The organism is Bacillus sp. EB106-04-04-XG123, from assembly GCF_058791855.1.
Map to the genome: position 1 here is coordinate 56,389 of NZ_JBYTDZ010000006.1, position 57,671 is coordinate 114,059.

Here is a 57,671-nt window from a genome sequence, read left to right on the forward strand (position 1 = left end):
TTGTTTTTTAGTAATTCATCTTCTTCGTTTTGTTTCGTTTGAGCGGCTTCTTGATTGTTAGAAGCTTTATCTTTCTCAGATGAGGTTGAGTCATCTTTTGGAAGGCTTTCTTCACCCTCATTTTGCTTTGTTTTCTCTTCTTGCTGAGTTATACTGGTGACATCGATGTCAATTGATCCTTCTAAATTTGGATCGATCTCAACATCTTCTTTAAATTTTACCGTCACTTCATTTTGTTTTGAAACGGTATACTCGCCAACAGGTATGTCACCTACAGTAATGGGTTCCTTCTGCTCCTTCTCTACCTGGATGGCTGAAGGAAGAGTGAGAACATACGGATATTGTTTTTTTAGATCAATTCCTTTTATTGACCAATGCACAGTGGCCTTTCTTACTTGCTGATCTTCCATGCTTGATAACTTATTGCCTTCGCTATCAGCAAACTCAATATCCCCATAAATATTTTCTTGAATTTCTTTTGCTTGTGCCCCTGCTAAAGGCAAGACTCCTAATATACTAGACTGTATGACTAGCACTGTAATGAGTGCCAGTGACAATATTCTTTTCAATACATCCACCCTTTTCTAAAATTAATTTTCAGCAATGATAAAAAAATCAGTTGTATACTGTCCGATCAATCACTCCGCTTCTGATCAAATATTTTCTAAAAAATTGCACCTTACGACCCTATGAATAAAATGAGTTGATCAATCATGATAGTGGATTCAATAACTGGATTGGGGTCCATAGAAATGGGGAATAGTGAGAGGGATCATGAAAGAATAAATATGAATTTTTCTATTGATACTTGAATGAACAATAAACGATGTGTACATGCATATATAAGCATGTATTCACATATAGTTCGTTCATATGAAACAAGCATGTATCATATTGTATGTATGGTTAGACAGTTCAGCATCATATAGACCGCATTCCTTTCTACTCCCTTTCATATGGTAATCAAAAATCTGCTGCATTTTATTCTTTCATTTACCGTTTCAACAGCAAAAAAATAAACAAAATATCTAAAATGATCCATTTTTATAGGATTCATGGCATAATTATCACCTTTTAAAAGAAAAATATGGAGAATTAACGAATAATATTTGTTTTCGTCTAATTTTTTTCTCTTTTATCATGAAAAGTGAAGACAAAACGATTTAGCCTAAACATTAAAATCATTTTATGCCTATTTAGAAAATCAAATGTTCTTTAAGTGAACTTCATAATATAGAGGCAAGCCAAGGGAAGGAGTTAGTTGTTTAATGGAGCTCATTGATAATAAATCAAAGAGATGGATAAAAATTTTAAAACTGCTTGTATCAAAAGATAAGTGGTGGAGCCTTCAAGAGATATCGAATGAACAAATCGGTTCGGTTCGTGCCATTCAAAGCGATTTAGAACAAATGAAGTCGTTCCAAACAGAAAACGGAGAGCCGTTAATCCACATAAAGCCAAGACAAGGCATATCCATTTGTTATACACAGACGATACGAGTCGACTACTATATCAAAGAAATTCTAAAAGATACGATTGAAATTCGATTGATTGATGGCGTTTTCTTTGAACAAAACAGATCTTTCTATGAATGGATGGACATACTGAATATCAGTAGATCCACATTGTATAACACCATTCATAAAATCAATTCGCTTCTTATCTCGTATGACATTGAGTTACGACCAGATAGTATGCAGTTCCATGGAAATGAGAAGGAGATTCGTCAATTTTTTGTGGAATTTTTGTTTGAAGTCTATGGAAGCAGGCTTTGGCCATTCGATGATATTCAAAAGCAAGATGCAGTTGATTTTTTACAAAAGCTATTTCAGGTGCTCGAAGTCAATCTACCTGATGTGGCGATAGATAAATTTTGCCTATGGCTCGCCGTTTCCATACACCGAGTGAGGAAAAATTTTTCAATACGACGCGATTATAGGTACTCAATGGATAAGGAAAAACAAACATCTACAGCTAAAGGTATCTATAATCAAATCAAAAACTTGGAAGAACACGTTTGCCAAATGACAAAGGACACTTTTGGTGTTACGTTGGATCGTCACGAATTTGTCTTTTTACTATTGATTGAACCAGCTATTGGCCATTATAAATCAATTGAAACTGTCGAAGAAAAATTGACGTTCTTTCAATCGCATACACCACACCTCTTCGAAGCCATTCATTCCTTTATCAATCAACTGGAGTTGATATTTCATCAAGAGGTGGCTAATCGCAAGGCGATGACACTGATTCTTCTCCAATATTATGTGTATTCTAGGGAAATTACCGTAAGAGATGGATTCCTTTTCAAAAAGAAATCGAGGTATTTATCAGAGGTAAAAAAACAGCTTCCTTACTTCTATTCGAGGATTACTCATATCATCCAAGAGTTAAAAACAGACGATATACTTGCTTCTTTTGTGAAAAATGAACGAGAATTGATTCGTATCATTACTTCTAACTGGAGGGGTCTTGTTCATTTGGAAATGGATCGGAGAAACGTGTTGAACATTTTTGTCATTTCAACATTAGGTTATAATCATAGTTTGTTTATTGCGGATTTAATTAAATTAAGATTGCCTCCTCTCATTCATATTTTCACAAGTCCAGAAAATACATTAAATGAACAGACAATGGATCGACTTGGGATTGATATGATTGTGACCGATACTGAACTTCCTAATCAATTAGGACGGTCTACGCTGCTGATCAGCTCTTTTCCAACAAAGAAAGAAGTGGACAACTTGCACTCAAGATTGGTTGATATGACAAACTAAGATTCACCAAAAAAAGCTGCTGAGGAGCTCTCTCAAGCAGCTTTTTGCTTCTGTATTAATGAAGCGCTATTTGTTCATTCATCAAATCAATAGCATAAAGCGATTGCTCATATTCATCTAATAGAAGGTAGACTTTGAGCGGTGCAGCAGTTTGATCTGTCTGCTGCGTGAATAGGACACAAGTGAATTTTTCGATTCCTTCTGGCAGCTTGCTTTTCAGAAAAGGATGAAGAATAGGAGAGATTCGAAGGGTATCAACATCTTGCAACCAAAGCTCATCTTGTAACGCAGGATAATGGTCAACCAAAAACTGACGAAACACTTCCAATGTACTCAAGTTAGATATCCTCACTTTCTTCTATTTATAGCTTTAAGCTTACCTAAAACAAACATGTTCAACTCACCCTATGATCTCAGTCCGCCTATTTTCGCATACTACTAGAGACACAATGTCATTTTTTCTTCTAAAAGATTTGTAGATCAACTTTACTGTCATGAGTTTTCCATATGTATGACGTTTACTGTATGAAATACGAATTCCCACCGATGGACCTATGATCATATTCTTATCTGTTTCTTTCGTGATGAAACGACAACTTCCTTCTACAAAATTCCATTTTTATTCTAAAAAGAGGAAAATAGGACAAAAAAGAACAGCTACTCACTGTTCTTTTAGAAGTTATGAAAGGTCTGTCAAAGAGAATACTTCGCCGCTCACTGCATCAACGCCATCATGACAGTCAAGCTTGCCGCATAAAACATATTGTTTTTGCACATCGTCATAGACGTAGATGGGTGTAAGTTCGAGGCGTTCTCTCAATGTTTCAAAGGCTTCTTTCTGAGAAATGGTGATTTCACTAGCTGTTTGAGATGGATTGAGTATCCCGCATACTTGAAACATCTCTTTTTTATCTATGTAATTAATGGCTTCAAAAGTGCTGGGATCAATGAAGACCTTGATCTTATCCATAAATCCACAGCCTTCTTGCTCATTCGTTTTTAATATCGCTTCGATATAGCCATGATCACGGTGGAGTGTTTTAAGCACCCACTTCCCTGTATCCTTTGAATATTTTTGCGCCAAAAAGGTGCGAACCGCTTTGATACACTCCGCTTGCTCTTCTTTTGAGATCGGGAATGTATCTGGTGAAGGCTCCAGTGAGAAGGCTTGTTCAGCAGTAATGTCCTCGTTTATATTGATTTCCTTTTTTTCAAAGATTTTGGTTAAAGGTTCATTCCACTCCATGACCTGATTCATGTGTATACAATGTGTTTCTTCACGTCCAATTTCAAATGGTATCGTTCCTGTTCCATCGTTCTTGACATAAATTTCTTCTAACGCAAATATAGGGCGGATTCGATTCTGCTCGAAGGAGGGCCAATCAAACCGCTGCACTTGCTGCTGAGCTAAACCCTCGATCCTATCAATGGAAAGCACATATTCTTCAGCTCTTAGTCGTTTTTTTGCCATAAATGGCCCTCGATGTATAAAGTGAATGAGCTGCCCATGTTCATTCCATTTCACCTCGATTCTGCCTGAAGGCGTCACTTTCACACCATCTATTGCTTCTTCGAAAAAAAGTTCCCCTTTCTCCTTTTGTTGCAAGTGAAAATGCTCACCATCAATCAACCCTGTTTCTTGTTCAATCCATTGAATGGCATGAGCTGGATAAGGCCTCTTAAATGTGACACCATTCTTCGCGAAGGTTTTATCCATGACAAAAATAACCGTTTCAACCTGCCCTGTATTCAAATTCACGTCAATCACAGCAGTGCCGTCCGGGTTTAGATCATCGTCCTCTGGTTCAGCTTCATGGGTGGGAAACCATTCCATATTCAATGTATACACCGTTTCATTGAACATATTGACGTAACGATGAAAATTGTGCCTTTTTAGATAGTAAAGATCTAAGCCAAATTTCGCCTTTGTCTGATCGATCAGTTGTTGTATGTTTGCATTCATTTGTTTCACCTCAAAATTCAGTTTAATGGAAGAAGAAAGATGACGATAAAGCCGAATATGACGATCACTGATAATAATCCTAATGCCATTGCCAGCATATTTGATTCCTTTGTAAAGCCTTTTAATCCGTGCGCTTCAGTCGACCGATCGATTTTTCTAAAGCGAAAGAGCATGCTTATATTGATAATGGCTAGAGCCATAACAAATAAGAAAATGAGAAACTTAAGTTCTATTTCAAAGAATGAATCTGGTATTGTTTGTAAACTAAATGATTGGAAGAACATAAGCCCGCTCAATATCAATTTCCAAATGTTCTCCACTCTTTGTTCTTTCTCCCACTCTTTTCCCAATTTTTCTTTTTCATAAATGGCTACCTGCTCAAAAATGGGAATGAAAGACTTTGTTGATCCTTTTTTGATCAAGCCGTAAATGCCTTGAAGGAGCATGAAGATTCCTAAACAAAGAAAGAAATATGTAAATTGAATCTCAACTTTTTGAATCAAAACAAAAAAAATCAAGATCATCACGCCGAATAGTAAATTAGAGATAACTACTTGTTTTGTCCTCATCTTTTTCAGTGCAGCTTGATCCATGTAATACTCCTCTCCGTTTTAAATGTTTCTTTTGAACGCTCTATCTTTATTACGATTTTACCGAAAAAATGTTTCAATATTTTCCCTTTCCATTGCAGAAATGGAAAGGGAAAGACGCCCATCATTCAATGGACGTCTCATTCTTCGTAATGAAATCATCACATCATTTCTTGAGCAGCTGTTCTGTCTTTTATTTGCTCAGCTGCCAAACGTTTAAAATCCTCAACAGACATTTGCTTTGAAGTCTTTTCTCCGTGCTGTCTAATATTTAGTGTGTTGTCTTGCATTTCTGTATCGCCAATGACAGCGATATAAGGGATTTTTTGCATTTGTGCTTCTCTCATTTTATAGCCAAGTTTTTCATCACGCTCATCGATTATTGCTCTTATTCCGATACTTCTTAATTGCTGCTGCACCTTTAAGCAGTGATCAAGGTGAACAGTTGAGACTGGGATGATTTGTACTTGTACTGGTGCTAGCCATAATGGAAAGACACCCGCAAAATGCTCAATGAGAATGCCAAGGAAACGATCTAGAGAACCAAAAATGGCGCTGTGAATCACAACTGGCCGTACCTTTTCATTATTTTCGTTGATATATGTTAAATCAAATTTCTCAGGCATTTGAAAATCCAGCTGAATTGTGGCGCACTGATGGCTCCGCTGCAGGGCATCTTTAATATGAAAATCGATCTTCGGGCCATAAAATGCCCCATCTCCTTCATTTAGCTGATAGTCGACCTTTAGACGATCAAGCACATTTTTTAGTGCTGTTTCGGATATTTCCCAAATGGCATCATCCCCTAAGGCTTTTTCTGGACGAGTGGATAGCTCGACGGAATACTCAAACCCAAATGTCCGATACACATGATCAACTAATTGGAAAATCCGTTTGATTTCAGCTTCGATTTGATCTTCTCTTAAAAAAATGTGAGCATCATCTTGGCAAAATGTCCTGACCCTGAACAATCCATTTAACGCTCCGCTAAATTCATGACGATGCACCTGGCCAAACTCAGCCATTCTGATCGGGAGGTCTCTGTATGAATATAAGCTGTTTTTGAACATGAGCATATGCCCTGGACAGTTCATCGGTTTTAAAGCAAAGCTTGTATGGTCTACTTCTGAGAAATACATATTTTCATGATAATGATCCCAGTGCCCTGACTTTTCCCAAAGCTCTTGGTTCATCATAAACGGTGTACTCACTTCTTCGTATTGCGCTTTTCCTCGCACTTCTCTTGAAAAGGCCATTAATTCATTTCTGACAATCTGACCTTTTGGTAAATAAAACGGCATGCCTGGTGCTTCTTCTGAAAACATAAAGAGGGATAACTGCTTCCCTAATTTCCGGTGATCACGTTTATTTGCTTCTTCCATGAAATGAAGATAATCAGCTAGATGATTTGGATGCTGAAACGCTACACCATACACTCGCTGCAAGACATCCTGATTGCTATCTCCCCGCCAATAAGCCCCTGCAACACGTGTTAGTTTAAATGACTTTAAGTACCCTGTAGAAGGTACATGCGGCCCGCGGCATAAATCTACAAATTCTCCTTGCTGATAAACTGTGATGGCTTCTTGAGAGGGTAACCCTTTTAAAATATCCAGCTTATATGGATCATGTGCAAACAGCGCTTCTGCTTCTTTGTAAGAGACCTCTTTTCTTTGGATGGGATGATTCTCATTTATGATGTTTTTCATCTCTTTTTCAATTTCTTCCAAATCCTCTACGCTTAATGTTTGATCGAGCTTCATATCATAGTAAAATCCATTTTCAATGACAGGTCCGATCCCCAGTGTGACATTGTCATATAACCTTTTCACAGCCTGGGCTAATACGTGTGCTGATGTATGGCGCAGCACTTCAACCCCTTCTTTTGAATCAAGTGTGACAATAGACAGCCCAGCATCGCTGTTTAGCTTTTCACTTAAATCAACCATTTGATCATTGACCTTTCCCGCCACTGCTTTTTTTCTTAAGCTCGGACTAATATGGGAGGCAACATCTGCAACAGTCGTACCTGCGGGAAACTCCTTTATCTTTCCATCTGGAAATTGAATCTTCACCATGTTTTCTCTCATAACTGACACACCTTTCCTATTTTTTGAAATAAAAAAAACACACCCATCCCTCATAGAGGGACGAATGTGTAATCCGTGGTTCCACCCAAATTCCCATAACGCGTATTCGCTTTATGGCTCTGGTGCCGTAACGCGGCATTGACGGTATTGGATACTGCAATTTTCCCCAATACAGCTCAAAGGTGGTAAGACAGCTTTTCTGCGTTAGGAAGATTTCAGCGTGACTTCCCTCTCTGGTAACCGATAAAAGCTGCTCATGTCCTTTTCAAAGCAATGATCCTATATGAGTGTACAAAAAAACACACCCATCCCTCATAGAGGGACGAATGTGTGATCCGTGGTTCCACCCAAATTCCCATAATGCGTATTCGCTTTATGGCTCTGGTGCCGTAACGTGGCGTAGACGATATTGGATACTGTAATTTCCCCAATACAGCTCAAAGGTGGTAAGACAACTTTTCTGTGTTAGGAAGATTTCAGCGTGACTTCCCTCTCTGATAACCAGTAAAAATGGCTCATGTCCTTTTCTTCGCTTTTAATTTCTCCATATCTTACATGATGATGATGGATGATGTAAAGGATTATTTTGTGAAGAGCTTTTGAAATTCATTCTTTAAATGTAATATTGTGTGTATTCACTTGGGCTATATTCAATTTGAAACGCAGGTGATAAGGCCCGTTTCACTTCTTCAGTGATTCTCTCTCCTTCTTGATTGAATTTCTTTTCCATGTCTACACCATTTGGCTGCAAATCATCGGTTTCTTCGTCAAACCAGCGGCCATACTGTATATTCCAATTCCATAACTTTGAGAAAAGGGTATCACTCATTGGTACATCATCTCTTTCTAAATGACATTGACAATGCCCGCAATGAAAAGGTTCACCACCGTAATCTCCTTCAATTTTCACAAAAGGATGATCCTTAAACTCTCGACAGCACACCCATTTTTTGAAGTTCTGACCGAACTCTGTCAGTTTAATCGAGTAATAACGCATGGAAGTTCGTTTTCCTTTCATGTCAAACATCCCTTGATCAATTAATGTCTTCAATCGATATTCAATAAAATCATCACCGATATACTGATCTAAATGACCAATGACTTCTCCTATTAAGCGTGGAGTGACGATATACTCCTCTTCTGGCGCGGACTGATGAAGCCGCTTAGCCATTTTCACTAAATAAGCATCAAATTCATCTTCTGGTACGCTGATCATTTGTCCTTTTTGCCATATCCGAAGCGTATCATTTTCTTTAGCAAATGAAAGCCATTCGTTTTGTAATCTTTCTCTCTCTTCTTTTGTCACTATGTGACTATGCTCTTTACTCTCATACAAAATTTTAAATTTTTCAGATGTGATTTCTCCGGAATCTCGAAGGATCATTCTTCTTGTATTCGTATTGAACAGCTGATCAAATGCTGTCGTTGTATTGATTACTGACAATTCAACCCTTTTTTCTTTTAATAAATAGACGGCATATCTCAAGCCAATTTGCTCATGTGCATTACTGCCTGTCCAGATGAGTATACGACTGCCAGCTTTTATTTCTTTTATTTGCTGAAGCATTCTATGCTGATCGTTGACCATGTCATCAAAATAGCCAAATTCATTTGACATCACGTTACGCAGCCACTCTATACGGTTCGCTTGTCCTTCATGTTCGTGTAAATGTAGAAGTGGCCCAATTGAATAAATATCATCAAAAGAGATGACATCATCTATTTGATCTTGCTTCATTTCACGTATTGCTTGTTTTAAACTACCGGCAGCTGCCGCCCCAAATATGATATGTATCATCATCCGTCTCCCTTTATCTTACAGTTTATTTCATCTTCACCTATTCATGGTTCTTGCGTCAATTCTATTGAGTCAATTTCATTCAAAAGTATGACGAGGAGATGATTAGATCTTTACAGAAGTAATCATGGCAGAACAGTGGTAGCTAGACTTTTACGAAAAACGAAAAGCCCCACGAAATGGGGCTATTTGCGTACAACTCTCTGAGACTTTCTTTCCAATTGATTTATTGATAGAAATCTCCTCATAAAAGGAATGTAGATCATGCTCTAATTCACAAATCCCCCTTCACAATCGTTCTCTTAGCTTTTTTAACAATCCTGCTTGTCGCTTTTGTCTCAGAATCCTTTGACCACTGTTCGCACATGTTTCGTACCCAATCAGACTGTGTTTTGCTAGCGTCATTCAGCCAGTTTCCTACAGAATCTTGAACATATGTTGATGGATCAGATTTGAGGTGATTTAGAATTGGCAGTGCCCTCTCTGGTTCCTGCTTTAATAACTCAATATGCTTTGTCCATACACCTCTTGGACGGATCGATTCTACAGAGAATCGACGAATATGTTCATCCTCGCTTTTTGCCCATTCTGTTAAATATTCTATACTTTGATCGAGCTGCTGACTTAGACTTTCTCTCACTGACATCCAAGCAATTTCGCGTACACCAAAATGATGATCAGCTGCAAATGGCTGAATGTACGCTAGTTTCTCTTCCAAAGAGGATGAATGCTGCTTGTTCATATAAGCAGCCCAACAGCGGATGCTATCAGATATGTGACGGCTGCATGCCTGTATGACTTCCACTCTTTTTTCCTCATTTTCTTCCTGCAGTACTTCATCTAACAAATGACCGATAAGACGAATCGCTTTCATGCCTGACCCCGCTTTTTGTTTGGCGATTTCTGCTGAAAGATCGATTAAATGTTTGTCTAAACCAATAAACGGCAAAACATGCTGTAATAGAGTCACGTGATTGACAGCCAACCATTCAGTTAAATTGACACTCTCTAACTCTCCCTGATTCAAAAGAATCAAGACGTCATGAGGAATGTCACTCCCCTTTCGAGCGCCTTTACGATTGATGATCTTCTCACTTATTGGCATTATGTATTCTCTCCTGTCTACCAGTACATTTTTGTCATTATTTTTTGGAGTCATTTGTTATTAACGCTTAAAGACCTTTGGATATTCACTCCCATTGTAGCAAATAAACTTCCTCAACTGGTTCATTTTTCAAATCAAAAAGGAACTACCGAAATAAGTAGTTCCCTCAATACTAGTGAATCTATGTTACCTTCCTTGCTCCATCACCTTCAAACTCTTCTGCTGAGAGATTCGGTCAAATGCCACCATCAAGATGGTCATGAGCAAAGCGAGAAGAACCGTTCCAGCGCTGATCCAGCTGAGGTTCAATATAGATGTCCTGCTTAGTACAAGTCCTCCTAAACCCGAGCCTAAAGCAAATCCGAATTGAATAAATGATGTATTGACACTTAATGCGATATCAGGAGATTTAGGTACAAGTGTGACAAGATATAGCTGCTGAGCTGGCGATGTGCTCCATGTTGCAATCATCCATATCATGATCACCGCCACCATGACCACGAGGTTCCCTGTCACAAATGCTAGCAGCATAAGCATGATGATTTGTAGAATAATTCCGGAGAAAATCGTGAATGTTGGGCCTTTTTTATCTGCTGCTACCCCTCCAAGACTGGAGCCCAAAAAGCTGCATATTCCCGCTAGTAATAAAATGCCACTGATTTCTGTAATGCTAAGGTTTGCTGATTCTTGCAGGAAGGGCGTTAAATAGGTAAATAAAGTGGAATATCCCCCAACATAGAATAGCGTCACTGCCACTGCCAGCAAAATTCTCTTATCTTTTAAAATTGATAACTGCATACCTAGCGTCACCGGTTCTTGTTCTTTCATAGAAGGGATGCGCCTATATACAACAATCAGCGGAATGAGCGTGATCAATCCAATGGCTGCAAATAATGCTTTCCATCCAATCATGCTGCTTAGAAATGTCCCGATTGGCACACCTAAAACCAAGGAACTGCTTAATCCCATTAAAATGATGCCAATGGCTGTTCCTCTTTTTTCTCGCTCGACAAGACGAGTAGCCACAGCCATTGCCACCACAATGGCCGTCCCTCCACTAATTCCTTGTAAAATCCTTGTCATCAGCACCATTTCAAACGAATGGCTGACACTTGTGAGGATATTACTTAAAGTAAAAATGATCAGCATCCATGATAATATTTTTCTGCGGTCGATATTGATGGTTAGTGCAATGACAATCGGTGCGCCGATTGCTGCGGAGAGCGCTAAGGATGTGACCAATAAACCAGCAGCTGATGTCGTGACCTGTAAATCATCTGCGACCATTTGAATAATCCCTGTAATGATATATTCGATTGTTCCGATTAAGAAGGCTGCTAAAGCAAGTAAATAAACAACGGCTTTATTTTTCATCGTGACGTTTCTCCTTTGGGCAATGTTTACACTTCATTTTTTATAGGAATTTGTATTTCAATGAGTCTTCCTTCTTCATTTTCAGACAATGGGTAATAAATCTCTCTGCCAGGCTGATCTTCTTTCACGCGGTATCCGTTATTTTCGATCCATGTCGCCAGGTCAACACAAGCAGATTGTGCAAATGGAGAATCTGAATGAAATAGGAGCGTCGCCATGGTTTCTTCAGCTGGTAACGTGCGCATCGTAATTCCCTGAGGCAGAGAGCCCCTTAACGCTTTAGCGGAATACCCAACCTGAAATTCGAACTCACTTTCTTTAGCAAGTGATTCCCTCCACAGCACGATTTGTGGCTCAGAGTTCAATTCTTGCGGATGTTTTTGTAACAAATGATGAAACGTTTCAAAGAATGATGGGATTTCGTCAACAGTTCCGTTGACTTGAAAAGACATGATGTGTTTGCTTTCAACCGATTTGATGATGACCTCCTGCTCTTTTTCAACACACCCCTCTCGTTTGATGAGGTGCATCCGCTCCTTAATACGCGCTAATTTCTGCTGTTCTCTCTCGATCAATTGCTGAATCTCACTCTCTTTCAAGAGAAACATGCCCTGAATCTGCTCAACAGAAATATCTTCACGAAGAAGCTGACTCATTTGCTTTAACGTAAAGCCTAATTCCTTGTACAGAAAAATTCGATTAACCTCAAGCAGCTGCTCAGCTGAGTAATACCGGTATCCAGAATCTTGATCGATCTGTTTAGGTTTTAATAAATCGATTTGGTCATAATACCTTAAGGTTTTGACAGGGACTTTACTTAACATAGAAAAATCGCCAATCTTGAACAACCTGCATCTCCTCCGTTTTGTTGATCTGATCAAAGTATAAACCTTTCAGTAAAGGGGAAAGTCAACAGAAGATTTTCATTTGCATAATCATTTGATGAAGTTGAATAAATTTTTCAAAAGCGCAAAAAGCCTAGATTTCTCTAAAATCTAGGCTTTGCCCATTATCCTAAAATTTTTTCTAACAATCCCATCTGCTCAACAATCTTCATATCATTCATAAATCGTTCCAAACTTACTTTATTCTCTTTTTGTAAGTCTGTTGAATAACCTAAGCATATATTAAAAATACGATCTAACCTTTCTCCGTCTCCACTATAAAAATAATTCGTCACTACTCCATTATTTTCACTTGCAAGAACCACAACTGTAGCCATCTCTAATACATATTCTATATCTTCTTTAGAAATCGTTCGATCTTTTTTCTTAGCACTCATGAATTCATGACTATGAATAGAACGAATCCTACCTTCAAGTAAATTGAGTATAGACTTCTTATAAATGACATACACACTGTGAATATGACTTTTATCAGGACAATAGGGATCTTGTAAAATGAATTTTATACGCTCATCTTCTTTTTCAATTTTTATTGCATCAAGATCATATAATAAAATTTGATCAATTTCTTCTATTTTCATAGGAGGAAAAGTATCGGCTGCATCTGTTTTATTTTTCATATGATCACTCCAATAATTGAAATAAACCGCTCTTAGTCCAAACAATCTAATCTTTCAAGACACTTCAACATGTTTGCACTTTTAAAGAAATTGAATATGGCTCCCTCACTAAATCGCTCAGCTCTCAAAGCCTCCATGATGAGAGCAAGTACACACTGCGCATTTAAATTTGAGATGTCCACATGCTCCATATCGTTCGTTCCCCAATCAATTCCATTTTCTGAGAGGATTTCACTATAGCGGGTAAGTTCCATTTCTTGATGCTGTTCTGCAAAGGTATAGACATCATCAAGAAAGCGTTGGACCGTTTCGGAATAATTCACAAAGGGCATCTGGATTGGGCGTTCAGTTGTTCCATCATTTTCCTGATCGATCACCCATTCTCCGATATGGTCCTCCTGAAGCTTCGGTATGTATTTTGTTAGAATCTCGAATTGTTTCATGGTTATCCTCCTCTATTTTTTTAGAATGCTTTCAAGCCCGACAATAATAAAAGGAAACATTTTCAGGCCATGTATCGTGCATACAGGAGTGACTTTAGTTCATTATTAATCTGGAGCCTTCAAATAGCTCGAAGACTCCATTTCCAATTAAATTGCTTTAGCTAAAATAATAAATCGGTGTTGTTTTGCGTCAAAATAACCCTTTTGTTCAATGGTTTTATGAATGGTGTATAATTCATCCTTGAAATTACTTATTTCAAAACCTGGCACTTGCCAAGGAATTGCTTTTAGATAATACACCAATGCTCCGATATCATAAAATCTTAGAATGGGGAACTCTTCAGCACTTTTCAACACCTCAAAATGATTCTCCTGTATCTCTTTTAAAGCTAGCTTTAAGTTCCAATCAATAAATTCTTCATTTATTGGTACCCTTAGATTCTCATTAATCTCTATGCAATCGAGTCCACCGACTTGTTGAGTTAGAAAAATACCTTCTTTCGAGATAATTCTTCTCACCTCTTGAGATGAAAATGACTCATGTTGATTGATGATAAGATTAAATTTTCCAGTCTCAAACGGCAAATTTTCATCATTAGAAATTTGAACTACCTTCACTCCTAAAGGGGTTAATCGTTCTTTTGCGACAGGTACATTAGGTAAGTAACCTTCTGTAGCATAAACTGATGTTGGAAAAGGTCTTAATTTTGATAAAAACTCTCCACCACCAGTTCCCATGTCCAGCATTGATTTTGCACTTTGAACAAGAGAAGTAGCTATACTACCATATGACCATGAAAGCAACTCACTTTTCATTCTTCCAGTTTCAGATATGAATGAGAAATCCCACCCAACAAAAGGTTCATCTGCTTGTTTTATAAATGAAGAAAACTGTTTGTCATTCATCATAATCCCTCCAATTATCATTTTGCAGTTTTAATGATTAAATAATTGGTGGGCCTCTTACGAATATATAAAGTTGTTATATTTCATGTTCTTTTAGTCTCATATTCAATAACTCCCTGTAAGAATCTTGATTTTTGACATTCATTTCAAAATTCATTCAACTGATATTTGAGTAAGATATGATTTTGTTTGAGAATCGAGAGCTCATGATGGATGTCTCATTATAGAGGTCTAAGTACAATGATAGAAGAGAATACGAAAAAAGAGCTTAAGAAAAAATAGATTGTTAGTTAAAGTAAAACCCCTCCTGTTGGAAGGGTTTTTTCATTTAGTTACTGCCTTTTCTATTGCTGTTTTCGGTCCACCAATTTCGTCTGCTGTGGGTCCATATATAGTTGGAATCGTTTGAATGCATTTTGGTCTATCATAGCTGTCATTCCCTTTTTATTTAAGAGATAAAGACACTACACACTCCACATGCGCGGTATGCGGGAACATATCAACTGGCTGCATGTATTCGATTTTGTAGTCTTTTGACATGTATTCAAGGTCTTTTGCTAGTGTGGATGGGTTGCAAGAGACGTAGACAAAGCGTTTTGGTTTGACTTGTTTGACGGTGTCTAAGAAGGTGCGCTCGCAGCCTGTTCTTGGCGGGTCGACGACGATGACGTCAGGACGGAAGCCTTCTTTGACCCATTTTGGCAGCCAATGTTCAGCTGTTCCTGTCACATAGGTCGCGTTTTTCATGCCGTGTTTTTTGGCATTTTTCTTAGCATCATCAATTGATTCTTTGATGACATCCATTCCTCTTACTTCTTTTGCGCCATCTGAGAGCCACATCCCAATGGTTCCAACGCCGCAATACGCATCGACGACCTTTTCTTTGCCAGTCAGTTTGGCCGCTTTTTTCGCTTCATCGTAAAGCTTTAGCGTCTGCTTTGGATTCAATTGGAAGAAAGCACGTGCACTTAGTTCAAAAGAGACGTCTCCTAAAAATTCTTGGATGACCATATTGCCAGCTAGGTGAGATGTTTTATGGCCGAAGATGACTGATGTTTTTTCGCCATTGATATTATGCATAATGGACGTCACTTCAGGCAGACGTTTTTGGATGGCTTCGGCAATTTCTTTTTTCTTTGGAAATTCAGGTTTTGATGTGACAAGAACGACCTGTACTTCCCCTGTTTCAAAGCCGACACGCACGACAATCGAACGTACGTCGCCTTTTCTTGTTCGTTCATTGTAGACCGATACGCCGAATTTCTCTAAAATTTTGCGGACAACGCCCGTTGTTTTGTTTGTTTTTGGATGCTGGACGATACATTCCTTGATCGGTACAAGCTTATGAGAATTCAGTCCGTAAAGTCCTGCAATGATGTCTCCGCTGTGAGAACGTCCTACTTGGAACTGACTTTTGTTTCGGTAATGCCATGGGTCTTCCATACCGATTGTTGGCCTAATATCAAGCTTTTCAACCGATAGCTTTGTATGACGCTCCATTGATTGAATGACAATATCACGCTTTTCATTTAGCTGCTGCTCATACGCCAAATGCTGAAGCTGACAGCCGCCGCACTCTTCGTATACTGGGCATGGCGGTTTGACTCGATGCTCGGAGCGCTTTCGCACTTTCCTTACTGTGCCTTCGGCATATTTTGCTTGGACATTCGTTGCTTCAACCACCACTTCCTCACCTGGAAGCGCGCCTGGGACAAAGACCACTTGCTTTTTAAAATAACCGACGCCTTCACCATTAATGCCAAGGCGTTTAATGGTAAGCGGGAACTGCTGTCCCTTTTGCAAAAGGGCACCTTGCTGTTTTTCTTTCACTTTATTCTCTCCGTTCTATTTAAACCATTGATAGGTTGTCTTCATTTTATTCCATCTCCTTAGTATATCACGTCTTGGACAAAGAGAGAAAATGCCTTTCATTTATTTATCTGTCTCAATGCTTCTCCATAAATATAGAGAAGCGTAGCTTAAATATGGGGTCCATTCCTTGCTTAGCACTACCATCTCTTCTTTTGTCGGCTTTTCAGGCAGATCGAAGTGCCGTTTGATTGCATTTTGAATGCCGATATCTGCCATTGGAAAAAGATTTGGTCTTCCAAGCCCATTCATGAGCACATTTTGAACCGTCCAAGGTCCAATCCCTCTAATCGGAAGCAATCGCTCTTCTACCTCCAGATCAGATAAATCGTGTAATTCCTCTAAACAAAGAGAGCCGCTCACAATTCGTTTCGATACATCGATAACATATTCTGCTTTTCGCTGACTAAATTGCAGCTTTCTCAAATCCTCTGTTTCAAGAGAGGCAATGGTTTCTGGTAAAGGATCAAACCATACACCTTCTATTTGCTCACCGTACGTATGGACAAATCGTTTCGTGAGCTCGTAAGCAAACGAAAGATTCAGCTGCTGATGAATGATGCATTTCATGAAACAATGATATAAATGAAAATCCAGCATGAGTGGCGTTCCGATATGCTCCTCAAAAATGGGCGCTAGATTGGTTTGAGAAAAATGGTCTTGAATCATGTGTAATTGATGCTCCATGCCAAATATCCGTTTCACCTCAGAAAGAAGGGGTTCCTCTGGGCCGTTTGATCGCACCCGGAACATAGGCGCATCTTTTGTTCCAGTAGCTTGAACGATGACCACGTACGGTTTTTGCTCTAATCTGATCGGCACTTTGATTTCTCTTTGACTCAAATCGACTGCTTTTAATGGATCACTTGATAAGCGTCTAAGCACTTGATCGAAATGATACGGCGGCTCTACCACCAGCTGTTTTTCCCACATACATGTCCTCTTCCTTTCTGCCAATATACGCAGATGTGATTGTTTCATTTTGCATGAATGATTCTCTAGATTGAATACTTTTAAACATAAAGAGTACAAGATTTTATCAGTTATATCTTCCTTATTTGTGGTCATTCTCCTTTTGGATAGACGAAAGTTTTTAGTCGAATTCAGCTAACATTCGACAGCAATCTTCAACATTTTAGGATCATTTTCCTTAAATTAGAAATAGAACCTCTGGGTGATATCTTCCTCCCTGAATATATTTGTATAATTATGACATATCAAGGAGGTGAACAAAGGAATTAGCGGATTAGGCAATCATTTGTTTTATCTTGCAGGAACATATTTACCTCATTGATAACCGGCTTCACCTAGTTTCACATTTTACAAAAAAGAAGACCCAAAATTAAAAAACAAAGGAGATCCGACCAATGAAAAAAACCATTCTTTCTGTTGCACTTGCCACTGCTGTTTCTTCGACACTGCCATTATTCGCTGACGCTGCTGAGCCAAAAACATCAGCACCTGTTTCTACTACACTTCAGCAAACTGTCTTAAACAAAGCTGCTGCTGAAGGTAAAGCTGGCACTACGGCTAGCCCTAATGTTAACGTAAACTTTGATGTTCTTGGGATTGCCAATGCCATTGTAAACGCAGTAAACGCAAATGCAAACCGTTCTGGATTCGTGAAAAGCGTCATGGAAAGCACATTCTACGCTGCTGGCGGCAGATATAATGTCATGGTCTTTAACCTAAGCCAGAACTACGAAGACCGTTTTAACGGCGTCAAAACTTTCGCTACTGCTAATCTTGGTAATGTTGTTTACGGAATTTGGGTATTCGAAAGCGGTACATTTAAAAACAACGGCGATGGCGGCTGGGATAACTGGGCGTTTAGAGGCTGGTTTGACCGTCAAGATAAATTCGTTACGTTCCATCGTCCTTAATTCTCGGTTTTATCCATCAATCATACACGCACATTTAACCGATCTCTTTCTGAGATCGGCTTTTTTATGTAGAAAACGTATAAGTTCACCGGCGCTGCTTCATGATATAATGCAAGTCTGGAGGGGTGCACATGCTGAGAAAACTTGCAGTGACAAAAAACGGCGACTTGATTGAACATGCAACAATGCAGCAGCTTTCAAGCCCCGAAATCGCCTGGTATTGGATTGATTTTCATGCACCAACGGAAAAGGAAGCAGCGCTTTTGAAGGAATATTTTCAGTTCCATCCGCTTGCGATTGAGGATTGCTTCCATTATTTGCAGCGGCCGAAGCTTGATTTTTATGAGGGGTATTTATTTTTCGTGCTGCATGCCCTTAATCAAAAAACGCTGCGTTCTGAGGAAGTTGATCTGTTTGTTGGTGAAAACTATATCGTGACCTTTCATTTAAAGGAAGCGCCATACATTGATCGTGTCATTCGAAAGCTCAAAGGGTCTGATAAAGAAAGAAACAGCGGACCTGAGCATATTGCCTACATGCTGATTGATCAGCTTGTTGATGATTATTTCCCTATTATTTATCAAATAGAGGACAGGCTGAATGAAATTGAGGATGAAGAAGGTCATAAAACGTATGGCACGTTGATGAACGAAGTATTCGGAATCCGATCCGATTTGCTCAAACTGCGAAGAACGATTATCCCGATGAGGGACCTTTTATATCGTATTGTGAACACAAATACGATGAAAAGCGATACAAACCGCCAAGCGTATTTTAATGATATTTACGATCATCTTTTGAAGCTCACAGAGATCGTTGAGTCGAACCGGGACATGACAGCGGATTTACGAGACAGCTATCAGACGCTGAATTCCAACCGGATGAATGCGATTATGATGACATTGACCATTGTGTCGACCATTTTTATTCCACTGACCTTTATTGTTGGGGTGTACGGAATGAACTTTGACAACATGCCTGAATTACATTGGAAATACGGCTATTTTGGCGTGCTGATTTTCATGGGTCTGCTCGTTTCGGGTATGCTTTTATGGTTTAAACATAAAGGATGGTTTAGGATTTTTAAATAGTGTTTTGAGAGAAGTGCTTGGGAGGAAAATAATATGGAAAACTGGATTCCACTGAAAGACAAAGAACTAAAGTTCGCATGGAAGACATTTGCTCGAGAGTTTAAATTTAAACCAAGCATCTCTCGCTTTCCCGCTTTTCAAGCACCCTCTCCTTACATCACATATGATATCTCTGCGTATTTTGAGGACTCTTCTCTTCTACATGCAGATGAAGATCTTGAAAAAAAGGCACTGCTCTCTTTTCAGGAGAATATCACTGGAACAGACGAATATATGCTGGCACTTGATTGGCAGCACGAATGCTACTGGATCACACCATACGGCTCATTTGAAAAAGATGAATTCGGAGAATGGACAGTACCTGTGCTTCCGAACGGAGATTATTATTTCTTTTTATCAAAAGAGATGCATTGGGGCTTGCTAGGACATCCTTGGGAGCAAAGCATCACGATTTTCGGTGAGGGCTTGATTGACTCTTTCTCGCGTCATCATCCGATTTTGTTTCAACGTAAAATAAGGGAAGGATAAAGAAAAAGCTCGCAGGTGTTCTGCAAGCTTTTTTTCTATAGCTGAGGCAGATGCCATACTTTTTCAAGCATGAGATCGTCTAGGCTTTTAAAGGAATATCCTTGTTTTTTCAGAGCGGTGATGGCATCATCCAGCGCTTCTGCATTGTCTCTTGAGACGGTATGAAGTAAGTAAATGGCACCTGGGTGCGCCTGCTTCATCATTTGATCATAAGCATACTGTTTTCCTTTTTGATGATGGATATGCCAGTCTACAAACGCCACTGACCAGAAAACAGTTTGGTAGCCTAGCTGTTTCGTTTCTTTTAGTACCCTTTCGCTGAACACACCGCGCGGCGGACGGAGATAGAGGTTATCTTGTTTTCCTGTGATTTTGTACACAGCTTCATTGACACGGTCCAGTTCTTCTTTGATTTCTTTCGTACTTTTTGTTGTTAAATCTGGATGATGATAGGAATGGTTGCCAATGATATGACCTTCTTCTGCCATACGTTTGACAAGCCCAGGCTGGTCCTTTACAAAATGACCTGTCACAAAAAAGGTGCCTGGTACTTGATGTTTTTTCAGCACGGCTAAGATCTTGGGTGTGTACCCATTTTCATAGCCGTTGTCAAAGGTGAAATAAATCTCTTTCTTTTTCGTGTTGCCTAAATAGAAGGCATCATACTTTTTTAAGAGTGCCGTCAATTCTTTGCCCGCATCCGGCGGCCTGTGCTCTTTGCTTTTCGCAAATCCCCAGTGGATGGGCTTATTAGACACGGCTCCTGCTTCTGAAAGAGGCATGGAAACAAAAAGCGCACATAAACAGATCAGCATGAATTTTTTCATTTACGTCACTTCCCGGTTTTTCTTCTATTGTGCAGAATAAGACCGAGACTCATACACCGATTCACCTGCCAATTTAAAGAAAAAAAGCCCGCACCGCGCGAGCTATTCTTCCTTCCAATCATTTTTAAACCGTTCATATTTCGCTTCCAGGTCGTCAATCATCTGGATCAGTCTGTCTATATCCTCAACGTCTGTTGATTCGGGATCTAATGAATCAATCACATTCATAAACATATCTAATCGGTTCTTTAAATAATCAACCTGCTGCTCTTTGCTGTCTGCTGCCTTGCCCATCGATACACTCCCTTTAGCGTTTGTTTATAGCTTATCTTTTTTTCCCTTGTAAATCAATTGTGTCCCTCTTGCGTATAACCGTGATGAGGCTTAAAATTAACTGTTGGCGGGTCTACGTTTGCCCGAATGAAAAGGAGATAGATACCATGAACCAAAAAACAGCACTTCGTCCGATCACACCTGCATACGACCCTTGGGAAGCCTATCTCGATGTGCAGGATTACGGAGAAATGAAGCTGACAAATATTGAATTTACGACAACAACGCTCTGTAACATGAGATGTGAGCATTGTGCGGTCGGCTATACCTTACAGCCTAAAGACCCGAATGCGCTGCCGATCGATTTGTTACTCCGACGTTTAGATGAAGTTCCGCTCCTGCGCTCACTCAGTATTACAGGCGGAGAGCCTATGCTTTCTCTTAAATCTGTACGGGAATATGTCGTCCCTTTATTAAAGTATGCCCATGAACGCGGCGTGCGTACACAAATCAATTCAAATTTAACCCTTGATTTGGCGCGCTATGAAGAAATTATTCCATACTTAGACGTCCTTCACATTTCACATAACTGGGGCACTGTTGAAGAGTTTGCAACAGTCGGTTTTGCTATGATGGATCGTAAACCAACCTTTGAGCAGCGCGAGAAATTATTTAACCGCATGATTGAAAATAGTCAGGCACTTGTCAAAGCGGGCGTAACTGTATCCGCTGAAACTATGCTGAATAAGCGCACGCTTCCATATATTGAGCACATCCACCGGCAGATCGTCGAGGAGATGAAATGCCAGCGCCACGAAGTTCACCCGATGTACCCAAGTGATTTCGCCAGCGCCCTTGAATCATTGACGCTTCCGCAAATGCGGGATGCGATTCATCAGCTGCTTGATATTCGTGATCAAAACACATGGATGCTGTTTGGCACCCTGCCATTTTATTCATGCAGCACAGACGAAGAAGACCAGCGCCTCCTCAATCGATTGCGCCAGGAGAAAAATGTCACAGTACGAAATGACCCTGACGGCCGTTCGCGGTTGAATGTGAATATTTTTGATGGGAATATTATTGTGACAGACTTTGGCGATACACCGCCGCTTGGAAACATTGCAACTGATACATTGCAATCAGCCTATACACGCTGGATGGACACAAAATTAGCAAAAGAGCTGAATTGTCATTGCCCAAGCGTGCAGTGCCTCGGTCCGAATGTGCTAGTGAAAAACAGCTATTATCAAGATGTTGATTTTACTTCTCGAACAGCCAGGGGGTAACCGATAGATGGACGATACATTTCTGACAGTGGTCAAAAATAAATACATTGAAATTCTCCTTGTTGGGCTCGTTCTTTGGCTTGCTGTCTTTATGATCAACAAAGCCCTTCAAATTTTCTTTAAACGAACTGAGTTTATAGAGGATAAAAAGAAGAAAACGATTGAGAGCTTGGTCAAATCGGTCACGAAATACACCGCTTCGATTTGCTTTGTGCTCTATGTCATTTCTCTTTTCTTTCATGACTTCGGGAAAATTCTTGCGGGTGCTGGTGTCGCTGGGATCGTCATCGGTTTTGGCGCCCAGACGCTCATTCGTGATATTTTAGCAGGCATTTTTCTCATCTATGAACGCCAGATTCATAAAGGGGATTATGTGACGGTGAATAACCTCTTTAATGGAACCATTGAAGAGATTGGTCTCCGCTCTCTGCAAATTAGAGAATGGAGCGGCAAGCTGTTAACCATTTCTAACGGGGATATCAGGCAAATCCAAAACTATAACATGCAATATATGCGGATTACGGAATCTGTGTTAATTAGCGCGAATCAAAACCCAGATATCGCCTTCCAAGCACTTGAATCAGCATGTGACAATTTAAATCAAATGCATCATGATTTACTAAAAAAAGATGAATTCCAAAACGCCATTGAACCCTTTCAAGTTCATGGAATTATGGGCTTGAATAAGCTGAATCGCGGAATTGAAATCACAGTTAAGGGAATGGTCGAAGACGAAAAATACTTTGAAGCCGCTCTCGCTGTGCGAAAAGAAATGATCAAGCAACTTCATCAGCATGATGTCAAATTGCTTGAGGATCTCGCTTATCCCCAGCCTGCAAAATAACCTCATTCTATATGGGGTTATTTTTTTATTTGTATTTTGTTAACCAGTTAATTATAATGTTATTTAGTTAACCAGTTAATAATAGAGAGGATGTATGGAATGACAAAAACAGAAGCAATTTCTTTCATCAAGGAGATGTATCAAGAGGTATTAACCAAGTTCGATGTAAAAAAGGTGGAGACATACTTTTCACCTGACTATCAGCAAGTGACCGATGGGAAGGTTTCCACGCTTGATGAATTTAAAAAGCATCTATCCACATTAAAAGAAATGACAACACAGCTTGCGATCCCCGCCTTTCATGATGTGTTATTTGATGAAGAAACGCAGCAAGCTTGTTTTCGTTACACGGTACATGTTGACCTTGCAAGCGGAGACGGGGGTTTAATAGATGTCACAGCTCTTTTCACCTTATCAGATGGCAGGATCATTCGGTGCGACGAGCTGACTCGGGCTCACGAAAAACATGAAATGCTTGAACAGCTTGGGCACATCAGCTAACAATTCTCTTCATTTCAGCCCTCTTACTTCTATCCTCTTGACTGATTCATGTATAATAGATAGCAGAATGATTTCATGCAGCATGGGGACCCTCATACTGTGTATTTTCTAAGTGAAAGAGAGTGAATAAGATGGGTCGTAAGTGGAACAACATTAAAGAAAAGAAAGCATCAAAGGATGCCAGTACAAGTCGTATTTACGCAAAATTCGGGCGTGAAATCTATGTGGCAGCCAAACAAGGTGAGCCAAACCCAGAATCAAACCAAGCACTTCGTTTTGTCCTAGAACGTGCAAAAACATATAGTGTCCCAAAACATATTGTGGACCGTGCCATTGAAAAAGCCAAAGGCGGTGCGGAAGAGAACTTCGATGAGCTGCGCTACGAAGGATTTGGTCCAAACGGATCAATGGTCATCGTTGATGCCCTCACCAATAACGTGAACCGTACAGCTTCAGATGTTCGAGCAGCATTTGGGAAAAACGGCGGAAACATGGGCGTAAGCGGCTCTGTTGCTTACATGTTTGACGAAACAGCTGTCATCGGTGTCGAAGGGAAAAGCGAAGAAGAAACACTTGAGCTTTTAATGGAAGCAGATGTTGATGTACGTGACATCATGGAAGAAGATGAAACGGTGATTGTGTACGCTGAACCAGATCAATTCCATCAAGTACAAGAAGCATTCAAACAAGCCGGTGTTGAAGAATTCACTGTCGCTGAAATCACAATGCTCCCGCAAAACGAGGTGACATTAGATGATGAATCTAAGGCACAATTTGAAAAGCTGATCGATGTTTTAGAAGAGCTTGAAGACGTGCAGCAGGTTTATCATAATGTGGATTTAGGGGAATAAAAAACTTAAGCCATAGTAGTCGTTGAGTTCATTCAACTTCTACTATGGCTTTTTTATTTTCTTAATAAAATGTAATATATGTATAAGATGTTAACATTTACAATTTCCAAGGAGATGAGTTTCATTTTTAAAACATGGTGGTTTTCTTATTATGGATTTATGATCATCCCTTATCCCGATATTGACTAAAGTTATCTTCTTTCTTTTTATCATTTGGTATTTATATAACGCCTTTGACTTTTACAAAAATGAACTAAAGAGAAAAAAAGAGAACACATATTAGCAAAAAACAGTCATCTCCTCTGTTGATAAGAGGAGATGACTGTTTTAATTCATCCCTTGAAACCCAAACGTCAGGTGATCCTGAACAGGAATCCAAGCGCCGATTCCTTGTGAGGTCACGTTTTTCACGACGAGTTTGCGTTTATTTCCTTTTAGCACAAGGTACACTTCTCCGTAAGTAACCTTACCTTTTTCGTTAATCGCTGGTGCATAGGCATGAAGCGATGCTGCTTTTTTTGGAGAGACATGGTAAGACTGATCTCGTTTTGTTCCTGCACCAATTACGGTGTCAAACGCGAGGGGCAGCTTTGTTTTTTGAATGGCTTTTTGCATCATCAATGTTTTCACATCTTCTGGGTTTGGTACTTTTGCTGTGAGTCCGCCGCTTACTTTCACTTGCTGCTTTTGAACGTATTTTCCAATGGCTGTTTTATTGCCGCCTCTGTTATCGATATGGTTCGTATTCACCTTTTTGTATTCCCAATTGGCGACGGTTTCGTTTGAATCGTAGCTCAGTGCCCATCTCCCAAGGAAAATGGTCGCGCGGTATCCAACTGCTAATGGCGTCCCTGAAATGCTGGATTCATTCAGCATTTTAATCAAATGAGTATTTTCAATCGGGACACTTGTTGTTTTGAACAATTCAGCCGTCAGCTCGCTCGGCTGGAGCAGCGGCTGATCCTGTGACGCGTTCGGATACGTATTCTCCTTTGAAATACTTGCGACAGAGGATGGCACTTTAAATGGCTTTGCCGCCTCCGCTGGAAAGCTGTATAGAAAACTTAAGGATAAGAGAACAACAAACATGATGCGGGGCATCTTTTTCATATCATCACTCTTTCTCATTCATTTTTCCATAGTATTTTCCCGAAAGACGTCCCTTATCCACAAAACATTATAAAAGGAAAAATCCAATCGCCATAATAAAATAGGCAGCGAGTAATGTGGCGCCTTCAAACCAGTTTGTATCACCATCATTTGATAAAATGACCGTGAGCAGTACAGAGGATGCCATTGCAATGAGTTCTGGCAAGGAGAAAATGAGCGGCATCTGCTTGTCGAAAAATAGAGAGCTGATGACAAGGATTGGCGCGACCATCATGGCAACCTGAAGCGTGGAGCCAAAGGCGATTTCTACTGCTACATCCATTTTGTTTTTATACGCCATGATGACAGCTGAGGCATGTTCTGCCGCGTTGCCGACGATGGCCACAATAATGACACCGATAAACAGCTCACTCCAGCCAAATTGTTCTCCTACCGTATCAAATGTATGAACAAGACGCTCTGAAATGTACGCAACTGCGATCGTCGAAAGCAGCAAAATGACAGTGGCAAACTTTCCAGACCATTCAGGTGTTTCTTCTTCCGTCTCTGCTTCGCCTTCCATGCTCTCCTGCTTGGCAACATACACCCCGCGGTGGCTGACCAGTTTGAAATAGAGCGCCGCGACATAAAGCAAAATCATGACAATGCTAATCCCAATGCTTAAAACAAACTGTTTATTCTCTGCCATCTCCATCGAAAACACTTCTGGAATGACAAACGCTACAATAATGGCAAACATAAGCAAGCCTGAATTGTGCCTTGCATCATGGACATTGAATACTTGGCGCTTATATTTTAATCCGCCAACGAAAAAAGACAAGCCAGCCACAAGCAGTAAATTTCCGATGACCGATCCTGTTAATGATGCAAGTACGATGGCCGTCAGTCCTTGTTTTAAAGCAAAAAACGAAATGATTAACTCCACCGCATTTCCAAATGTAGCGTTTAAAAGTCCGCCAATTCTGGGCCCCGCAATGATGGCAAGACTTTCTGTGGCTCTTCCCATAAAACTAGCAAGACCAATAATGGCGATACAATAAACGGCAAACATGACGACCTGCGGGAAATGAAGAAAACTGCCAATCACCGATAGCGGAACACCGATTGCGACAATCACAAGAAATAAACGATTCATACAGCCATTCTCCTTTACATATGTCTGACTGTTATTCTTTCGTGAGTGCCGGCATCATATACATTTTAGATTCGTGCGTGTGAGAAGGTGATATCAATACTTCCTTTCACGGACTGCACCATAGAGCAATGCTTCAATGCAAGGGTGATCACTTTATCGATTTGTTCATCAGATGTATTAATGTCTTCAAATAAGATATGTAAATGAATGCAGGAAATCTTGTTTACAGCTCCTGCCCTTGTCGTTTCAGGTGTGATCGTCAGCCCTTTATAGGATATTCGCTTTTTACGGCACACATGAATGAGCATTTCTCCAAAGCAGCCTGCAATGGCTGAGGTGAACAATTGAGATGGACGGTACCCCATTTCTTCTGTTCCTGAAATAGGCAGCTGCCTGTCCTCATTATGTGCGATCCAATGATCCTTTTTGTATGTCAGCTTCATTCCTTTTCCACCTTTCTATTGAAACCCCTATGGTTCCATTGTACGATGAAAATATGAACTTGTAAGGAGCATCTTATGTCGAGAATTCACTTTATGATTTTAATTTTACTTGTATCCGTGTCTGGTTTTTCACAGGGTGCATTACTTCCTGTCATTTCCATTATTTTCGAACATGCCGGTACTTCTCCTACGTTAAACGGACTGCATGCCACAGGCTTATATCTCGGAGTACTGCTTGCGTCTCCTTTTATGGAAGCACCGCTTCGCCGGTTTGGATTTAAGCCGTTAATCGTCATTGGAGGCGCCGCTGTCTTTTTAAGCTTGTTTAGCTTTGTGTTTTTTGAATCTTATGTCGTCTGGTTCTTCCTCCGGCTTATGATCGGGATTGGTGACCATATGCTGCATTTCTCTACACAGACGTGGGTGACCTATGCTTCATCCTCGAGAAATCGCGGAAGAAACATTTCACTGTATGGATTATCGTTTGGACTCGGTTTTGCCGCCGGCCCTTTTTTAACGCCGCTCATTGAGATCAATCCAGCTTTGCCTTTTATTGTTTCTGGTGCCGTTAGTTTATGTATTTGGCTGCTTGTGTTTGTTTTAAAAAATACATATCCAGATACAGGCGAAGTGCAAACGTCAGAGCAGACAAACAGTTTGAAGCGCTTCAAAAAGGCCTTTCAATTTGGCTGGGTCGCCTTTATGATGCCATTTTGCTATGGATTTTTAGAAACGACACTTAATAGTAACTTCCCTGTGTATGCGCTAAGAAGCGGGGTGACAGTAGATGCGGTTGCGTTTATTTTACCTGCGTTTGCCATTGGGAGCATTGTCTTTCAGCTTCCTCTTGGAATGCTCAGTGACCGGTTTGGCAGACGCCGCATCATTTTATGTGTGACACTCGCTGGATCATTCTTTTTCCTTTTAGCAGGGATCTTCATTCAATCCGTTTTGGCTGTCGCCATTTGTTTCTTTATCGCCGGAATGGCTGTAGGCTCTACCTTCTCACTTGGCATCAGTTATATGACCGACTTATTGCCAAAGCATCTGCTTCCCGCCGGGAATTTAATGTGCGGGATGGCGTTTAGTGCAGGCAGTATTCTCGGGCCGGTACTTGGAGGATTCTTTGTGCAAACGTTTGAAGGAATGAATTTACTTTACCTTGTCAGCATCGTGATATTATTTGTGTTATGCTGCGTTCGGTTTGGGAGAACGACGGCAGTGGTGGAAAGTCACTAAAATGGAGGGTCAATCGTTGTTTACCTATAACATCACAAATGAGTTGACTTTGGCATCTCTACAAATAGATGATGCGGACACACTATTTAGCCTTATTCAAAAAAATAAGGCTCATTTAGGGGAGTGGCTGCCTTGGGTTCATCACTGCAAAAGCATAGAAGCAGTCAAAACGTTTATTCAATCAACTCAAACCACCTACATTGAACAAAAAGGGTTGGAAGCTGGCATTCAGCTGAACGAGCAATTAATCGGTGTGCTCCGTCTGACGTTTGATCAACAAGTAGGCAATATCGGTTATTGGATTGATGAAGACGCTCAAGGACAAGGCATTGTGACAACCATCGTGAAATATATGACAGATACCTTTGCTCCTAAAGTCGATGGATTTGAAATTTTTTGTCCTGTTGGCCATGTCAGAAGTGAACGTGTAGCGATAAACGCAGGGTTTCAGCTTGATTCTCATTACCAGTCAAAACCTGATACAGCTTTTAACCTTAAGCGGTATATACGATTGTCGAAATAAAAACTCCCCTGCACCGCAGAGGAGTTTTTTCATTTAATGATAACCATTTTGCCCGTTCGCACTGCCGCTTGTTTTGTGCTTTGGCTGATGGCCTTTGTTTTGTTTCGTGTTGCTTCCGCCTTTTTTCGATTGTTTGGACATATGTGATTCCCCCATCCATCAAGATTGAACATGTTCGTTCTTCTTTAGGATGCCCAGATTTCTTCACACCTTGCCTGGTACGATTTTACGCTTATGTAAAAGCGCATTGAGCTCGCCGCCAAGGATAATCATGATGCCGGTTAAATAGAACCAGATCATTAAAATAATGATTCCCCCAATACTTCCGTACATCGCGCTGTAATTAGCAAACTCGCCTACGTAAAATGAGAACAGCATGCTGACCAAAATCCATCCAATCGATGCAAAAATGGCGCCTGGCAGAACAAATTTCAATTTCAGTCTGATGTTTGGGGCGAAATAGTACAAGGCTGTAAACACAATCAATAAAATCAGCGGGCTAATGATCCACCTCATGGCCGTCCAAATGGTGAGAAAGGCATCTGACTGCCCAACTAATTTAGCGACAAATAAGCCAAGTTCTTTTCCAAAAACAGGTAGCATTAAGGCAAAAATAATCGTAAGAACCATCGCTATGGTTAAGATGATTGATGTTAAACGTACGAGAATGAAGGAACGATTTTCCTCAACTTCGTAAGCATGGTTAAATGCTCTGACGACGGCATTAATCCCGTTAGATGCAGACCAAAGGGCGGCAATAATCCCGAATGACAACAATCCGCCGTTGCGGCTGTTCAGTGTCTCTTCGGCGATGGATTCAATCATCGAAAGCGCTCCTTCTGGCGCATAACCAGAGATGACGCTCAGGACATCCTTCGACGTCAGCGGCAAATATCCAACGAGTGTCAGCACGAAGATGAGAAACGGAAATAATGAAAGCAAAAAGAAGTAAGCAAGCTCAGCAGATTTTGCTGGTCCTTCATGCAGCAAAAAGCGTTCAATTAACGCTTTAATAAAACCCATACGCCTCATCTCCAATGATCAATCTTTCTATTTCGATCGAAAGTGATCCTTTGTTTCTTCAATAATCTCTAATACTTTTGGGGTTGTTTCCTTTAACTGATTGACTTGTTCATTTAAAAATGACAAATCATCTGAGACTGTTCGCATCAGCTGCTTCGTTTCTTCCATTTTTTCTTTCACGCAAGCAGAAATTCTGGCTGGCTCCTGACGGTATTCCGCCAGCTTTTCCTGACAGTCATCCCATTTGTCTTTAAGCGCAATTCTCGTTGGCCGATGAAATAATGTCAGCAGTGCGCCGCAAGCTGCTCCTATCACAGCTCCTCGAAGCATGATTTGATTTTTCTCTTCCATCTCGTCTGATCTCCTTTCAGTTAAAGGTGTTTCTCTTTCTTTACATACGTCAAAAAACGATCAATTCCTGTTTCAATTAAATCATGTACTTCCTCAAAGTTTCCAGTGTAATAAGGGTCTGGCACATCATCTCGATCATCGTCTTCAACAAAGTCAAGAAGACGGCCAATAAAGTGATGTTTCCCATAACCGGCTATACTGCGAAGTGCCCCTACATTTTCAGCATCCATCGCAATGATATAGTCGTATGCTGTGATGTCCTCACGTATGATTTGTCTTGCGGACATCCCTTCATAGCTGATCCCTTTTTCATCAAGCAGCTTTCGTGTTCCTTCATGCGGAGGACTGCCTTGATGCCAGCCGCCAATGCCTGCTGAATCAATGACAAAGTGCTCGCTTAGTCCTTCATCTTCTACTCGTTTTCTAAACATGGCCTCTGCCATCGGTGACCTACAAATATTGCCAAGACATACGAATAATACATGAATCATCCTTCATTCTCCTCCTATCTTTTCCCTAGAAACTGCTTTCGAAAACCTTTTCTCTATCATATCAAGCCCTTTTTCTTTTGAAAACTTTGCAAGAAAAACTCCCATCGGCATTGACACATTATACAAAAAAAGGGGACACTTTAGGAGAATTGCACAAATAAAGGGGGATACATATGGGATGGGTAGAACAGATTGTCAGCAATATCAATGATGTATTATGGGGACCGCCGCTTTTGTTTTTGATCGTGGGGACTGGGATTTACCTTACCTTTCGCGTACTCTTTATTCAAATTAGGCTGCTCCCCTATTCGCTGAAGCTTGCATTTTCAAAGCAAGACAAGACATCAGAAGGTGATATTTCTCACTTCCAAGCATTAATGACAGCTCTTGCTGCAACGGTTGGAACGGGAAATATTGTAGGGGTCGCCTCTGCTGTCATTGCCGGCGGACCAGGCGCTGTGTTTTGGATGTGGTTTGCAGCGTTCTTTGGAATGGCGACAAAATATGCTGAAGCTGTTCTCGCAGTGAAATACCGTGTCAAAAATGAAAAAGGTGAAATGTCCGGCGGGCCGATGTACTATTTGGAGCATGGCTTGAAGCAAAAATGGCTAGGGGTGCTGTTTGCTATTTTTGGTGCTGCGGCTGCCTTTGGAATTGGGAATCTCGTGCAGTCAAATTCGATTTCTGGTGTCATGAATTCAACCTTTCAGATTCCAACATGGATCACAGGCATTATTATTACGGCCTTTACTGCGCTCGTGATTTTAGGCGGGATTAAAAGCATTGGCCGGGTGACGGCTATTTTTGTACCGGTCATGGCTTTATTCTACGTCATTTGCGGGCTGATCATTCTTGTCATGAATGCGGATCTTGTCCCAAGTGCAGTCGGGCTCATTTTTACGGATGCATTTACAGGTCAAGCCGTTGCAGGCGGTGCGATCGGTACCGTAATCCGCTGGGGTGTGGCGAGAGGGGTATTTTCCAATGAAGCAGGTCTTGGTTCTGCACCAATCGCTGCAGCTGCTGCCAAAACAGATATGCCTGCTCGTCAAGCGCTTGTGTCAATGACGCAAGTATTTATTGATACGATGATTGTTTGTTCCATTACAGGGATCACAATTGTCATGGCCGATATGTACGTCACAGAAAAAAGTGATGCACTCACCTCGTTATCCTTTGCTCATTTCCTTGGACCAATCGGCTCAATCATTGTTGCAATCGGCTTACTTTTATTCGCTTATTCCACCATTATTGGCTGGTCCTATTACGGTGAAAAATGCTTTACATATTTGGCAAAAGATTCGTATGTGATGTATTATCGTGTTGTGTTTGTTATTGCTGTCTTTTTCGGTGCCGTGTTTAAGAATGATTTCGTCTGGGGCGTGGCGGATATGCTAAACGGACTGATGGCTGTTCCGAACTTAATCGGCCTTATCGGTTTATCAGGAGTTGTCGTGTTTGAATCTAAACGAATCATTGATAAGATCAAGCAGGAGAAAAAGGAGAAAAACATCTCCTTGTCGTCTTAATAGCCCTTTTATTCTTTTGCATTTCTGTTAAAATAGACATGTTATTCACATATGCAGGAAAGGACGTGCCGCCCTTGTCAGAGCAAAAAGCGGCTGAAGTCAATCAGCTGATTGAAGACATTTCGCAAAAGTTAAATATGCTGAACATTGGAGTCATCAAAGCCGAAGACTTCAGTCCAGACAAGTACGAAGATATTGAATTTCTACACCAAATGGTGATGAAAAAATCTTCATTCAGCCCAAGTGAAATGCAAGCCATCGCAAGCGAGCTAAAAAACTTAAGAAAATAAACGTGCAAAGGAAACCAGATTGCGGTTTACGCCGCTTTCTTCCATCCATGCACAGAAAAAGCCAGCACCCCGCAAGGTGCTGGCTTTATTTATCCTGTAAAAAACTGCTTATTTTGCGAGCAGTTTTAATGATTCACGGTTAAATGCTGGAATGTCATCAGGTGTACGGCTTGTCACAAGCTGATCCTGACAAACAACAACTTCTTCATCTTTGAATTTGGCGCCTGCGTTTTCCATATCTACTTGAATGGATGTATAGCCAGTCGCGCCTCTGCCTTCCAGCGTCTTCGCTGTAATGAGCAATTGCGGTCCGTGACAGATCGCAAATACTGGTTTTTTCTCGTCCATAAATGCTCTTGTGAATTGGACATAGCGATCGTCTGCACGCAGAATGTCTGGTGAGAAACCGCCAGGAATCAGCAGAGCATCGAAGTCTTCAGGCTTCACGTTATCAATGGACGCATCCACTCTCACTTCTGCTTCTCCTTGCTTCCCTTTCACTGTTTTTCCTTTTTCGTTTTCAATTACTGTGACCTCATGGCCTGCATCTTTAAAGGCTTTTGCAGGCTCGGTGAATTCAACATCCTCAAAGTAATCTGTTAATACAACTGCAATTTTCTTACCCATGTAGAAACCCTCCTGCTTGATTATCGTTTACACTACACACTATACCCGGGTACATTGAAATCAAACATCCTATCCCGATCAGAAAACCCCTTATGATAAAAATAAGCATTTAGACTTATTTATATTTCCTCAACAAGGTAATTCGTATGATTTATGTTATCTTTACAATAATCTGCAAAAAATAACTACAAAAGTTAACGAAACATTTCTACAATAGGTATTGTGGTCAAAAAAATTAGAAAGGCGGAGATCAGGTGAAGAAGCAAACACATAGGTCTAAACGAAGGAAAAACCTGTCTATTCTGCTCACTTCCATTATGATGATTAGTCTCATTCTCCCAGCAGTACCTACTCATGCAGCAATAGAAAACGGCGATGCCGTAAAAGTCAGCATCTTAGCCACAACGGATGTTCATGCGAACATGATGAATTATGATTATTACAGCGACAAAGAAACAAATGAATTTGGTTTGGCAAAAACAGCCGAGCTAATTGAAAAGCACCGTTCACAAAATCCAAATACACTCCTTGTTGATAACGGAGACCTGATTCAAGGAACCCCTCTTGGAGAATACGTTTACAAAAATGAGAAAGACGGCATCATCAATCAAACAAAGGTTCACCCCATTATTCATACACTCAACAAACTAAAGTACGATGCAGGAACACTTGGCAATCATGAATTTAACTACGGATTATCATTTCTTGACGGTACTATTGCCGGGGCTAACTTCCCAATTGTCAATGCGAACGTCAAAAAGTTAAATGGAGAACACCGTTTTACGCCTTATGTGATTCAAGAAAAAACATTTAAAGACGCAAACGGAGCCTCACAAACTGTGAAAGTCGGTTACATAGGATTCGTTCCACCACAAATTATGACGTGGGATAAGAAGCATTTAGATGGACAAGTTCAAGTGCAGGATATCGTCGAATCTGCCAATGAAACCATTCCTGAAATGAAGGAAAAAGGGGCAGATATCATCGTCGCTCTTGCCCATACAGGAATTGAAAAAACCGCTTCGCCTAAAGGATCAGAAAATATGATCTTTGACCTTGCCACGAAAACGAAAGGCATTGATGCGATCGTGTCTGGCCACCAGCACGGCACATTCCCAAGCGCTGAATATAGCGGCGTTGACAAATTCGATGTCTCAAAAGGAACCATCAACGGCATTCCAGTCGTCATGTCTAAAAACTGGGGAAGCTACCTCGGCGTCATTGATTTAACATTAGAGCCTGACGGCAGCAACTGGAAAGTCACAGATGGAACAGGAAAGATTGAATCTGTTGCAGGAGTCACCTCTCAAAACAGCACTGTAAAAGATGCTATTCAAACGACGCATCAAAACACACTTGATTATGTAAGAAAGCCTGTCGGTAAAACAGAAGCAGACATTAACAGCTTTTTTGCTCAAGTGATGGATGACCCTTCTATTCAAATTGTGACGGATGCACAAAAATGGTATGCACAAGAAAAAATGAAGGATACGTCATACAAAAACTTACCGATTTTATCTGCAGGCGCCCCGTTTAAAGCCGGCGGCCGAAACGGTGTAAATTATTATACAAATATCGCAAAAGGTGATTTAGCGATTAAAAACATCGGCGATCTCTACCTTTACGATAACACCGTGCAAATTGTCAAACTGAAAGGCAGTGAAGTGAAAGACTGGCTCGAGATGTCTGCCGGACAGTTTAATCAGATCAAACCAAACGATTCAAATGAACAACCTATTTTAAACGAAGAATACCGCTCGTATAACTTTGATGTGATCGATGGTGTCACCTATCAAGTTGATGTGACGCAGCCTGCTAAGTACAGCACAACAGGCACTCTTGTCAATGCGAATGCAAACCGCATCAAAAACCTGTCCTACAACGGAAAACCAGTCTCTGACAATCAAGAATTTTTAGTCGTGACAAACAACTATCGAGCTTCTGGCGGCGGTGGCTTCCCGCATCTGACGCAAGATAAAGTGGTGCTTGCCTCAGCCGATGAGAACCGCCAAGTGCTGATGGATTATATTATCGAACAAAAAACCATCAACCCAAGTGCGGACCAAAACTGGTCCATTGCACCAATCAAAGGCGCAACAGTCACATTCGAATCTTCTCTTTTAGCTAAGCCGTTTGCTGAAAAATCTAGCAGCGTAGACTTTGTTCGTAACGCCAGCACAGATGGTCTTGGTGTGTACAAGCTAGCCTTTAAAGAGGATGGCACAACAGAACCGCCTGCATCAGACAACTGGAATTTAACGGTGATGCATACAAACGATACACACGCCCACCTTGATGATGCGGCAAGACGTGCCACAAAGATTAAAGAAGTTCGGGCCGAAAGCAAGAACAACATTTTATTAGATGCTGGAGATGTCTTCTCTGGTGACCTATATTTCACAAAATGGCAAGGACTTGCCGATCTCAAACTGATGAACTTAATGAAATATGATGCCATGACGTTTGGTAATCATGAATTTGACAAAGGTCCTTCTGTTCTTCGTCAATTCCTGACAGGTGATGCATCAGATGTAGATGCGAAAAACCGTCATCAATTTGAAAAGCCTGCATTCCCGATTGTGTCATCAAACGTTGATGTCTCTAAGGAAAAACAATTGAGCGGCTTAGTGAAAAAGCCAGCCACATTTAAAGCTGGTGAGAAAAAAGAAGCTGGGATTTACCCATACATCCTGCTTGATGTAAACGGTGAAAAGGTGGCGGTATTCGGTTTAACCACTGAAGACACGGCCATTACATCCAGCAGCGGCCCTAACATTCAATTCAAAGATGCATACAAGAAAGCAAAGGAAACAGTCAACACCATTCAAACAGAAGAAAAAATCAATAAAATCATTGCTTTAACACACATTGGCTATAACCGTGACCTTGAGCTGGCTCAAAAAGTAGACGGTATTGATTTAATCATTGGCGGTCACACGCACACCCTTGTAGAAAAATTAAAGGTCGTCAATAAGAAAGAACCAACGATTGTCGCGCAGGTGAAAGACTACGGACAATTCTTAGGGAAAGTAGATGTGGCCTTTAATCAAAAAGGCGTCGTACAGCCAAAGAAATCTTCTTTTGACCTCATCACCATCGATGACTCTGTCAAAGAAGATGCCGATGCAAAAGCGATCCTCGATCAGTACAAGGCAGATATTCAAGATTTAAAAACGGAAAAAGTCGGGTCTACTGATGTCCTCTTAGACGGACAACGAGAGCACGTCCGGGCGAAGGAAACGAACCTTGGGAACTTTATTGCTGACGGCATGCTGAAGAAAGCGCAGGAATCTGCTGGTGCTGATCTTGCCATCACAAACGGCGGCGGTATTCGAGGCAGCATTGAAAAAGGAGATATCACTTTAGGTGATATTTTAACGGTCATGCCATTCGGAAACACACTCTATGTTGCGGATTTAAAAGGCAGCCAAATAAAGAAAGCGCTCGAACAAGGGCTTTCAGGCATTGAGGAAGGCGGCGGCGCATTCCCTCATGTAGCCGGCATTGAATATACGTTTACACTGAGTAAACCAGCTGGCAGCAGACTCATTGATGTCAAACTGAAAGACAAAAACGGCAAACTAACAGACATTGATGATAAGAAAACATACCGCGTGGCAACAAACGCATTTGTCGGGACAGGCGGCGATGGCTACAGCGTCTTTACAGAAGCCTCTCACGGCGAAGACTTAGGCTATGTTGACTATGAAATCTTCAAAGAGCAAATTGAACAGGCAGACGGCGGGCATATTTCTCCTGTCATCAATCATCGAGTGAAAGAAGTGTTCCTTCCACGTGCGAAAGGAAAAGGCGCTTATGACATTCAAGATGATGAGAAATTCCAAACGTATGTGCAGCATACAAACAAAGCATTGCTCTATTTAGACAAAGCGAGCGAAGCGAAAAACGTTCAATTGTCACTATCAAAAGCACAGGTAACCGAGCTGAAGAAAAGAGAGCAAGATCCGAACGTCACTATTTATCATGACAAAGTGGGACTCGCATTACCGCTCTCTAACTTGTCCGAGAAAAACGCAGAAATATCGATGACAAAGACGGATAAGGTGAAAAATGCATTAACGAATACGTATGATTTCCAAATCAAACAAGATCAGAAAAAGGTTTCTACCTTTAAAGATCCTGTTACACTATCCTTTACATTAGATGAGCCTCAAAAGGCAAAGAAACCTGGTGTATATTATGTAGACCGCAAGAAAAATCGTTATGCCAAAACAAGTAATGGATCATTCGAAAATGGGGTCGTTTCAGGTCAAACTGAGCACTTCAGCGAATACACCGTACTCAACCAAAGCGGGGCAGCTGGAACAACGCCAGATCAAACTGGTGGAGACGGCGGAAGTTCAGCGCCAGGCGGAGGTACAGGTACAGATCCAAACCAAGATGGAACCGGACTCCCAGGCGGCACACTGCCGAATACAGCAACAATGATGTATACAGCTGTATTGATTGGCGTACTCATGCTTGCCTCAGGCGGTATCCTCTATTACTACCAGCGTAAGCGTACAAGAAAAAATGTATCATCCTAAAAGAAAAGGACAGAGCCTATGCTCTGTCCTTTTCCCATCTCAATCCTGTGATAAATAAATCCAATTGCGTTTATCAAATTGTTTCACATCATCTGATCCTATATGACGCAGCATTCTATTGAAGAACGTGATGTCATCTTCATCATCGATGGCATATAAATCCTCTTGAACATAATCTCTCGTAATAAAATTCGTTAAATTCGTATTATTTACAAATTCAGCAAAATACGATTGGACAAGAGTTAAATCCTCTTCACTTAACTTTTCATCATTAATAATTGAAATATGAAACACATTCAAAATCGCTTGTATATCTTCTTCATCCATATAACATAATGGATCTAGTTTTCTATCTTCTTCCGTAAACGGTTTTCGAGTATCTTCAATGATGACGTAACATAATATTCGATGATCTTTCATCACGCTAAAAATTTCTAAATCCCGTAATTTTAGTGGTCGATTCAGTCTAATCATTTTTCCTCCTGTATATCAAAATTTTGTCGTTGTGTATATCCCCGTTTCTCCAAAACCTGAAAAGGACAGAGCCTATGCTCTGTCCTTTTTTTCTCTTCTAGCAAAATCGACGAACCTGAAGCGGTCTAACCTGTGACGGCTTTCTGTGTATTGAAATAGACTCGTATCCTCTAAGAACACATAATTCTTTACCACGACGACATGGTCAAATCCCTTTAAATCAAGGTACTTGGCGTCCTCTTCTGTACATGGCTCTACCACAAATTCCTTTTGAGCATAGCTGATTGATACACCGAGTTCTCCTTCAATATACTCGTAGATTGATCCTTCGCATATGTCTTTAGACAATACTTCAACATGCTTTTGCAAAAAGTAGTCCTTGTCTAAAATCACTTCTTCCCCGCTAATATTGCGAGAGCGAATGACTTTCCAGACGTCCGTCTGTCCATCAATTTTCAGCTGAGACTGAATATACTGATCCGGTTTGATTAAACCAAATTCATGAACCGTTGTAACTGTCTTTCGGCCAAGCGTTTTGGAAAGCTCTTTAAAGCTGACAAGACCTGATACAGGGAACTGCATTTTCTCCCGATTCAGCAATACAGAGCCTTTCCCGCGGATTTTTTGGATATAGCCATTTTGCACAAGAATATTTAATGCCTTTCTCACCGTCTCCCGGGACGTGTCGTACATGATCGAAAGCTCATGCTCTGATGGGAGGATACCTTTATCCTGCCATTCACCTTGTTCAATTCGTCTTGCGAGCTGATCATAAATCACTCGAAACTTATTCTCTTTCATTTTCCCTCCGCCCCATTTTCTAGCGTTTGGTTAAATGATAAACGATTGACTCATATGGGCGCAACGTAAATCCCTTGATATGTGCCGGCACATCCTCATAATTGGATAACAGCACTTGACTCTCCATCTCATCAGCAGCCTGCACAAGCTCATCAGGAAGCGTAAAGTCCGTCTCCCCTGCATAAAAGTGGTTGATCACGAGGAGCTTCTCATCCTTGCTTTCTCTAACATAAGCAAAAATCTTTGGATCTTCTGCTAGGAGTAAGGAGAAGCTGCCATATGTGATCACGTCAAGTTCTTTACGCAGTCTGCAAAGGGCTTGGTAATGATAGAAAATGGACGTCCGATCTTTTAATGAAGCCTCGACCGAAATGTCGTTATTGGCTGGCTCAATCCAAGGCGTTCCTGTTGAGAAACCTGCATTCTTCTCTGAGGTCCACTGCATTGGTGTTCGCGCATTATCTCTTGACTTGACCTGTAAAATGGCGAGTGCTTCTTCCTTTGATTTCCCCTTTTCAAGCATGACTTCGTACATATTGAGTGATTCGATATCACGGTAAGACGAAATGTCCTCAAAGCGAGGATTCTTCATGCCTATTTCCTCACCTTGATAAATATAAGGAGTCCCTTGCATGAGATGCATTGTGGTTGCCAGCATCTTCGCTGATTGCTGATGATACGTGTCATCATCACCATACCTTGAGACGATACGCGGCTGATCATGATTGCACCAGAACAGCGCATTCCAGCCGCCGCCCTCATGCATTTTCGTCTGCCATTCAGAAAGAATCGACTTCAATTCTTGAAAATCAAATGGTGCGATCGCCCACTTTTCACCGTTTGGATAATCCACCTTTAAATGATGGAAGTTAAACGTCATATCCAGCTCCTGCCGATCAGGTCTTGTATACCGAATACAGTCTGCGATATTCGTTGAAGACATTTCTCCCACTGTCATGCTATCGTATTTCGAAAAAACCTCCTGGTTCATTTCATGCAGAAATTCATGAATTCTTGGCCCGTCTGTATAGTACATGCGGCCGTCGCCTTGCACAGATTGTCCGGCATCATCTAAGAAACGCTGATCCTTTGAGATGTTGTTGATGACATCCAGCCTGAACCCATCAATTCCTTTTTCAAACCAAAAGTGCATGATGTCATATACTTTCCTGCGCACTTCATCCTTCTCCCAATTGAGATCCGCCTGAGTGACATCATATAAATGAAGATAATAATCTCCTGTTACTTCGTCTAACTCCCAGGCTGGACCGCCAAATTTCGACTGCCAATCATTCGGCGGAGATCCATCCGCTTTTGGCTCCTTCCAAATATAATAATCTCGATAAGGGTTATCCTTTGACTCACGCGAGGCTTGAAACCACTCATGGAAAATGGATGTATGGTTAACGGCTAGATCCATGATGACTCGTATTCCTCTCTCATGCGCTTCCTTCAGCATGCGTTCAAAATCTGTCATTGTGCCGTACATGTCATGGATTTTTGTATAATCACTAATATCATAGCCGTTGTCATGCTGCGGGGACTCATACATTGGCGTGAGCCAAATACAATCCGCCCCAAGCTCTTTGATATAATCAAGCTTTTTCGTCACGCCATTGATATCACCTGTCCCAGAGCCTGTTGTATCTAAAAAGCTTTTCGGATAAATTTGATAGACCACCGCTTTTTTCCACCACGGTTCATTTGTTTGCTGATTCAATTTCCTTCACCACCACTAGTTAAGTTCGTCTGAAAAATCCTTCTTCTTTTTTAGTTTTGCATATAAAAGAGTACCGATGAATGGGAGGATGAGTACAATCACCATTCCGATTGCAAATGCACCCCAATATTTCGGGATAATGGAGAAGATTCCTGGAATGCCTCCAACACCAACTGAGCTTGCCAGCACCCCTTGAGAGGCGATAAACATACCGGCTAATCCTGAGCTGATCAGAGCAAAAATAAATGGGAATCGATAACGCAGGTTGACCCCAAACATGGCCGGTTCAGTAATTCCTAAATAAGCAGATATACTGGATGTCAGCGAAAGTCCTTTTTGCTTTTCATCTTTTAAGACAAACATCATCGCAAGGGCAGCTGATCCTTGTGCGATATTGGACAGTGCAAGCATTGGCCAGAGGAACGTGCCGTGCAGCTTTGAGTTAATCAATTGAATATCAACAGCGAGGAACGTATGGTGCATTCCTGTAATGACTAATGCTGCATACAGTCCGCCGTATAATAGACCGCCAAGTGCTGCGAATTGCTGGAATACCGCTACAAGTCCAGATGTTAAAACGTTACCGATTGCAAATGTAACAGGTCCAATGACGATAAATGATAAAAATCCAATGACTAATAACGTAATCGGTGCAACCACTAACAGCTGAATACTTTCAGGTGTCCGTTTTGTGATAAATAATTCGAGCTTTGCAAGTAAATAGGAGGCAACGAGTATCGGAAGAACCTGTCCTTGATAGCCTACCTTCTGCACTTCAAGTCCAAACAAGTTCCAAACAGGAATGTCACCGGTCTTCTCTGCCGCTCCATAGCCCCATGCGTTTAACAAGTCTGGATGTACGAGCATCAGACCGAGGACCATCCCTAAAAGTGGATTCCCCCCAAACCGCTTCACAGCTGACCAGCCAATTAATGCTGGCAGGAACGTGAAGGCAGTGCCAGCAATTAAGTTGATCATATTCGCTAAATCAGCCCATGCCGGGTACACATCCACAATCGATTTTTGATCGAAGAAAATATCAGGAGCTGTTAAAATATTATTAATCCCCATTAATAAACCGGCTGTGACGATAGCAGGAAGAATCGGTATAAAGATATCAGCAAGCGTTTTCACAGCACGCTGCAATGGATTCAATTTTTGATCAGAGGCACGCTTGACGTCCTCTTTTGTGGCTTCCCCAATTCCCGTCCTTTTGACCATTTCGGCATATACTCGATTGACGACCCCTTGGCCGATAACAACTTGGTATTGACCGTTCGCTGAGAAAGATCCCTTCACTTCATCAATTTGTTCAAGTGCTTTCTCATCCACCTTGCCTTCATCTTTCAGCACAAAGCGCAGCCTTGTTACACAATGTGTCGCTTGATCGATATTTTCTTTGCCGCCGATGGCTTTCACAATCTGATCTGCTGCTGCCTGATAATCAGCCATACTATCCCCTCCGAGATCGTTTTTTTATATAAGAAAAAAGAACCAAAAAACTTGTATATACATGTTTACTTCATATTTTATATTTGTATATACATGTAGTCAACAATAAAATGTAGCGCTTACATAAAAAAGCTCCCTCAATGTGCTCAGGGAGAGGCAGCGTGTCATCATCTTTTTTTATGCTCCGTTAATTTCTCGTAGATCTTATTTTTGTAAAAGGAGGAGGCTGGGCGGGCAAAAGTTTGACGCTTAGATGTAAGTTCATCCAGACGTTTTTGTTTTTCTTCACATATGAGAGACAGTTTCTTTCTTTCCTCTCCATCTATACTCGATTGAAGTAATTCTTTGACAGTCATAAGTTCTTTTTTCAGCGCTGTTTCTTCCCCAGCAAATCCGGCATTTTTCATAATGCGGTAGCCCATTCTAAGTTCTTCTGGTACATGAGCAGCGTCATCTTTTGGCAGAGGCTTCCCAAAGCCAGATAATCCTTCAAAAGCCCCATTATCCATCGCTTTTTTGATCCGTTCTTCTGATAATCTCTGCGCAAAATCCATAGCGTTTCTCCTTTCACCGCAAGTATGTGATTAAGCATAGCAAAAAAGCTGCCTCTCTCACAAGAGCCAACTTCAGCGTCTAGACAAACCGCATTCGGTGCTCATCCCTACTTCACTGAAAAGAGAAAAAGGGCTAAAATATTTTAGCCCTTTCTTGTTATTTCTTGTCGATTTTGAAAGTTGAGACCATTTGTGCTAAGTCGTCTGACATGTCAGAGAGCTGTTCAATCGCACTTGAAATTTGCTGCATGCCAGCACTTTGCTGTTCTGTTGCTGCCGCCACTTCTTGTGAGCTGGCTGCTTGTTCTTCCGATACCACCGAAATTTGTTCAATCGATGTAGAAATCGTTTGATATGCACGTTCTACCTGGTTGATGGATTCAAGCAAGTTGTTCGTTCTTCTTGCAAACTGAGACACGCCGTCGTAAATCACAGCGAAGTTTTGTGACGTGCCTTCCATTTGCTCACGTCCTTCTTCCACTGCTTTACTGCTTTCCTCTACGCTTTCAAGAACACGCTGGCTGTTTTCCTGTGTACCGATAACGAGGTCTGAAACAGTTTTAGCTGCATCTGCTGATTGCTCTGCTAATTTACGTACCTCATCTGCCACAACAGCAAACCCTTTTCCTTCTTCCCCAACACGTGCCGCTTCAATGGAAGCATTCAGTGCAAGAAGATTCGTTTGTGCTGAAATGTCCGTAATAATCGAGATCACACTTTCAATCTCCGTTGAATGGGATTGTAATTCTTCTGCTGCCTGCTTTGAGTTGGTCATCTTGTCATGTAACAAGTTCAGATGATCAAGCACATGGTTCACAAGTTTTTGACCAGATTCTGACTGCTCCTGTACGTCAGATGAAACAGATTTCATTTCATCGACTTCTTTTGTGACGCCTTCGATTTGAGTATCGATCTCTGCAACAGATCTCGTACAATCCGTAATATTTGCGACAGAATCATTGATTCCTTCACTCATATTCGTCATGGCTTCTGACACTTGCTGCGCACTTTGACTTGATTCGTTCGTCACCGTGCGAAGCTGTGAAGACATTTTTGATACTTCACTAGATGAGTGCGAGATCTTCGAAATGAGCTCTTTGATCCGCCCCTGCATCTTTTGGAAGGATGCGGCAAGCTGGCCGATCTCGTCTTTACTCTCAACTTCTACCATTCCAGTTAAATCACCGTCAGCAATTCGGTTCGCTGATTCCATCAATGAACGTGCTGGTTTCGCAATTCTTCTTCCCATGATAAAGGAGAAGAGCAATCCACCGATGAGCACAATAGCCGATGCAACCGTAATGTAGATTGTGAGCTTCTTCGTAGTGGCTGGAACAATTGATGCATCTAGATCAATCCCTAAAATCCCTGTCAGCTCACCGCCTGAATCTTTGATTGGCAAAAAGACTGATTTATGTGTTCCATATGAATCATGGTAAATATCACTTTTGACCATTTTATCTTCAGAAAGAGCTTGCTTCATCTCATCTGAAAATGCATAATCCTGGTCAAAATCATTGTCTTCCCCAGTTAATACGATAATTCTTTCTTTACCGCCTTTATTAGATAACACGTATAAGTTCTCAAGCGTATGATCTTTTTGAAGCTCTGTGAATTTCTTTTTGATATCGACATAAATGGGATCATCCTTCCCGCTAATGCTGAGCACGTTTCCATCGATGTTATCGATTTCTTTTTTGGCGGTATCAATATCTGTTGTTAATCGATAATCAAATTGCTTTAATAACTGGGATGATAAATCCTGGCTGACTAGATAAAATGTTAGAACGAATAATGCAACGGTTGCGAGTAATGTTACGGTAACGACTGACATGATTTTAGAGGATATCGTGTATCCTCCAAATTTCCTTTGTTTCGCCATTTTTTCCTACATCTCCACTCTCAGATTTGATTTAAGCATGTACATTTTCAAATTGTCCACAAACAGATGCAATCACATCTTTTAAATAAGATACGATATGAGGGATATGCTCTGGTAACGTATAAGGTGAGATGACAAAAAACTTACTAACACTTAGATAGAATTCTTGACCTTCTTTTGAGTTAACAAGTAAAAACTTCGTTGTATCGCCAAAGAACATCTCGTCTCTTTTCTCTCCAAGTTTTTCAAACAGCATTTTGTTCAATTCATTGTTTCGCTCAATTTCCATTGAAGTCGCTTCGCCAGAAATCTCTTCTTGAAAACGCGGTGAGCCGTCTAGGTAAATTCTAAATAATGTAGCCATTCCGACGTTGTCATCATTCACGACTTCTGCTTGCGGAATTTCCCTACTAAGTGCTTCTCTGAAGGCAAGGTTTACTTCTAAGAATTGACCGAGCAAGCGCTGGTAGCCTTCAATCCCAAACGTTAACAGCACACTCAGCATGCTGATTGAGCTTCCCATTCTTGAGCACTCAAGTGTATAACCCGTATGGTATTCCCCGTAGCCTCTATGGCCAACATATGGCGTCTCTTGTTCTTCCAGATCCAAACGCTTTAAGTCAGCAGCGTTTTTCACTAAGAATAAACTGGATGTGTAAGGTGTTTGGCCGAGCTTTTGAAAATCAAAGCACATCGAGTCTGCAAGAGAAAGATGCTGGAATTTCGCTTTGATTTCTTTTAGCATACGAAGAACACCGTCTGAGAATTGCAGCGGGTTTTCTGATACATCATACTCATTAAAGAAAGCAAAGAATCCACCCAGCGCCGAATCTGCATGAATATGCGGCACCTTCAGATCATACTTTTCAGCAATCGCTTCTGCTGTTTCACGTACCCCTTTTACATCATCAATTGCAATGGCATCTGTTGTTCCGGTTGTTGCCACAATATAAACGGGAATCCCGCCACCCTGTGCAACACGTTCCATTTGACAACGCAAATCTTCCATATCCATTGAATGATCTTTATTCGTCTTAATTCTGATTAAGTTGTTTGTGCCAAGTCCTGTTGCTTCCATTGACTTAAATAAGCTGTAATGTGCGGCATCAGAACAAAACGCATAAAGATTTTGCGGAACTCCTTTTCGCAGTGACTCCGGCGCTGCTTTGGCAATCGCTAAACGAAGTCCTGAAAAAATCGCTCCTTGACCTCCCCATGTTGTGTATCCCCCGCTCACGTTTGGATCATATCCGATGAGCTTAGACATCATTGAGACCACTCTGACCTCAGCTTCCGCACCTGCTGGCCCGTAAACATCCCATAGGTTGTTTCCGTTTACCAGCATAGCTGTCAGCATGCCTAAAATTCCTGGTGTACTTGCCATTGGCAAAATGTTCGTGAAGAAATACTTGGTGTGGTATGGATGGTTATGTAAAAGCTTCAGTAATTCTTCATTCACAAGTTCCGCTTGCTGGCCGTTCATCGGAATTTGACTTGTTTCAGTGAGCTTTTTGTAAAAGTCCTCCCCACGATTCTTTTCACCTTTAAGGTGTGCACGGTTGGGATCCTTCAGGTCATCGACCCCTGAAATGATCTGCTCCATCAATTTGACGAGTTCTTTACGCTCTCCTGCATTTCCGTCCTCACTCGGAAACCAGTTCTGAACGAGGTTCTCTGCTCGTACAGTCATATACTATCAATCCTTTCAATGGAAGATTTCCTGTCACTGTCTATATCGACCCCAATTCAGAAGTTTATAGTCTCGATATGTTCACTTAAGTATATCTAGATAATTTGTTTACTTATTAAAATAAATGAAACCCTTAAAAAACACATCAAAAGCATTATGTTGATGAAACACAAAAATATATTGATATATCGTATAAGAGGAATTTTTATCCATCTTCTTGTTCCATTCCATTGTTCATTTTTTTTGCTTAACCTGCATAAACATTAATAAACAATGGAAAAACTCTCTAAATGACCATTGTAGAAATTAAATTAATTCTTTAGACTTATGCCTTTTTACCTGTTTTATTGATATAGCAACTGGAAAATTGCTGAATTTTCTGTCAATAATAGGTCGATTTTCATAAAAAGTTTTTCGATGGGCGAATATTTTCATTTTCTCTCCTTTTATTGCTCGGACAGGCTTGCAAAGGCGCCTCACCGGTTATGACTTTTCTATTTGTGCATTTCGTGGTATATTCTAATGGTTCGTTTTCTTTCGTTCCGCCTCTTCCGTGTATCGGAGAAAAGGAGTGTTTATATGAAAACATTTATTCAAAAAAGAGGTCTCGGCTTCTTTCTGATTGCAGCCATCTTACTATGGCTCAAAACGTATTCAGCGTATTTAATCGAATTTAAACTTGGTATATCAAATGTGCTTCAGCATATTTTGCTTTTCGTGAATCCTATTAGCTCCAGCTTGTTCTTTCTTGGCTTTGCTTTATTGTTCAAGAAAAAATGGCAGCCTGCCGCTATCATTGTGATTCACTTTTTCATGTCTTTTTTACTATACGCAAACATCGTGTACTATCGATTCTTCAATGACTTTATCACGCTGCCTACAGTGATGCAGGCAGGAACGAATGGCGGACAATTAGGTGATAGTGCATTTTCACTCATGCGTTGGACTGATGTGTTTTACTTTATTGATACAATCATTTTGATCGTACTTGCAGTCCGCATGAAAAGGCAGCTGCAAACAAGTACAGCCACAACTGTACCTGTACAAAAGTCAAAATCGTTTAGACTCGTCCTTGTGTCCTCTGTTGTGATCTTTGTTTTGAACTTAGTTGCTGCAGAGATCGATCGTCCAGAGCTTTTATCAAGATCGTTCGACCGCAATTATTTAGTTAAATATTTAGGTGCTTATAACTTTACTGTGTTTGATGCCATTCAAAATGTGAAATCAAACAGCCAGCGTGCTCTCGCAAATTCAAATGACGTGACAGATGTAGAGAATTATTTAAAAGCGAACAGCGCTGATCCTAACCCGGCTTATTACGGGAAAGCGAAAGGCATGAACGTGATTACAATTTCTCTTGAATCTCTGCAAAACTTTGTCATTGATTATAAAGTGAATGGAAAAGAAGTAACGCCGTTCCTTAACTCATTGGCACACGACAACAAAACGTTTTACTTTGATAACTTCTTCCATCAAACAGGACAGGGAAAAACGTCTGATGCTGAATTTATGATGGATACTGGATTATTCCCATTATCACAGGGCTCTGTTTTTATTAACAAAGCGCAAAACACATATCAAGCACTTCCTGGTATTTTGAAGAAGGATCAATATACGTCAGCCGAATTCCATGGTAATACGAAAACCTTCTGGAACCGTAATGAAATGTTTAAATCCTTTGGGTATGACAGATTTTACGATTCTGAATACTACGATATGAACGAGCAGGATACGAAGAACTACGGACTGAAAGACAAACCGTTCTTCAAAGAATCGATGCCAATGCTTAAAAACATGAAGCAGCCGTTTTATTCGAAATTCATTACCTTATCGAACCATTTCCCATTTGGAATGGACGAAGGTGACACTGATTTCGAACCTGGTGACTTCGGTGACTCTGTTGTCGATAACTACTTCCAATCGGCTCATTATTTAGATGAAGCGATTGAACAGTTCTTCAACGATTTGAAAAAGTCAGGTCTCTATGACAACACAGTCGTCATTATGTACGGAGATCATTACGGTATTTCTGAAAACCATAATGAAGCGATGGAAAAAGTGACTGGACAAAAAATTGGAGATTATGAAAATGCACAGCTCATGCGTGTGCCGCTCTTTATCCATGTACCTGGCGTAAAAGGCGGACAGATTCATAAATACTCTGGTGAAGTCGATGTCGCACCAACCCTTCTGCACCTGCTTGGCGATGATACGAAGAACTATTTAATGTCTGGTTCTGATATCTTATCGAAGAACTTTAAAGAGCTTGTGCCATTTAGAAACGGTGACTTCGTGTCTAAAGACTACACAAAAGTAGGCAATAACTATTACAGCAACAAAACAGGCGAGAAAATCGAGCCAACTGACAAGGCATCACAAGAAAATGAAACGGTGAAAAAGATGCTGGAGACATCTGATAAGATTGTCACCGAAGATTTACTCCGTTTCTACAAACCTAAAGGCTTTACACCGATTGACCGCAACGACTATGACTATACAAAGAAAGTACAGGATGAAAAGGATTCCTCTTCCGCCAAAGATGAATCCAGCTCTTCTTCAAAATAACTTTCTCATGCTAAGAACCAGCCGATCCTTGATCAGCTGGTTCTTTTTACGTTTGATCATGATTGCACCGGGTATAGGAGAAGAAGGAGGGATTTATCATGAAGAAAACAGCAGCTTTTGTCGTGACTGCCTCACTTGCTTCGTCTGCCCTATTCGGTTTCAGCCCTGCTGTCTCAGCACACGCCATGGCCAAACCAGCAGCAGAACAATCCGTTCCTAAAGGTCCAAAAGCCGCGCTTACCAGCATTTATGAGCTGGCACATAAAGGACAAATGCCTTACTATGCAAAAGGGCTCAAAATAGGCGTTCAAACAAAAAAAGACGTTCATCATAAGCTTGGAAATCCATACCCAGAAACAGGTCAAAGCAGCTTTGATCTCTATCACGCTGAAATGGGGAATCCTGGATTTGCTTTTCACTATGATGCAAAAGGCAAGATTGATGAAATCCGTTATTTCGGAACGAATGTAGAAAAAGAAACAAATATTGGTGGAATGACCCCTGCTCTACTAAAGAAACAGCTCGGATCAGCGGATTCAGTGAGCACCATCCCGCAAACAAAAGAGAAAAAATATGTGTATCGAACCGGTGATTATGAGCTCGAATTTATCGTTGGACATGATCCTGATATTAGCCAGCATGAACTCACCGTGCTGCATATCAACTTGATAAAAGCCAATTCTTAAATTAAAAAGCATCCTGAGCACATGCTCTGGATGCTTTTCTTTATTATGATGCCACTTCTAATTGCGGCTTTCTTTTCAGTTTTCGTTTGAGGACTGGACCTGCTACATAATCAAGACCAAGTTTTCCGGCATTTCCTTTCGCTGCCATGATGAAGACTGCGATCAGAAGAAGCAGCGGGTTCACAGAGACGGTTCCAGCTAGTAAGAAAGAGACATTCATCACGCTTCCAAAAAAGGCTGCCGTTGTTGTGAATAATCCGACAATTAATCCTAGGCCTACTAAGATTTCACCCCACATGACCATGGCACTAAATAATCCGGCATTCGGCAAAGCGACATTTTCTAAAAACCATACATAGAATGGATACACAAGATGACCATCTTTGACGACAGGTTCAGATATCGCAAATTGCAAATAGCCTGATGCATCAAATCCACCTGTTAGTTTTCCAATACCAGATGTCAGCCAAGTCCATCCGATATAAAGTCTTGCTGCCAAAAGGATAACGGCTGCCCATACATTCGTTTGTAAGAATTTTGTAAACATGATGATGCCTCCTTTTAAATTATGTGAAATATTTCACATTTTCTTTATGATCTTATTATACTATGCTATTTCTTATTTGTGATCTTTTTCACATATATATTCACAAATTGTTCATGAATATCTAATTTATGCAAATCTCAAAAGTGTGTGCAGCTTGTAGAAATAAACTTTTGGAGTGTGACGCGTTTCATGGTTTTCAAACAACTCAACTGCTGTGTCAAAGTACGATAGGGATGAGGAATTGCTTAGTAGTGATGTGTACCTTTAAAGAACCAGAAGTAATACTCTAACAACCTGTCCGGTCAGTTAATATTTTAAAATAAGCTTTCGTCTGCTGTTCGAGAAAAAGGTCCTTTACTAAGACCTTAGTCAGAGAAAATATAAGCCTCGAGCGGGTTTAATCAATTTCCTCCTCCCTTTATTATCAAAGTAAGTAACACGTCACAATTAACTAGAGAACATTAAGGGAGAGAAGACAATTGAATAAATTATGGCGTTTCATCGTGTATGTATGCGTTTTCGTTCTGGTTGTTGGAGGAACCGGAGCGATCGGTTTCATGAGCACGATGCAGGAGGCTATGTCGGTTTATGATAAGCCAGTTCCTGCTTCTCTACAAAGCATCCAAACTCCTACCTATGATTCGAAAAAGCCAACAGTGGTCGTTATTTTGGCGAATGAAGTAACCGAGGTGTTTGATTTTCTCGTACCATACGAAATGTTCTCCATGACGGGTTCGTACAATGTATTTGCGGCAGCTCCCAACAAAAACATAAAATCGTTGACGGGCGGGCTTGATGTCGTACCGCATTACTCTTTCGACGAGTTGGACAAATTGACAGGCAAAAGCCCGGATATAATTGTGATCCCTTTCATGCCGATTTTGGATGAAGCGCAATACAAGCCCGTCCGCGATTGGATAAGGAAGCACTCCGGCAAGGAAACGATATTGTTGTCCATCTGCAATGGGGCGGAAAATTTAGCGGATACCGGCCTGCTGAACAGGAAATCTGCAGCAACACATTGGGGAGATATCAGCAGATTGGAAAAGAAATATACCGAGATTACTTGGAAAAGGGATCAGCGTTACGTGCATGACGGTAACATAGTCTCCTCCGCCGGCCTGACTTCGGGGATTGATGCCACACTGTATGTTATATCCCAGCAAGTGGGAGATCCTGTAGCGGAGAAAGTGGCGAAGGAAATGAATTACCCTTCCTACGATTTTGTTCAGCATCCGCAAATGGAGCCTTTCACGGCCGGATTGAGCGATATCGTCTATATTTTGAACAATGCGTTTCAATGGAGCAAGGAAAAGAACGGAGTCCTGCTGTATGACGGTGCCGACGAGCTGATGTTATCCTCGGCTTTTGACACGTACGGGGCTTCTGGAACAACAACAACATTGACGATATCCAACAAACGCGAGCCGGTTGTTACTCGGCACGGTCTGAATCTGATCGCCCGATATCAAATAGGGGATGCTCCAAAACTCGACAAAATGATTTTTGTGGGACCGGACGTGAAGACGCGCGCTGCAGACGATATCCGAAACTGGAACGTGAACGGTGGAAAGGCTGAGCAGCTTTTCCTGCAAAGTGATTCGCCAGAGCGGTTCGCGATGGAACCTGCGTTTGAAGATTTGGCGAAGCAAGAAGATATCTTGACGGCGAAATTCGCCGCCAAGCGGCTCGAGTACCGCGCCACAAGCCAGCTTAAGCTTAAAGGAGCACCATTTTCGTACGAAGCGTTCGGCATACCGATCGGTGTCGGCTTGTTGTCTATGTTCGTCGTATATTTGGTAGAAAGACGTTTCTTAAGGAAAAAAACTGTTCCTGCATAAAACAGGAAGCAAAAGAAACATCACAGTTTAGGAAGAAGAAGCACAATCCATTTACAATTAAGAGTAAATGAGATTGATCATGCTTTGAAAGTTGCCATAATGGTTGATTACTATAAATTTAATTAAATTCCTGATAAAAAATGATCAAACTTTTTTATAAAACCAAAACTTAAATATGCTAGAGAAGAATCCATTTTGATCATACTTTTTTCAAAATGGATTCTTCTAATTTATCGTAAAATAAGGGTTTATGAGGTATTTTTGATTAAACTTTATAAAAACACCCTCTATTAAGAGGGTGTTCTTTGAGCTGAGTCAAAACTGAACAGGTCACCACCAGAATTCATCTTATCTTGTTCTTTCTGCTTCATAGAGGTAAACTTTTCCCTTGCGAAAACCGTCTAAGTCATTTCAGACAGTAAAAAGGGGTTTAATTTTGTATGAAAACACTATTTCATTTTGCTTATTTACAGGCCATCTCATGTCTATTCCCCGTCATGATCTTTGCGGCGCTTGCCCTATCAAAGACGGTGTCTATTCCTTTTCTTCACCGGTATGATTTCATTCTACTGCTTTGCCTCGCAGCTCAAATCCTAATGCTTGCGCTGCGGCTGGAGACTTGGACGGAGCTAAAGGTCATTTGTCTATTTCATCTCATAGGAATCTGTTTGGAAGTGTATAAAGTACATATGGGCTCTTGGTCCTACCCAGAAGAAGCTTATACAAAAATATTCGGGGTTCCACTTTATAGCGGCTTTATGTATGCAAGTGTGGCTAGTTATATTTATCAGGCATTTTCACGACTTCATGTAAAAGTGACCGACTGGCCTCATCCATTTCTTTCAATTGGTATCAGTTTGTGCATTTATCTCAATTTCTTTACGCATCACTGGCTTTATGATGTCAGGTGGTGGCTGACATGTCTGCTTGTTGTTGTGTTTTGGAAAACGTCGGTTTCGTTTCAGGTTGGTCCATCTTCCTTTCGAATGCCGCTTGTTGTTTCATTTTTCCTGATTGGCTTTTTCATTTGGATTGCCGAAAATGTCACCACCTTTTTAGGCGCATGGCAATATCCAAATCAGCAGCATGCTTGGTCCATTGTTCATCTAGGGAAAATTAGTTCATGGTTCTTACTCGTCGTGATCAGTATTGTGCTAGTGATCGAACAGCGTAAACAAAAAAACGTTCAGCCCATTTGACCTGGCTGAACGCTTTTTTTAATCTCGATCGACTTCCTTACGGAGATCATCTGCGACAAATTCTACATTCGTTCCAATGATAATTTGTACGGATGTTTTTCCAGAAGTCAGCACCCCTTTGGCGCCTGCTTTTTTCAATGTACCTTCATTTAATAAATTTGTATCCTCTACTGTTAAGCGAAGACGTGTGGCACAATGATCAATCGTGGTGATATTGTCTTTGCCCCCAAGTCCCTCTACGAGCATACTTGCTCCTCCTGTTGTCACCGCATCATCCGCTGCGATATCTTCCATGTCATCATCTTCCCTGCCTGGTGTTTTCAGCTTTAATAGTTTAATGAGGAAATAGAAAACGACAAAGTACACGACGCCATAAATGATTCCTACTGCAAGAAGCAAGATCGGCTTTTGCGCAATGCCGAAGCTTAAGACGTAATCAATCGCACCTGCTGAAAAGGCAAAACCGCTATGAATCCCGAGGGTGTTCACAATAAAAAGCGAAAGCCCTGTTAAAATAGCATGGACACCATATAAAAGTGGAGATAAAAACATGAAAGAAAATTCAATTGGTTCAGTGATCCCTGTAATAAATGATGTAAGTGCCATCCCAATCATCAGACCAGCTGTTGCTTTTCGCTTCTCAGGTTTTGCAGTCACAACCATGGCTAGACATGCCGCTGGCAGACCAAACATCATCACTGGGAAGAATCCTGTCATAAAGACACCCGCGCTTGGATCTCCTTTAAAGAATCGCGCTAAATCCCCTGTTGCCCCGCTGAATTCCCCGAATTGAAACCAAAATAAGTTATTCAAAACATGGTGAAGTCCTAATGGAATGAGCAATCGGTTAAAGAAACCAAACAGCCCTGCACCTGTTGCACCGAGACTTAAAATCCATTCCCCTAAATCATTGATCACACTTTGAATCGGAGGCCATACATATCCGAAAACGGCTGCTAATAGAATGGTGAAAAGTGCCGTCATAATAGGCACAAGCCGCCTTCCGCTAAAGAAACCTAAGTATTCCGGCAGTTTCGTATCCTTAAATTTATTGTAAACATAACCTGCCAAAAGCCCGCACAAAATACCGCCCAATACCCCCATATTGTTGGTGGAGTTGATCGATGTTGTACCGGCTGACAAAATAAAATAAGAAATCGCACCTGATAATGCCGCTGCCCCATTCCCATCCTTTGAAATACCAATCGCTACACCCATTGCAAAAATTAAAGCCAAGTTCGCAAAAATTGCATTCCCTGCCTCATAAATAAACGGGATATTGAATACATCCTCACGCCCAATGGCCAAAATAATCCCTGCTGCTGGAAGTACAGCGATTGGAAGCATAAATGATTTTCCTAGCTTTTGAAAAAACTGAAACACCATCTGACTTCTCCCCCCTTTGTCATCATCATGACTAAAACGTTCATGATGTTCATAAAAAATATATCATATGCACGTCTAGTTATCTATACCAATTTGTCCACATCCATTTGAATTCCGCTCTTTACTCTTTTTGCGTAAAATGTGGTAAGCTATTGAATAGAATGAAGTTATAGAAAGCGGGAATGAACAGTGATTGTCAAACATGATCATGAGTTAGAAGCCTTAAAAAAAGTCGGCCGAATTGTCGCTTTGGCAAGAGAAGAAATGAAAAGCCAAGCGAAACCAGGCATGTCTACAAAAGAATTAGATTTGATTGGGAAAAAAATATTAGAAGAGCATGGGGCCAATTCAGCACCTGAAAAGGAATATGACTTCCCTGGTACCACTTGTATCAGTGTAAACGATGAAGTGGCACACGGTATCCCTAGTGAAAAAACCATTTTACAAGAGGGTGACCTCGTAAACATTGATATCTCAGCAGAGCTTGACGGATATTATTCCGATACAGGCATTTCATTTGTTTTAGGTACAGGTGATGCTCGTCTTGAAGCATTATGTAAGTGTGCGGAGGATGCGTTCCTAGAAGGATTAAAACATGCAAAAGCCGGTAAAAGACAAAACCAAATTGGCCGTGCGGTCTACAATACAGCGAAAGAACAAGGATTTACCGTTATTAAAAACCTGACAGGACACGGCATTGGGAAGAACCTGCATGAAGCACCTAACCATATTTTGAACTACTATGATCCATTCGATAATGCTTTGTTTAAAAATGGCACAGTTATTGCCTTCGAGCCCTTCATTTCAACAAATGCTGAATCGATTTATCAGGCTGATGATGGCTGGACATTTAAAACACCAGATAAAAGTCTAGTCGCACAGATTGAACATACCATTGTGATCACTAAAGACGAACCGATTATTTTAACAAAGCTGTAAGCCAGCGGGTCCCTTCCTTTACTGGAGGGGATTTTTTCATGCCCGTTTCACGAATCTGTCACGACTAAACAAAAATGCCTGTGGTAAAATAGGCAAAGATATGCGAAAGGGGTCTTATTTGATATGTGGTTCATCATCATAGGTGTTATCTTTTTCATCGAAAGTATTATTTTAACGGTTGTAGGGATTAAGAAAAAACAATCCATGATGACCTATCTTGGTGTTATCATCATGATTATGACGGTCGGCATGATCCTCGTTACCCTCAACCCGCCAAATTCATAAATCAATATTTCCAGCATATACATGGATCATAGGCAGATAGAATCAGTTTTCATTTCTTGACACCTGCACACTTTTCACGTCCTTTTTTGAGATGTTACAATGCAGGCAGTTTCAATTGAAAGGAGTTTTCTATCATGCATTATGGTAGCAAAGGCTGGTATGTCGAAGAATTAAAGAAGCTTGGTGTGACTAAGCATGAAGGAAGAAAGCTTCAAAGCTTAAAAACATATTTCCTTGCAAATCTTCTTGAGCAAAAGAAACGCAGCTCATAAACGCTGAAAAGCCGTACATCTTAAGCTGATGTACGGCTTTTTTTAAATGTGCTGAATTCGTTTTTCTAAAGACTTCCTCACCACATCTGCTAAAGCTTCTACTTCAAGAACGGCTTTCAGTCTCTCTGGACTTGTTTGACGATATTTGACTTCATTGACCTCATGGACCGTAATGTGATGGGACGCTTTTTCTACGAGTACAAGCGATGCATCAGGCGGCACCATGCCTTCTTTCAGTACACGTGAATAAAAGCCTGTATACCCTGTTTTTTGCACTTCCTTTACGAGCTTCATGTTGCCATGCTTAACAGATAATTTCACACAAGGCTGTCTTGGCTGGCTCACCTCAACAAATGCATCTCCAAGCTGAAACACATCGCCAATATGCACATTCGTCTCGACTAGCTTGCGTACTGTTACATTCTCGCCAAAGGCAGCTTCCTGTAAAGGAATCCCTAAAAATTGCTCAAAGTAAGCATAATGATCGTACGGAAAGACGCAGACGGCTTTATCATAACCCCCATGATGAATCAAATCACCTTGGCCATCTCCCTCAAAATTGATCTGACTTAAATACACAGGCTCATGAATGCGCTTTTTGTTGATGGCTGTTTTGATTTCTTTTCCGTTCGCATAGGTAATGATAGGTTGTCCCACCTGGATTCCTTCTATGGCATATCTCTTCTGTCCCACGATGGCCATCTCCTTTGGTTGTCTACTGGCTTTTATTTTACATCGTTTGACAAACAAATCAAAGTCGAGGCGTGAAGATCAGATGCAGGCTATGGTACGATGTGAAAAAAGGAGAGATGACCATGGTTCATTATCACGCCATTGTAAAAGGACGTGTGCAAGGAGTCGGCTTTCGTTATTTTGTTCAGGGAGAAGCCGTCAATCGTGGAATGAAAGGCTGGGTACGCAACACTGATGAAGGTCATGTCGAGTTAAAGGTAGAAGGTGAGCAGCAGAAAGTGATTGATTTCTTAGAAACTGTCCGGAAAGGAAGTCCTTTTTCAAAAGTCACCGACATGCACATGGAACCGCTCACGGAGCTGGCTCATTATCGAGATTTTCGAATACGGTCATAAAAAAAGCCTAGCTCTCGCTAGGCTTTCAGATTGTTGACAAAGGGCTAAAATGATCTTTATTTTAGCCCTTTGTCTTCCTTTCAGCATGATAGAAAACCTTTGCAGTCTAGGAAGGGCGAGTACCGGAGCGGAGCGAATTTGACATTCGTGAGCACCGGAGCGCAGACCTGACACCGAATGCGAGGGTTTGTCTACACGCTGAAAACCTAGCTCTCGCTAGGCTTTTTCTGTCCCGTGATAGGGCTTGTCTTGATAAAAATAGTTTGGTTTCACAATGGTATTGTCGTAATGCTTGTGGAATATGTGGGTAGCAGCTGGTGATACTGGCGGAATCAGCCATGTCCAGTCCCCAGTCAGCTTGCGGTCAGCCTTCTCTTCCTGCTTTTCAAACTGCTTGAATTGATGTGCTGCTGTATGGTGATCGACAATGGTTACCCCTGCTTCGCGATAAGAAT

Annotated in this window: 55 protein-coding genes and 2 other annotated features (2 of these 57 only partly in view); of the genes, 21 read left to right on the forward strand and 34 right to left on the reverse strand. The window is 41.0% G+C overall.

Annotated elements, in window-relative coordinates:
- Positions 1–569 carry the start of a SpaA isopeptide-forming pilin-related protein gene (locus tag AC3WTB_RS17300; RefSeq protein WP_492334011.1) on the reverse strand. The gene continues 5,575 nt to the left of window position 1, outside the view, so the window shows 569 of its 6,144 coding nt (coding positions 1–569); it begins with the start codon at positions 567–569; its stop codon lies off the left edge, out of view.
- A 699-nt stretch (positions 570–1,268) separates the two neighbouring features.
- Between AC3WTB_RS17300 and AC3WTB_RS17305 the strand changes: the two genes are divergently transcribed.
- A complete protein-coding gene (locus tag AC3WTB_RS17305; RefSeq protein ID WP_039177198.1) occupies positions 1,269–2,777 on the forward strand; it encodes an AcpB/EbpR/MafR family transcriptional regulator in 1,509 nt (502 codons plus the stop codon).
- Between the two features lie 55 nt (positions 2,778–2,832).
- On the opposite strand, the gene AC3WTB_RS17310 is transcribed toward AC3WTB_RS17305, so the two are convergent.
- The 13 genes from AC3WTB_RS17310 to AC3WTB_RS17370 all read right to left on the reverse strand — a co-directional run bounded on the left by AC3WTB_RS17310 (position 2,833) and on the right by AC3WTB_RS17370 (position 17,373).
- Positions 2,833–3,114 (reverse strand): hypothetical protein, encoded by a 282-nt coding sequence (locus AC3WTB_RS17310; RefSeq protein ID WP_039177194.1) that lies wholly within the window; start codon positions 3,112–3,114, stop codon positions 2,833–2,835.
- Between the two features lie 342 nt (positions 3,115–3,456).
- Positions 3,457–4,740, reverse strand: a complete 1,284-nt coding sequence (locus AC3WTB_RS17315; RefSeq protein WP_492334012.1) for a hypothetical protein — start codon at positions 4,738–4,740, stop codon at positions 3,457–3,459.
- Between the two features lie 17 nt (positions 4,741–4,757).
- Entirely contained in the window at positions 4,758–5,333 is a 576-nt protein-coding gene (locus AC3WTB_RS17320) for a hypothetical protein (RefSeq protein WP_330545997.1), read from the reverse strand.
- 158 nt (positions 5,334–5,491) lie between these two features.
- Positions 5,492–7,420, reverse strand: coding sequence for a threonine--tRNA ligase (gene thrS, locus AC3WTB_RS17325; protein ID WP_492334013.1), 1,929 nt, complete (start codon positions 7,418–7,420; stop codon positions 5,492–5,494).
- A gap of 53 nt (positions 7,421–7,473) precedes the next feature.
- Positions 7,474–7,698, reverse strand: a binding site (T-box leader).
- 37 nt (positions 7,699–7,735) lie between these two features.
- Positions 7,736–7,959: a binding site (T-box leader), on the reverse strand.
- Between the two features lie 74 nt (positions 7,960–8,033).
- Entirely contained in the window at positions 8,034–9,218 is a 1,185-nt protein-coding gene (locus AC3WTB_RS17330) for a DUF1835 domain-containing protein (RefSeq protein WP_492334014.1), read from the reverse strand.
- A 274-nt stretch (positions 9,219–9,492) separates the two neighbouring features.
- On the reverse strand, positions 9,493–10,323 hold the full coding sequence (locus AC3WTB_RS17335) for a DNA alkylation repair protein (protein ID WP_492334015.1): 831 nt from the start codon (positions 10,321–10,323) through the stop codon (positions 9,493–9,495).
- Between the two features lie 186 nt (positions 10,324–10,509).
- A complete protein-coding gene (locus AC3WTB_RS17340; protein ID WP_058837464.1) occupies positions 10,510–11,697 on the reverse strand; it encodes an MFS transporter in 1,188 nt (395 codons plus the stop codon).
- A 26-nt stretch (positions 11,698–11,723) separates the two neighbouring features.
- On the reverse strand, positions 11,724–12,545 hold the full coding sequence (locus AC3WTB_RS17345; RefSeq protein WP_492334016.1) for a MerR family transcriptional regulator: 822 nt from the start codon (positions 12,543–12,545) through the stop codon (positions 11,724–11,726).
- A 161-nt stretch (positions 12,546–12,706) separates the two neighbouring features.
- Positions 12,707–13,222: a hypothetical protein gene (locus tag AC3WTB_RS17350; protein WP_059377686.1), complete on the reverse strand. Its 516-nt coding sequence runs from the start codon at positions 13,220–13,222 to the stop codon at positions 12,707–12,709.
- 32 nt (positions 13,223–13,254) lie between these two features.
- Entirely contained in the window at positions 13,255–13,665 is a 411-nt protein-coding gene (locus AC3WTB_RS17355) for a DUF6508 domain-containing protein (protein WP_492334017.1), read from the reverse strand.
- A gap of 147 nt (positions 13,666–13,812) precedes the next feature.
- The gene (locus AC3WTB_RS17360) at positions 13,813–14,574 is read right to left on the reverse strand and encodes a methyltransferase domain-containing protein (protein WP_394722467.1); all 762 of its coding nucleotides are present in this window, start codon (positions 14,572–14,574) and stop codon (positions 13,813–13,815) included.
- 441 nt (positions 14,575–15,015) lie between these two features.
- Entirely contained in the window at positions 15,016–16,401 is a 1,386-nt protein-coding gene (gene rlmD, locus AC3WTB_RS17365) for a 23S rRNA (uracil(1939)-C(5))-methyltransferase RlmD (protein WP_107164082.1), read from the reverse strand.
- 102 nt (positions 16,402–16,503) lie between these two features.
- A complete protein-coding gene (locus AC3WTB_RS17370; protein ID WP_492334018.1) occupies positions 16,504–17,373 on the reverse strand; it encodes a DNA-3-methyladenine glycosylase family protein in 870 nt (289 codons plus the stop codon).
- Positions 17,374–17,807: 434 nt separating this feature from the next.
- Here AC3WTB_RS17370 and AC3WTB_RS17375 point away from each other — a divergent pair, with 434 nt between their 5' ends.
- The 3 genes from AC3WTB_RS17375 (at position 17,808) to AC3WTB_RS17385 (ending at position 19,942) form a co-directional block, all read left to right on the forward strand.
- The gene (locus AC3WTB_RS17375; protein WP_039177173.1) at positions 17,808–18,323 is read left to right on the forward strand and encodes a hypothetical protein; all 516 of its coding nucleotides are present in this window, start codon (positions 17,808–17,810) and stop codon (positions 18,321–18,323) included.
- 131 nt (positions 18,324–18,454) lie between these two features.
- Positions 18,455–19,414, forward strand: a complete 960-nt coding sequence (gene corA, locus AC3WTB_RS17380) for a magnesium/cobalt transporter CorA (protein ID WP_048240108.1) — start codon at positions 18,455–18,457, stop codon at positions 19,412–19,414.
- A gap of 33 nt (positions 19,415–19,447) precedes the next feature.
- The gene (locus AC3WTB_RS17385; protein ID WP_492334019.1) at positions 19,448–19,942 is read left to right on the forward strand and encodes a DUF2716 domain-containing protein; all 495 of its coding nucleotides are present in this window, start codon (positions 19,448–19,450) and stop codon (positions 19,940–19,942) included.
- Between the two features lie 35 nt (positions 19,943–19,977).
- On the opposite strand, the gene pdaA is transcribed toward AC3WTB_RS17385, so the two are convergent.
- Both pdaA and AC3WTB_RS17395 read right to left on the reverse strand, forming a co-directional pair.
- Positions 19,978–20,769, reverse strand: coding sequence for a delta-lactam-biosynthetic de-N-acetylase (gene pdaA / locus AC3WTB_RS17390; protein ID WP_492334020.1), 792 nt, complete (start codon positions 20,767–20,769; stop codon positions 19,978–19,980).
- A 102-nt stretch (positions 20,770–20,871) separates the two neighbouring features.
- Positions 20,872–21,063 carry an SE1561 family protein gene (locus AC3WTB_RS17395; RefSeq protein ID WP_012009274.1) on the reverse strand — a complete coding sequence of 64 codons (192 nt, stop codon included), beginning with the start codon at positions 21,061–21,063 and terminating at the stop codon, positions 20,872–20,874.
- Positions 21,064–21,209: 146 nt separating this feature from the next.
- Here AC3WTB_RS17395 and yfkAB point away from each other — a divergent pair, with 146 nt between their 5' ends.
- The 4 genes from yfkAB to AC3WTB_RS17415 all read left to right on the forward strand — a co-directional run bounded on the left by yfkAB (position 21,210) and on the right by AC3WTB_RS17415 (position 24,527).
- On the forward strand, positions 21,210–22,331 hold the full coding sequence (yfkAB, locus tag AC3WTB_RS17400) for a radical SAM/CxCxxxxC motif protein YfkAB (RefSeq protein WP_041106321.1): 1,122 nt from the start codon (positions 21,210–21,212) through the stop codon (positions 22,329–22,331).
- Positions 22,332–22,338: 7 nt separating this feature from the next.
- Complete coding sequence (locus tag AC3WTB_RS17405; RefSeq protein ID WP_106025882.1) at positions 22,339–23,175, forward strand: mechanosensitive ion channel family protein; 837 nt, start codon at positions 22,339–22,341, stop codon at positions 23,173–23,175.
- A 99-nt stretch (positions 23,176–23,274) separates the two neighbouring features.
- Complete coding sequence (locus AC3WTB_RS17410) at positions 23,275–23,676, forward strand: nuclear transport factor 2 family protein (protein WP_251181336.1); 402 nt, start codon at positions 23,275–23,277, stop codon at positions 23,674–23,676.
- A gap of 131 nt (positions 23,677–23,807) precedes the next feature.
- Entirely contained in the window at positions 23,808–24,527 is a 720-nt protein-coding gene (locus AC3WTB_RS17415; protein ID WP_024425262.1) for a YebC/PmpR family DNA-binding transcriptional regulator, read from the forward strand.
- Positions 24,528–24,854: 327 nt separating this feature from the next.
- Here the strand turns inward: AC3WTB_RS17415 and AC3WTB_RS17420 are convergent, their stop codons facing one another.
- From AC3WTB_RS17420 to AC3WTB_RS17430, 3 genes are all read right to left on the reverse strand, one after another.
- The gene (locus tag AC3WTB_RS17420; RefSeq protein WP_017358796.1) at positions 24,855–25,637 is read right to left on the reverse strand and encodes a YfkD famly protein; all 783 of its coding nucleotides are present in this window, start codon (positions 25,635–25,637) and stop codon (positions 24,855–24,857) included.
- A gap of 67 nt (positions 25,638–25,704) precedes the next feature.
- A complete protein-coding gene (gene cax, locus AC3WTB_RS17425; protein WP_047203594.1) occupies positions 25,705–26,772 on the reverse strand; it encodes a calcium/proton exchanger in 1,068 nt (355 codons plus the stop codon).
- A 65-nt stretch (positions 26,773–26,837) separates the two neighbouring features.
- Positions 26,838–27,215 (reverse strand): OsmC family protein, encoded by a 378-nt coding sequence (locus AC3WTB_RS17430; RefSeq protein WP_492334021.1) that lies wholly within the window; start codon positions 27,213–27,215, stop codon positions 26,838–26,840.
- 75 nt (positions 27,216–27,290) lie between these two features.
- On the opposite strand from AC3WTB_RS17430, the gene AC3WTB_RS17435 reads away from it, so the two are divergent.
- Positions 27,291–28,454: an MFS transporter gene (locus AC3WTB_RS17435; RefSeq protein ID WP_492334022.1), complete on the forward strand. Its 1,164-nt coding sequence runs from the start codon at positions 27,291–27,293 to the stop codon at positions 28,452–28,454.
- Between the two features lie 16 nt (positions 28,455–28,470).
- The gene (locus tag AC3WTB_RS17440; protein WP_106025877.1) at positions 28,471–28,977 is read left to right on the forward strand and encodes a GNAT family N-acetyltransferase; all 507 of its coding nucleotides are present in this window, start codon (positions 28,471–28,473) and stop codon (positions 28,975–28,977) included.
- Positions 28,978–29,181: 204 nt separating this feature from the next.
- Here AC3WTB_RS17440 and AC3WTB_RS17445 read toward each other — a convergent pair whose 3' ends face one another.
- From AC3WTB_RS17445 to AC3WTB_RS17455, 3 genes are read right to left on the reverse strand one after another with little or no spacing between them, the layout of a single operon-like run.
- Positions 29,182–30,000: a YihY/virulence factor BrkB family protein gene (locus AC3WTB_RS17445; RefSeq protein ID WP_039177150.1), complete on the reverse strand. Its 819-nt coding sequence runs from the start codon at positions 29,998–30,000 to the stop codon at positions 29,182–29,184.
- A gap of 27 nt (positions 30,001–30,027) precedes the next feature.
- Complete coding sequence (locus AC3WTB_RS17450) at positions 30,028–30,351, reverse strand: YtxH domain-containing protein (protein ID WP_039177147.1); 324 nt, start codon at positions 30,349–30,351, stop codon at positions 30,028–30,030.
- 20 nt (positions 30,352–30,371) lie between these two features.
- Positions 30,372–30,842: a low molecular weight protein-tyrosine-phosphatase gene (locus tag AC3WTB_RS17455; RefSeq protein WP_064497725.1), complete on the reverse strand. Its 471-nt coding sequence runs from the start codon at positions 30,840–30,842 to the stop codon at positions 30,372–30,374.
- Between the two features lie 173 nt (positions 30,843–31,015).
- On the opposite strand from AC3WTB_RS17455, the gene AC3WTB_RS17460 reads away from it, so the two are divergent.
- Together AC3WTB_RS17460 and AC3WTB_RS17465 are read left to right on the forward strand one after the other, a co-directional pair.
- Positions 31,016–32,371 carry an alanine/glycine:cation symporter family protein gene (locus AC3WTB_RS17460; protein ID WP_492334023.1) on the forward strand — a complete coding sequence of 452 codons (1,356 nt, stop codon included), beginning with the start codon at positions 31,016–31,018 and terminating at the stop codon, positions 32,369–32,371.
- 74 nt (positions 32,372–32,445) lie between these two features.
- Complete coding sequence (locus AC3WTB_RS17465; protein WP_003214000.1) at positions 32,446–32,661, forward strand: DUF1128 domain-containing protein; 216 nt, start codon at positions 32,446–32,448, stop codon at positions 32,659–32,661.
- A 108-nt stretch (positions 32,662–32,769) separates the two neighbouring features.
- Here AC3WTB_RS17465 and AC3WTB_RS17470 read toward each other — a convergent pair whose 3' ends face one another.
- Positions 32,770–33,288 carry a type 1 glutamine amidotransferase domain-containing protein gene (locus AC3WTB_RS17470; RefSeq protein WP_034283692.1) on the reverse strand — a complete coding sequence of 173 codons (519 nt, stop codon included), beginning with the start codon at positions 33,286–33,288 and terminating at the stop codon, positions 32,770–32,772.
- A 254-nt stretch (positions 33,289–33,542) separates the two neighbouring features.
- On the opposite strand from AC3WTB_RS17470, the gene AC3WTB_RS17475 reads away from it, so the two are divergent.
- Complete coding sequence (locus AC3WTB_RS17475) at positions 33,543–37,835, forward strand: multifunctional 2',3'-cyclic-nucleotide 2'-phosphodiesterase/3'-nucleotidase/5'-nucleotidase (RefSeq protein ID WP_492334024.1); 4,293 nt, start codon at positions 33,543–33,545, stop codon at positions 37,833–37,835.
- A 39-nt stretch (positions 37,836–37,874) separates the two neighbouring features.
- Here the strand turns inward: AC3WTB_RS17475 and AC3WTB_RS17480 are convergent, their stop codons facing one another.
- The 7 genes from AC3WTB_RS17480 to AC3WTB_RS17510 form a co-directional block, all read right to left on the reverse strand.
- Positions 37,875–38,309 (reverse strand): hypothetical protein, encoded by a 435-nt coding sequence (locus AC3WTB_RS17480; protein ID WP_041087241.1) that lies wholly within the window; start codon positions 38,307–38,309, stop codon positions 37,875–37,877.
- A 72-nt stretch (positions 38,310–38,381) separates the two neighbouring features.
- On the reverse strand, positions 38,382–39,110 hold the full coding sequence (gene treR / locus AC3WTB_RS17485; protein WP_144491763.1) for a trehalose operon repressor: 729 nt from the start codon (positions 39,108–39,110) through the stop codon (positions 38,382–38,384).
- A 19-nt stretch (positions 39,111–39,129) separates the two neighbouring features.
- The gene (treC, locus tag AC3WTB_RS17490; RefSeq protein WP_492334025.1) at positions 39,130–40,830 is read right to left on the reverse strand and encodes an alpha,alpha-phosphotrehalase; all 1,701 of its coding nucleotides are present in this window, start codon (positions 40,828–40,830) and stop codon (positions 39,130–39,132) included.
- A 15-nt stretch (positions 40,831–40,845) separates the two neighbouring features.
- Positions 40,846–42,282: a PTS system trehalose-specific EIIBC component gene (gene treP / locus AC3WTB_RS17495; RefSeq protein WP_041087235.1), complete on the reverse strand. Its 1,437-nt coding sequence runs from the start codon at positions 42,280–42,282 to the stop codon at positions 40,846–40,848.
- Positions 42,283–42,449: 167 nt separating this feature from the next.
- Entirely contained in the window at positions 42,450–42,836 is a 387-nt protein-coding gene (locus AC3WTB_RS17500; protein WP_492334026.1) for a DnaJ family domain-containing protein, read from the reverse strand.
- Positions 42,837–42,993: 157 nt separating this feature from the next.
- Positions 42,994–44,718, reverse strand: coding sequence for a methyl-accepting chemotaxis protein (locus AC3WTB_RS17505; protein ID WP_039177128.1), 1,725 nt, complete (start codon positions 44,716–44,718; stop codon positions 42,994–42,996).
- A gap of 31 nt (positions 44,719–44,749) precedes the next feature.
- The gene (locus AC3WTB_RS17510; protein ID WP_335373563.1) at positions 44,750–46,408 is read right to left on the reverse strand and encodes a pyridoxal phosphate-dependent decarboxylase family protein; all 1,659 of its coding nucleotides are present in this window, start codon (positions 46,406–46,408) and stop codon (positions 44,750–44,752) included.
- A gap of 579 nt (positions 46,409–46,987) precedes the next feature.
- Here AC3WTB_RS17510 and ltaS point away from each other — a divergent pair.
- Both ltaS and AC3WTB_RS17520 read left to right on the forward strand, forming a co-directional pair.
- A complete protein-coding gene (gene ltaS / locus AC3WTB_RS17515) occupies positions 46,988–48,973 on the forward strand; it encodes a lipoteichoic acid synthase (protein ID WP_492334027.1) in 1,986 nt (661 codons plus the stop codon).
- 98 nt (positions 48,974–49,071) lie between these two features.
- Positions 49,072–49,659 carry a YjgB family protein gene (locus AC3WTB_RS17520; protein WP_492334028.1) on the forward strand — a complete coding sequence of 196 codons (588 nt, stop codon included), beginning with the start codon at positions 49,072–49,074 and terminating at the stop codon, positions 49,657–49,659.
- Between the two features lie 43 nt (positions 49,660–49,702).
- Here the strand turns inward: AC3WTB_RS17520 and AC3WTB_RS17525 are convergent, their stop codons facing one another.
- Positions 49,703–50,206, reverse strand: a complete 504-nt coding sequence (locus AC3WTB_RS17525) for a DoxX family protein (RefSeq protein WP_024426621.1) — start codon at positions 50,204–50,206, stop codon at positions 49,703–49,705.
- A 479-nt stretch (positions 50,207–50,685) separates the two neighbouring features.
- Here AC3WTB_RS17525 and AC3WTB_RS17530 point away from each other — a divergent pair, with 479 nt between their 5' ends.
- Positions 50,686–52,047, forward strand: coding sequence for a DJ-1/PfpI family protein (locus AC3WTB_RS17530; RefSeq protein ID WP_492334029.1), 1,362 nt, complete (start codon positions 50,686–50,688; stop codon positions 52,045–52,047).
- Positions 52,048–52,487: 440 nt separating this feature from the next.
- Positions 52,488–53,246 (forward strand): DUF817 domain-containing protein, encoded by a 759-nt coding sequence (locus tag AC3WTB_RS17535; protein ID WP_151284130.1) that lies wholly within the window; start codon positions 52,488–52,490, stop codon positions 53,244–53,246.
- Between the two features lie 18 nt (positions 53,247–53,264).
- Here the strand turns inward: AC3WTB_RS17535 and nagE are convergent, their stop codons facing one another.
- The gene (gene nagE / locus AC3WTB_RS17540) at positions 53,265–54,632 is read right to left on the reverse strand and encodes an N-acetylglucosamine-specific PTS transporter subunit IIBC (protein WP_064497717.1); all 1,368 of its coding nucleotides are present in this window, start codon (positions 54,630–54,632) and stop codon (positions 53,265–53,267) included.
- Between the two features lie 189 nt (positions 54,633–54,821).
- Here nagE and map point away from each other — a divergent pair, with 189 nt between their 5' ends.
- The 3 genes from map (at position 54,822) to AC3WTB_RS17555 (ending at position 56,128) form a co-directional block, all read left to right on the forward strand.
- The gene (gene map, locus AC3WTB_RS17545; protein ID WP_024424611.1) at positions 54,822–55,571 is read left to right on the forward strand and encodes a type I methionyl aminopeptidase; all 750 of its coding nucleotides are present in this window, start codon (positions 54,822–54,824) and stop codon (positions 55,569–55,571) included.
- 123 nt (positions 55,572–55,694) lie between these two features.
- A complete protein-coding gene (locus AC3WTB_RS17550; protein ID WP_087976421.1) occupies positions 55,695–55,856 on the forward strand; it encodes a hypothetical protein in 162 nt (53 codons plus the stop codon).
- Between the two features lie 134 nt (positions 55,857–55,990).
- Positions 55,991–56,128, forward strand: coding sequence for a YflJ family protein (locus AC3WTB_RS17555; RefSeq protein WP_064497716.1), 138 nt, complete (start codon positions 55,991–55,993; stop codon positions 56,126–56,128).
- A gap of 42 nt (positions 56,129–56,170) precedes the next feature.
- Here AC3WTB_RS17555 and AC3WTB_RS17560 read toward each other — a convergent pair whose 3' ends face one another.
- On the reverse strand, positions 56,171–56,821 hold the full coding sequence (locus tag AC3WTB_RS17560; RefSeq protein WP_268502693.1) for an MOSC domain-containing protein: 651 nt from the start codon (positions 56,819–56,821) through the stop codon (positions 56,171–56,173).
- A 122-nt stretch (positions 56,822–56,943) separates the two neighbouring features.
- Between AC3WTB_RS17560 and AC3WTB_RS17565 the strand changes: the two genes are divergently transcribed.
- Complete coding sequence (locus tag AC3WTB_RS17565; protein ID WP_492334030.1) at positions 56,944–57,216, forward strand: acylphosphatase; 273 nt, start codon at positions 56,944–56,946, stop codon at positions 57,214–57,216.
- A gap of 216 nt (positions 57,217–57,432) precedes the next feature.
- Here the strand turns inward: AC3WTB_RS17565 and AC3WTB_RS17570 are convergent, their stop codons facing one another.
- Positions 57,433–57,671 carry the end of a nitric oxide synthase oxygenase gene (locus AC3WTB_RS17570; RefSeq protein ID WP_492334031.1) on the reverse strand. It continues 868 nt past the right edge of the window, so 239 of the gene's 1,107 nt are visible here — the last part of the coding sequence; its start codon lies beyond the right edge, outside the window; it ends in the stop codon at positions 57,433–57,435.

Coding starts and splice junctions, on each gene's coding strand:
- AC3WTB_RS17305 (WP_039177198.1), top strand. CDS start 1,269: ATGGAGCTCATTGATAATAAATCAAAGAGATGGATAAAAATTTTAAAA.
- AC3WTB_RS17315 (WP_492334012.1), bottom strand. CDS start 4,740: ATGAATGCAAACATACAACAACTGATCGATCAGACAAAGGCGAAATTT.
- AC3WTB_RS17320 (WP_330545997.1), bottom strand. CDS start 5,333: ATGGATCAAGCTGCACTGAAAAAGATGAGGACAAAACAAGTAGTTATC.
- thrS (WP_492334013.1), bottom strand. CDS start 7,420: ATGAGAGAAAACATGGTGAAGATTCAATTTCCAGATGGAAAGATAAAG.
- AC3WTB_RS17330 (WP_492334014.1), bottom strand. CDS start 9,218: ATGATACATATCATATTTGGGGCGGCAGCTGCCGGTAGTTTAAAACAA.
- AC3WTB_RS17335 (WP_492334015.1), bottom strand. CDS start 10,323: ATGCCAATAAGTGAGAAGATCATCAATCGTAAAGGCGCTCGAAAGGGG.
- AC3WTB_RS17340 (WP_058837464.1), bottom strand. CDS start 11,697: ATGAAAAATAAAGCCGTTGTTTATTTACTTGCTTTAGCAGCCTTCTTA.
- AC3WTB_RS17350 (WP_059377686.1), bottom strand. CDS start 13,222: ATGAAAAATAAAACAGATGCAGCCGATACTTTTCCTCCTATGAAAATA.
- AC3WTB_RS17355 (WP_492334017.1), bottom strand. CDS start 13,665: ATGAAACAATTCGAGATTCTAACAAAATACATACCGAAGCTTCAGGAG.
- AC3WTB_RS17360 (WP_394722467.1), bottom strand. CDS start 14,574: ATGATGAATGACAAACAGTTTTCTTCATTTATAAAACAAGCAGATGAA.
- AC3WTB_RS17370 (WP_492334018.1), bottom strand. CDS start 17,373: ATGTGGGAAAAACAGCTGGTGGTAGAGCCGCCGTATCATTTCGATCAA.
- AC3WTB_RS17375 (WP_039177173.1), top strand. CDS start 17,808: ATGAAAAAAACCATTCTTTCTGTTGCACTTGCCACTGCTGTTTCTTCG.
- corA (WP_048240108.1), top strand. CDS start 18,455: ATGCTGAGAAAACTTGCAGTGACAAAAAACGGCGACTTGATTGAACAT.
- AC3WTB_RS17385 (WP_492334019.1), top strand. CDS start 19,448: ATGGAAAACTGGATTCCACTGAAAGACAAAGAACTAAAGTTCGCATGG.
- pdaA (WP_492334020.1), bottom strand. CDS start 20,769: ATGAAAAAATTCATGCTGATCTGTTTATGTGCGCTTTTTGTTTCCATG.
- AC3WTB_RS17395 (WP_012009274.1), bottom strand. CDS start 21,063: ATGGGCAAGGCAGCAGACAGCAAAGAGCAGCAGGTTGATTATTTAAAG.
- yfkAB (WP_041106321.1), top strand. CDS start 21,210: ATGAACCAAAAAACAGCACTTCGTCCGATCACACCTGCATACGACCCT.
- AC3WTB_RS17405 (WP_106025882.1), top strand. CDS start 22,339: ATGGACGATACATTTCTGACAGTGGTCAAAAATAAATACATTGAAATT.
- AC3WTB_RS17410 (WP_251181336.1), top strand. CDS start 23,275: ATGACAAAAACAGAAGCAATTTCTTTCATCAAGGAGATGTATCAAGAG.
- AC3WTB_RS17415 (WP_024425262.1), top strand. CDS start 23,808: ATGGGTCGTAAGTGGAACAACATTAAAGAAAAGAAAGCATCAAAGGAT.
- AC3WTB_RS17420 (WP_017358796.1), bottom strand. CDS start 25,637: ATGAAAAAGATGCCCCGCATCATGTTTGTTGTTCTCTTATCCTTAAGT.
- cax (WP_047203594.1), bottom strand. CDS start 26,772: ATGAATCGTTTATTTCTTGTGATTGTCGCAATCGGTGTTCCGCTATCG.
- AC3WTB_RS17430 (WP_492334021.1), bottom strand. CDS start 27,215: ATGAAGCTGACATACAAAAAGGATCATTGGATCGCACATAATGAGGAC.
- AC3WTB_RS17435 (WP_492334022.1), top strand. CDS start 27,291: ATGTCGAGAATTCACTTTATGATTTTAATTTTACTTGTATCCGTGTCT.
- AC3WTB_RS17445 (WP_039177150.1), bottom strand. CDS start 30,000: ATGGGTTTTATTAAAGCGTTAATTGAACGCTTTTTGCTGCATGAAGGA.
- AC3WTB_RS17450 (WP_039177147.1), bottom strand. CDS start 30,351: ATGGAAGAGAAAAATCAAATCATGCTTCGAGGAGCTGTGATAGGAGCA.
- AC3WTB_RS17455 (WP_064497725.1), bottom strand. CDS start 30,842: ATGATTCATGTATTATTCGTATGTCTTGGCAATATTTGTAGGTCACCG.
- AC3WTB_RS17460 (WP_492334023.1), top strand. CDS start 31,016: ATGGGATGGGTAGAACAGATTGTCAGCAATATCAATGATGTATTATGG.
- AC3WTB_RS17470 (WP_034283692.1), bottom strand. CDS start 33,288: ATGGGTAAGAAAATTGCAGTTGTATTAACAGATTACTTTGAGGATGTT.
- AC3WTB_RS17480 (WP_041087241.1), bottom strand. CDS start 38,309: ATGATTAGACTGAATCGACCACTAAAATTACGGGATTTAGAAATTTTT.
- treR (WP_144491763.1), bottom strand. CDS start 39,110: ATGAAAGAGAATAAGTTTCGAGTGATTTATGATCAGCTCGCAAGACGA.
- treP (WP_041087235.1), bottom strand. CDS start 42,282: ATGGCTGATTATCAGGCAGCAGCAGATCAGATTGTGAAAGCCATCGGC.
- AC3WTB_RS17500 (WP_492334026.1), bottom strand. CDS start 42,836: ATGGATTTTGCGCAGAGATTATCAGAAGAACGGATCAAAAAAGCGATG.
- AC3WTB_RS17505 (WP_039177128.1), bottom strand. CDS start 44,718: ATGGCGAAACAAAGGAAATTTGGAGGATACACGATATCCTCTAAAATC.
- AC3WTB_RS17510 (WP_335373563.1), bottom strand. CDS start 46,408: ATGACTGTACGAGCAGAGAACCTCGTTCAGAACTGGTTTCCGAGTGAG.
- ltaS (WP_492334027.1), top strand. CDS start 46,988: ATGAAAACATTTATTCAAAAAAGAGGTCTCGGCTTCTTTCTGATTGCA.
- AC3WTB_RS17520 (WP_492334028.1), top strand. CDS start 49,072: ATGAAGAAAACAGCAGCTTTTGTCGTGACTGCCTCACTTGCTTCGTCT.
- AC3WTB_RS17525 (WP_024426621.1), bottom strand. CDS start 50,206: ATGTTTACAAAATTCTTACAAACGAATGTATGGGCAGCCGTTATCCTT.
- AC3WTB_RS17535 (WP_151284130.1), top strand. CDS start 52,488: ATGAAAACACTATTTCATTTTGCTTATTTACAGGCCATCTCATGTCTA.
- nagE (WP_064497717.1), bottom strand. CDS start 54,632: ATGGTGTTTCAGTTTTTTCAAAAGCTAGGAAAATCATTTATGCTTCCA.
- AC3WTB_RS17550 (WP_087976421.1), top strand. CDS start 55,695: ATGTGGTTCATCATCATAGGTGTTATCTTTTTCATCGAAAGTATTATT.
- AC3WTB_RS17555 (WP_064497716.1), top strand. CDS start 55,991: ATGCATTATGGTAGCAAAGGCTGGTATGTCGAAGAATTAAAGAAGCTT.
- AC3WTB_RS17565 (WP_492334030.1), top strand. CDS start 56,944: ATGGTTCATTATCACGCCATTGTAAAAGGACGTGTGCAAGGAGTCGGC.